This is a genomic window from Streptomyces sp. Isolate_45 (genome assembly GCF_024721315.2).
Taxonomy (GTDB): Bacteria; Actinomycetota; Actinomycetes; order Streptomycetales; family Streptomycetaceae; genus Streptomyces.
On record NZ_JANFAK020000050.1, the window covers coordinates 1 to 51,867 of the forward strand.

General features: G+C 71.6%; 51 protein-coding genes and 3 pseudogenes. 29 read left to right on the forward strand and 25 right to left on the reverse strand.

All coding sequences use genetic code 11. The features are described from left to right. The coding region (locus NOD94_RS18130) for a histidine phosphatase family protein (protein WP_348652340.1) at positions 1-654 on the forward strand (654 nt) is incomplete at its 5' end. An 8-nt stretch (positions 655-662) separates the two neighbouring features. Here the strand turns inward: NOD94_RS18130 and NOD94_RS18135 are convergent. Continuing rightward, positions 663-3,068 (reverse strand): excinuclease ABC subunit UvrA, encoded by a 2,406-nt coding sequence (locus NOD94_RS18135; protein WP_281207010.1) that lies wholly within the window; start codon positions 3,066-3,068, stop codon positions 663-665. Between the two features lie 10 nt (positions 3,069-3,078). Continuing rightward, complete coding sequence (locus tag NOD94_RS18140) at positions 3,079-4,068, reverse strand: LLM class flavin-dependent oxidoreductase (RefSeq protein WP_281207011.1); 990 nt, start codon at positions 4,066-4,068, stop codon at positions 3,079-3,081. 110 nt (positions 4,069-4,178) lie between these two features. Between NOD94_RS18140 and NOD94_RS18145 the strand changes: the two genes are divergently transcribed. Next, positions 4,179-4,673, forward strand: a complete 495-nt coding sequence (locus NOD94_RS18145) for a hypothetical protein (protein ID WP_281207012.1) — start codon at positions 4,179-4,181, stop codon at positions 4,671-4,673. Positions 4,674-4,710: 37 nt separating this feature from the next. Here NOD94_RS18145 and NOD94_RS18150 read toward each other — a convergent pair whose 3' ends face one another. Next, positions 4,711-4,926: a dodecin gene (locus tag NOD94_RS18150; RefSeq protein ID WP_281207013.1), complete on the reverse strand. Its 216-nt coding sequence runs from the start codon at positions 4,924-4,926 to the stop codon at positions 4,711-4,713. Between the two features lie 167 nt (positions 4,927-5,093). On the opposite strand from NOD94_RS18150, the gene NOD94_RS18155 reads away from it, so the two are divergent. From NOD94_RS18155 to NOD94_RS18165, 3 genes are all read left to right on the forward strand, one after another. After that, on the forward strand, positions 5,094-6,350 hold the full coding sequence (locus NOD94_RS18155; protein ID WP_281207054.1) for an extracellular solute-binding protein: 1,257 nt from the start codon (positions 5,094-5,096) through the stop codon (positions 6,348-6,350). A 217-nt stretch (positions 6,351-6,567) separates the two neighbouring features. Continuing rightward, complete coding sequence (locus tag NOD94_RS18160) at positions 6,568-7,344, forward strand: GNAT family N-acyltransferase (protein WP_281207014.1); 777 nt, start codon at positions 6,568-6,570, stop codon at positions 7,342-7,344. Beyond that, a complete protein-coding gene (locus NOD94_RS18165) occupies positions 7,341-8,480 on the forward strand; it encodes a 1-acyl-sn-glycerol-3-phosphate acyltransferase (RefSeq protein ID WP_348652341.1) in 1,140 nt (379 codons plus the stop codon). The genes NOD94_RS18160 and NOD94_RS18165 overlap by 4 nt, the downstream gene beginning before the upstream one ends. On the opposite strand, the gene egtD is transcribed toward NOD94_RS18165, so the two are convergent. Genes egtD through egtA form a run of 4 tightly spaced genes read right to left on the reverse strand, consistent with a single transcriptional unit; the run spans position 8,363 to position 12,754 of the window. Then, positions 8,363-9,337 carry an L-histidine N(alpha)-methyltransferase gene (gene egtD, locus NOD94_RS18170; RefSeq protein WP_281207015.1) on the reverse strand — a complete coding sequence of 325 codons (975 nt, stop codon included), beginning with the start codon at positions 9,335-9,337 and terminating at the stop codon, positions 8,363-8,365. The two genes, NOD94_RS18165 and egtD, sit on opposite strands and share 118 nt — an antisense overlap. Next, positions 9,334-10,092: an ergothioneine biosynthesis protein EgtC gene (gene egtC / locus NOD94_RS18175; RefSeq protein WP_281207016.1), complete on the reverse strand. Its 759-nt coding sequence runs from the start codon at positions 10,090-10,092 to the stop codon at positions 9,334-9,336. Before egtC ends, egtD begins: the two co-directional genes overlap by 4 nt. After that, complete coding sequence (gene egtB / locus NOD94_RS18180) at positions 10,092-11,417, reverse strand: ergothioneine biosynthesis protein EgtB (RefSeq protein ID WP_281207017.1); 1,326 nt, start codon at positions 11,415-11,417, stop codon at positions 10,092-10,094. Before egtB ends, egtC begins: the two co-directional genes overlap by 1 nt. Further along, on the reverse strand, positions 11,414-12,754 hold the full coding sequence (egtA, locus tag NOD94_RS18185; protein WP_281207018.1) for an ergothioneine biosynthesis glutamate--cysteine ligase EgtA: 1,341 nt from the start codon (positions 12,752-12,754) through the stop codon (positions 11,414-11,416). Before egtA ends, egtB begins: the two co-directional genes overlap by 4 nt. 107 nt (positions 12,755-12,861) lie before the next feature. Here egtA and NOD94_RS18190 point away from each other — a divergent pair, with 107 nt between their 5' ends. Then, positions 12,862-13,698 (forward strand): TIGR02452 family protein, encoded by an 837-nt coding sequence (locus tag NOD94_RS18190; protein WP_281207019.1) that lies wholly within the window; start codon positions 12,862-12,864, stop codon positions 13,696-13,698. Positions 13,699-13,752: 54 nt separating this feature from the next. Here NOD94_RS18190 and NOD94_RS18195 read toward each other — a convergent pair whose 3' ends face one another. The 3 genes from NOD94_RS18195 to NOD94_RS18205 form a co-directional block, all read right to left on the reverse strand. After that, complete coding sequence (locus NOD94_RS18195) at positions 13,753-14,217, reverse strand: type II toxin-antitoxin system PemK/MazF family toxin (RefSeq protein ID WP_281207020.1); 465 nt, start codon at positions 14,215-14,217, stop codon at positions 13,753-13,755. 219 nt (positions 14,218-14,436) lie between these two features. Next, the gene (locus NOD94_RS18200) at positions 14,437-15,810 is read right to left on the reverse strand and encodes an amidase (RefSeq protein WP_281207021.1); all 1,374 of its coding nucleotides are present in this window, start codon (positions 15,808-15,810) and stop codon (positions 14,437-14,439) included. 83 nt (positions 15,811-15,893) lie between these two features. Continuing rightward, a complete protein-coding gene (locus NOD94_RS18205; RefSeq protein ID WP_281207022.1) occupies positions 15,894-16,388 on the reverse strand; it encodes a hypothetical protein in 495 nt (164 codons plus the stop codon). Between the two features lie 37 nt (positions 16,389-16,425). Here NOD94_RS18205 and NOD94_RS18210 point away from each other — a divergent pair, with 37 nt between their 5' ends. The 9 genes from NOD94_RS18210 to NOD94_RS18250 all read left to right on the forward strand — a co-directional run bounded on the left by NOD94_RS18210 (position 16,426) and on the right by NOD94_RS18250 (position 26,835). Beyond that, positions 16,426-16,689 carry a hypothetical protein gene (locus NOD94_RS18210; protein WP_281207023.1) on the forward strand — a complete coding sequence of 88 codons (264 nt, stop codon included), beginning with the start codon at positions 16,426-16,428 and terminating at the stop codon, positions 16,687-16,689. 343 nt (positions 16,690-17,032) lie between these two features. After that, entirely contained in the window at positions 17,033-18,037 is a 1,005-nt protein-coding gene (locus tag NOD94_RS18215) for a LacI family DNA-binding transcriptional regulator (protein WP_281207024.1), read from the forward strand. 172 nt (positions 18,038-18,209) lie between these two features. Further along, complete coding sequence (locus NOD94_RS18220) at positions 18,210-19,409, forward strand: thiolase family protein (RefSeq protein ID WP_281207025.1); 1,200 nt, start codon at positions 18,210-18,212, stop codon at positions 19,407-19,409. 149 nt (positions 19,410-19,558) lie between these two features. Further along, on the forward strand, positions 19,559-21,001 hold the full coding sequence (locus tag NOD94_RS18225; protein ID WP_281207026.1) for an aldehyde dehydrogenase family protein: 1,443 nt from the start codon (positions 19,559-19,561) through the stop codon (positions 20,999-21,001). Between the two features lie 79 nt (positions 21,002-21,080). Beyond that, positions 21,081-21,503 carry a thioredoxin family protein gene (locus NOD94_RS18230; RefSeq protein ID WP_281207027.1) on the forward strand — a complete coding sequence of 141 codons (423 nt, stop codon included), beginning with the start codon at positions 21,081-21,083 and terminating at the stop codon, positions 21,501-21,503. Positions 21,504-21,545: 42 nt separating this feature from the next. Beyond that, positions 21,546-22,976: an NAD(P)/FAD-dependent oxidoreductase gene (locus NOD94_RS18235; protein ID WP_281207028.1), complete on the forward strand. Its 1,431-nt coding sequence runs from the start codon at positions 21,546-21,548 to the stop codon at positions 22,974-22,976. Positions 22,977-23,156: 180 nt separating this feature from the next. Continuing rightward, on the forward strand, positions 23,157-23,708 hold the full coding sequence (locus NOD94_RS18240; protein WP_281207029.1) for a hypothetical protein: 552 nt from the start codon (positions 23,157-23,159) through the stop codon (positions 23,706-23,708). A gap of 47 nt (positions 23,709-23,755) precedes the next feature. Then, positions 23,756-25,948 (forward strand): hypothetical protein, encoded by a 2,193-nt coding sequence (locus NOD94_RS18245; RefSeq protein ID WP_281207030.1) that lies wholly within the window; start codon positions 23,756-23,758, stop codon positions 25,946-25,948. Positions 25,949-26,070: 122 nt separating this feature from the next. Then, positions 26,071-26,835 carry a metallophosphoesterase gene (locus NOD94_RS18250; protein WP_281207031.1) on the forward strand — a complete coding sequence of 255 codons (765 nt, stop codon included), beginning with the start codon at positions 26,071-26,073 and terminating at the stop codon, positions 26,833-26,835. Here the strand turns inward: NOD94_RS18250 and NOD94_RS18255 are convergent. The 7 genes from NOD94_RS18255 to NOD94_RS18285 all read right to left on the reverse strand — a co-directional run bounded on the left by NOD94_RS18255 (position 26,808) and on the right by NOD94_RS18285 (position 31,659). Further along, on the reverse strand, positions 26,808-27,143 hold the full coding sequence (locus tag NOD94_RS18255; RefSeq protein ID WP_281207032.1) for a DUF2087 domain-containing protein: 336 nt from the start codon (positions 27,141-27,143) through the stop codon (positions 26,808-26,810). The genes NOD94_RS18250 and NOD94_RS18255 overlap by 28 nt on opposite strands. A gap of 79 nt (positions 27,144-27,222) precedes the next feature. Further along, on the reverse strand, positions 27,223-27,873 hold the full coding sequence (locus NOD94_RS18260) for a hypothetical protein (RefSeq protein WP_281207033.1): 651 nt from the start codon (positions 27,871-27,873) through the stop codon (positions 27,223-27,225). Beyond that, positions 27,870-28,304 carry a DUF6114 domain-containing protein gene (locus NOD94_RS18265; RefSeq protein WP_281207034.1) on the reverse strand — a complete coding sequence of 145 codons (435 nt, stop codon included), beginning with the start codon at positions 28,302-28,304 and terminating at the stop codon, positions 27,870-27,872. Before NOD94_RS18265 ends, NOD94_RS18260 begins: the two co-directional genes overlap by 4 nt. After that, complete coding sequence (locus NOD94_RS18270; protein WP_281207035.1) at positions 28,295-28,876, reverse strand: DUF6230 family protein; 582 nt, start codon at positions 28,874-28,876, stop codon at positions 28,295-28,297. Before NOD94_RS18270 ends, NOD94_RS18265 begins: the two co-directional genes overlap by 10 nt. Before the next feature lie 191 nt (positions 28,877-29,067). Next, positions 29,068-29,850 carry a MerR family transcriptional regulator gene (locus NOD94_RS18275; protein WP_281207036.1) on the reverse strand — a complete coding sequence of 261 codons (783 nt, stop codon included), beginning with the start codon at positions 29,848-29,850 and terminating at the stop codon, positions 29,068-29,070. Between the two features lie 28 nt (positions 29,851-29,878). Then, a complete protein-coding gene (locus tag NOD94_RS18280) occupies positions 29,879-31,084 on the reverse strand; it encodes a methyltransferase (RefSeq protein WP_281207037.1) in 1,206 nt (401 codons plus the stop codon). Between the two features lie 224 nt (positions 31,085-31,308). Then, positions 31,309-31,659 (reverse strand): tetratricopeptide repeat protein, encoded by a 351-nt coding sequence (locus NOD94_RS18285; RefSeq protein ID WP_281207038.1) that lies wholly within the window; start codon positions 31,657-31,659, stop codon positions 31,309-31,311. Positions 31,660-31,776: 117 nt separating this feature from the next. Between NOD94_RS18285 and NOD94_RS18290 the strand changes: the two genes are divergently transcribed. Together NOD94_RS18290 and NOD94_RS18295 are read left to right on the forward strand one after the other, a co-directional pair. Next, a complete protein-coding gene (locus tag NOD94_RS18290; protein ID WP_281207039.1) occupies positions 31,777-32,742 on the forward strand; it encodes a pirin family protein in 966 nt (321 codons plus the stop codon). 375 nt (positions 32,743-33,117) lie between these two features. Next, a complete protein-coding gene (locus tag NOD94_RS18295) occupies positions 33,118-33,651 on the forward strand; it encodes an NUDIX hydrolase (RefSeq protein ID WP_266968873.1) in 534 nt (177 codons plus the stop codon). Here the strand turns inward: NOD94_RS18295 and NOD94_RS18300 are convergent. Beyond that, positions 33,621-34,973, reverse strand: a complete 1,353-nt coding sequence (locus tag NOD94_RS18300) for a helix-turn-helix domain-containing protein (RefSeq protein WP_281207040.1) — start codon at positions 34,971-34,973, stop codon at positions 33,621-33,623. The genes NOD94_RS18295 and NOD94_RS18300 overlap by 31 nt on opposite strands. A gap of 738 nt (positions 34,974-35,711) precedes the next feature. Between NOD94_RS18300 and NOD94_RS18305 the strand changes: the two genes are divergently transcribed. The 4 genes from NOD94_RS18305 to NOD94_RS18325 all read left to right on the forward strand — a co-directional run bounded on the left by NOD94_RS18305 (position 35,712) and on the right by NOD94_RS18325 (position 38,481). Next, a complete protein-coding gene (locus NOD94_RS18305; RefSeq protein ID WP_157853303.1) occupies positions 35,712-35,867 on the forward strand; it encodes a hypothetical protein in 156 nt (51 codons plus the stop codon). A 91-nt stretch (positions 35,868-35,958) separates the two neighbouring features. Further along, a complete protein-coding gene (locus NOD94_RS41425) occupies positions 35,959-37,305 on the forward strand; it encodes a class I SAM-dependent methyltransferase (protein ID WP_348652342.1) in 1,347 nt (448 codons plus the stop codon). Between the two features lie 161 nt (positions 37,306-37,466). After that, the gene (locus NOD94_RS18320) at positions 37,467-37,988 is read left to right on the forward strand and encodes a hypothetical protein (RefSeq protein ID WP_281207041.1); all 522 of its coding nucleotides are present in this window, start codon (positions 37,467-37,469) and stop codon (positions 37,986-37,988) included. A gap of 10 nt (positions 37,989-37,998) precedes the next feature. Then, positions 37,999-38,481 carry an NUDIX hydrolase gene (locus NOD94_RS18325; protein ID WP_281207042.1) on the forward strand — a complete coding sequence of 161 codons (483 nt, stop codon included), beginning with the start codon at positions 37,999-38,001 and terminating at the stop codon, positions 38,479-38,481. A gap of 94 nt (positions 38,482-38,575) precedes the next feature. Here the strand turns inward: NOD94_RS18325 and NOD94_RS18330 are convergent, their stop codons facing one another. After that, complete coding sequence (locus tag NOD94_RS18330) at positions 38,576-39,148, reverse strand: hypothetical protein (RefSeq protein WP_281207043.1); 573 nt, start codon at positions 39,146-39,148, stop codon at positions 38,576-38,578. Positions 39,149-39,272: 124 nt separating this feature from the next. Here NOD94_RS18330 and NOD94_RS18335 point away from each other — a divergent pair, with 124 nt between their 5' ends. The 4 genes and pseudogenes from NOD94_RS18335 (at position 39,273) to NOD94_RS18350 (ending at position 41,697) form a co-directional block, all read left to right on the forward strand. Then, positions 39,273-39,698: a prolyl oligopeptidase family serine peptidase gene (locus NOD94_RS18335; RefSeq protein ID WP_281207044.1), complete on the forward strand. Its 426-nt coding sequence runs from the start codon at positions 39,273-39,275 to the stop codon at positions 39,696-39,698. A 159-nt stretch (positions 39,699-39,857) separates the two neighbouring features. Beyond that, a complete protein-coding gene (locus NOD94_RS18340) occupies positions 39,858-40,541 on the forward strand; it encodes a DUF998 domain-containing protein (protein ID WP_281207045.1) in 684 nt (227 codons plus the stop codon). A gap of 84 nt (positions 40,542-40,625) precedes the next feature. Beyond that, positions 40,626-40,814: pseudogene (locus tag NOD94_RS18345) on the forward strand (DUF4287 domain-containing protein); the annotation flags it as partial. A 286-nt stretch (positions 40,815-41,100) separates the two neighbouring features. After that, positions 41,101-41,697, forward strand: coding sequence for a dihydrofolate reductase family protein (locus NOD94_RS18350; protein WP_281207046.1), 597 nt, complete (start codon positions 41,101-41,103; stop codon positions 41,695-41,697). Between the two features lie 111 nt (positions 41,698-41,808). Here NOD94_RS18350 and NOD94_RS18355 read toward each other — a convergent pair whose 3' ends face one another. Further along, complete coding sequence (locus NOD94_RS18355) at positions 41,809-42,510, reverse strand: NAD(P)H-binding protein (RefSeq protein ID WP_281207047.1); 702 nt, start codon at positions 42,508-42,510, stop codon at positions 41,809-41,811. 114 nt (positions 42,511-42,624) lie between these two features. On the opposite strand from NOD94_RS18355, the gene NOD94_RS18360 reads away from it, so the two are divergent. Next, the gene (locus NOD94_RS18360; protein WP_281207048.1) at positions 42,625-43,344 is read left to right on the forward strand and encodes a TetR/AcrR family transcriptional regulator; all 720 of its coding nucleotides are present in this window, start codon (positions 42,625-42,627) and stop codon (positions 43,342-43,344) included. Between the two features lie 349 nt (positions 43,345-43,693). Continuing rightward, positions 43,694-43,855, forward strand: a pseudogene (locus tag NOD94_RS18365) (pirin family protein); the annotation flags it as partial. Positions 43,856-44,492: 637 nt separating this feature from the next. Here the strand turns inward: NOD94_RS18365 and NOD94_RS18370 are convergent. From NOD94_RS18370 to NOD94_RS18390, 5 genes and pseudogenes are all read right to left on the reverse strand, one after another. Continuing rightward, positions 44,493-45,083, reverse strand: a pseudogene (locus NOD94_RS18370) (gfo/Idh/MocA family oxidoreductase); the annotation flags it as partial. A gap of 45 nt (positions 45,084-45,128) precedes the next feature. Next, positions 45,129-46,109 carry a hydroxyacid dehydrogenase gene (locus tag NOD94_RS18375; protein ID WP_281207056.1) on the reverse strand — a complete coding sequence of 327 codons (981 nt, stop codon included), beginning with the start codon at positions 46,107-46,109 and terminating at the stop codon, positions 45,129-45,131. Positions 46,110-46,201: 92 nt separating this feature from the next. Further along, positions 46,202-47,056: a carbohydrate ABC transporter permease gene (locus NOD94_RS18380; protein WP_281207049.1), complete on the reverse strand. Its 855-nt coding sequence runs from the start codon at positions 47,054-47,056 to the stop codon at positions 46,202-46,204. Next, positions 47,053-47,919 (reverse strand): sugar ABC transporter permease, encoded by an 867-nt coding sequence (locus tag NOD94_RS18385; protein WP_281207057.1) that lies wholly within the window; start codon positions 47,917-47,919, stop codon positions 47,053-47,055. The genes NOD94_RS18380 and NOD94_RS18385 overlap by 4 nt, the downstream gene beginning before the upstream one ends. 77 nt (positions 47,920-47,996) lie before the next feature. Continuing rightward, the gene (locus NOD94_RS18390; protein WP_281207050.1) at positions 47,997-49,343 is read right to left on the reverse strand and encodes a sugar ABC transporter substrate-binding protein; all 1,347 of its coding nucleotides are present in this window, start codon (positions 49,341-49,343) and stop codon (positions 47,997-47,999) included. A 340-nt stretch (positions 49,344-49,683) separates the two neighbouring features. Here NOD94_RS18390 and NOD94_RS18395 point away from each other — a divergent pair, with 340 nt between their 5' ends. After that, positions 49,684-49,956 (forward strand): hypothetical protein, encoded by a 273-nt coding sequence (locus NOD94_RS18395; RefSeq protein ID WP_281207051.1) that lies wholly within the window; start codon positions 49,684-49,686, stop codon positions 49,954-49,956. Positions 49,957-50,167: 211 nt separating this feature from the next. Further along, the gene (locus tag NOD94_RS18400; RefSeq protein ID WP_281207052.1) at positions 50,168-51,220 is read left to right on the forward strand and encodes a substrate-binding domain-containing protein; all 1,053 of its coding nucleotides are present in this window, start codon (positions 50,168-50,170) and stop codon (positions 51,218-51,220) included. Positions 51,221-51,867 lie beyond the last annotated feature (647 nt).

Sequence of the window (51,867 nt, forward strand, 5' to 3'; positions counted from 1 at the left end):
CCCATGCCAGAAGCCCCCGCCGGGTCCGGCCCGCGCCGCCGTACCGTACTGGCCGCCGCCCTGGCCCCCCTCGCGGTGGCCGGCTGCTCCGGGCGGCAGGAGCCGGTCCCGCCGGCGCCCGGCCCGCCGACCTCCGCGAAGGACGCCCTCGTGATGGTGATCCGGCACGCGGAGAAGCCGTACGCCGGGGACACCGGCGAGGACGACGACGGCAACGAGGGCCCCGGCTTCCTCGCGGTCCGCGGCCGGCGCCGCGCCGAGGAATTGCCCCGCCTCTTCGCACCCGCCCGCAGGGCCTCGCTGCCCCGGCCCGCCGCCCTGTTCGCGACCGGCGGTCCGGCGACCGCCCCCGCCCGCTGCCGGCAGACCCTGGAGCCGCTGGCCGCCGCGCTGAAGACGCCCGTACGCTCCCCGTTCGTGCTCGGGGCGGAACAGGCACTGGCGCACGCGGCGCTGGCCGCCCCGATGCCCGTGCTCATCTGCTGGGAGCACACCGGAATGCCCGCCCTGATCCGAGCCCTCGGCGCGCAACACGCCATCGGTGTCCCCGCGACCTGGCCCGACCGCTACGACCTGGTCTGGGCGTTCACCCGCAGCCGCGGCGCCTGGTCCTTCCGCGAGCACCCGCAGCACCTCCTGCCGGGCGACGTGTAGGGCGCCCCCTACCGGCCCAGGGCGCGGGCCAGGTAGGGGGCCGTCCGACCCGCGGGGGAGGCGGCCACCTCCGACGGGGTGCCCGCGGCGACGATCCGGCCGCCCTCCGCGCCGCCGCCGGGCCCCAGGTCGACGACCCAGTCCGCGCCCGCCACCACCTCCATGTCGTGCTCCACGACCACCACCGAGTGCCCGGCGTCCACCAACCCGTGCAACTGCCGCAACAACACCCGCACATCGGCCGGATGCAGTCCCGTCGTCGGTTCGTCCAACAGGTACAGGGTGTGGTCGCGGCGCAGCCGCTGGAGTTCCGTGGCCAGCTTGATGCGCTGAGCCTCCCCGCCCGACAGTTCCGTCGCGGGCTGGCCCAGCCGCAGGTACCCCAGCCCGATGTCCTCCAAGGCGCGCAGGGCGCGCGCCGCGGCCGGCACCTCCGCGAAGAAGACACCCGCCGACTCCACCGTCAGGCCCAGCACCTCGGCGATGTTCAGTCCGTCGTAACGGACTTCCAGGGTCTGCGAGTTGTAGCGGGCGCCGGCGCACTCCGGGCACGGGGCGTACGTGCTGGGAAGGAACAGCAGCTCCACCGATACGAAGCCCTCGCCCTGGCAGTTCTCGCAGCGACCGCCCGCCACGTTGAAGGAGAACCTGCCGGCCTTCCAGCCCCGTGCCCTCGCCCCGGGAGCAGCGGTGAACAGCTTGCGCACCACGTCGAACAGTCCCGTGTACGTGGCCAGGTTGGACCGCGGCGTGCGCCCGATCGGCTTCTGGTCGACCTCCACCAGCCGCCGGACCGGGAAGTCCGGCTCCGTCAGCCGGCCGGCCACCTCCTCGGCCAGCGCCCGGCCGACCAGCGTCGACTTTCCCGAACCGGACACCCCGGTCACCGCGGTGAGGACGCCGAGCGGGAACTCCGCCGCCACGTCACGGAGGTTGTGCCGGTCGACTCCCGTCAACCGCACGGCCCCGGTCGCCTCGCGCACCTGCCGGACCCCGGCGGCCCCGCGGTCCGCGAACAGGTGCCGTGCCGTCGCCGAGCCGTCCACCCCGGCCAGTGCCCGCGGAGGGCCGCTGTACAGCACCTGCCCGCCGTGTTCCCCGGCGAGCGGGCCGACGTCCACCAGCCAGTCCGCGTGCCGCACCACGTCCATGCTGTGCTCCACGACGAAGACCGTGTTCCCGGCCGCCTTGAGCCGGTCCAGAACGGTCAGCAGCGCCTCGGTGTCGGCCGGGTGCAGCCCCGCCGACGGCTCGTCCAGCACGTACACCACCCCGAACAGCCCCGACCGCAGTTGCGTGGCGAGCCGCAGCCGCTGGAGCTCGCCCGCCGAGAGGGACGGAGCGGTCCGGTCCAGGCTCAGGTAGCCGAGGCCGAGTTCGGTCACCGGGGCGATGCGCGAGCGCAGGTCCTCGGCGAGCACCCGGGCCGCCTCCGCGCGCAGATCGGCGCCGGCCAGTACGCCGTCCAGTTCGGTCAGTGCCAGCGCCGCCAGCTCCGCGATCGTGCGCCCCGCGAAGGTCACCGCCAGCGCCTCCGGCCGCAGTCGGTGGCCCGCGCACGCCGGGCACGGCGCATCGGTGAGGAACTTCTCCGCACGGGCCCGCAGGGTGGCGCTCTTCGTGTCGGAGAAGGTTCGCATCACGTAGCGGTGGGCGCTCATGTACGTGCCCTGGTAGGGCCGTTGGATCCGGTCGGCGTCCCGTACCGGGTGCACCGTGACCACCGGCTGCTCGTCGGTGAACAGGATCCACTCGCGGTCCTCCGCCGAGAGCTCCCGCCAGGGCGCGTCCACGTCGTACCCGAGCGCGTCCAGGATGTCCCGCAGGTTCTTGCCCTGCCACGCCCCGGGCCACGCGGCGACGGCTCCCTGACGGATCGACAGGCTCTGGTCGGGGACGAGGAGTTCCGCGCTGGTCCGGTGGATCCGGCCGAGCCCCTGACAGGAAGGGCAGGCCCCGACGGCGGTGTTGGGGGAGAAGGAGTCCGAGTCGAGACGCTCGGCCCCCGGCGGGTAGGTACCGGCCCGCGAGTACAGCATCCGCAGGGAGTTCGACAGCAGGGTCACCGTCCCCACGGAGGAACGTGATCCCGGCGAGGAACGCCGCTGCTCCAGCGAGACGGCCGGCGGCAGCCCGGTCACGGAGTCCACCTTCGGGGCGCCGATCTGGTGGATCAACCGCCTCGCGTACGGGGCCACGGACTCGAAGTACCGGCGCTGTGCCTCCGCGTACAGGGTGCCGAAGGCCAGCGAGCTCTTCCCGGAGCCCGAAACGCCGGTGAAGACGGTCAGGGTGTCGCGCGGGATGTCCACGTCGACTCCGCGCAGGTTGTGCTCACGGGCGCCCCGCACCCGCACGCAGGGGTCGGGGGCGTCCGGTGTCGTACGGGTGTCGGGATCGGGGGAGCGGTGCATTCGCCCCAGTTTAGAGGCCCGCGAGCCGGGCCAGCCTGTCGAAGGTGTCCAGCAGGGCGATCCGGTCGTGGGTGGAGGTGGTGACCAGCAGCTCATCGGCGCCGGTGGTCTCGGCGACCCGGGTCAGCTCGGCGGCGACCTGCTCCTCCGTACCGGCGATGTGCCCGGTGAGGGCGCCCTCGTACAGCTCCCGCTCCTTCGGGGTCATCTCCAGCGCCTCCACCTCCTCGGCCGGCCGCAGCGGGGGGAAGCTGCCGCGGGTGCGCGAGTGGGCCACGGCCCAGGCCTCCGGGAGCAGGATCCGGCGCGCGGCCTCCTCGGTGGCCGCGACCGCGACCGTCCCGGAGACGATGACGTACGGCTCGTCGGCCAGGGCGGACGGCCGGAACTCCGCGCGGTACCGCTCGACGGTCTCCACGAGCCGATCACGGCCGCGCAGGTCGCCCGCCACCATCGGCAGCCCGGCCCTCGCCGCGATGCCGGCGCCCTCGCCGGTGGCCAGGACGAAGGGCGGGATCCGCAGCCCCTCGGCGGGCCGGGCGTGCACATCGGGGTGGGTCCGCTGGGTGCCGTCGATCCAGCCGAGCAGCTCGGCCAGTTGCTCCTCGAAGCGGTCGGCGTCGGCGGTGTCGCGGCCCAGGGCCCGGCGGATCCCGTTGGTGAAGCCCACGGAGCGGCCGAGACCCATGTCGATCCGGCCCGGGAACAGGGCCTCCAGCACCCCGAACTGCTCGGCGACCACCATCGGCTGGTGGTTGGGCAGCATGACCCCGCCGGTGCCGACCCTGATGCGTCGGGTGGAGGCGGCCACGGCGGCGGCCAGTACGGTCGGCGCGGAACCCGCCACCCCGGGCACGCTGTGGTGCTCCGACACCCAGAACCGGTGGTAGCCGAGTTCCTCCGCCCTCCGGGCCAGTTCCACGGTGTCGCGCAGGGCCTGCGGGGCCGGGTGCCCCTCGCGGGTGCGGGACCGGTCGAGTATCGAGATTCTTCGGATCACACAGGTCACAACACCGGGCGGCGGCCAGGATTCCCCGGCCCCGGGATCACCCGGTCGCCGCCGGCGACGAGTGCCTCCGCCGTGTCGGAGGGGCGTTCTAGGCTGCGGGCATGACCGAGAACGCGTCCCAACGCCCGCTTGCCGTCTTCGACCTCGACAACACCCTCGCCGACACCGCGCACCGGCAGCACTTCCTGGAGGGCCGGCCCCGCAACTGGGACGGGTTCTTCGGCGCGGCCCCGGCCGATCCGCCGCTCGCTCGCGGGGTGGCGCTGGCCGTGGAGAGCGCGACCGACTGCGAGGTGGTGTACCTGACCGGCCGCCCGGAGCGCTGCCGGGCCGACACCGTCGCCTGGCTCGCCCGGCACGGGCTGCCCGAGGGCCGGTTGTGGATGCGCGGGAACCAGGACCGCCGCCCGGCCCGGCTGACCAAGCTGGAGGTGCTCAAGCGGATCGCCCGCGGCCGTGAGGTGCGGATGCTGGTCGACGACGACGAGCTGGTCTGTCAGGCGGCGCGCGCCGCCGGCTTCAGGGTCGTCCTCGCGAACTGGGCGGCGGACGCGCCGGAGCTGAAGGCCGCCCAGGAGGGGGAGGGCCGCACCTGATCGGTTCCGGGCGTCCGCGGTGACCGGCGCCCGGCCCTCATTCCTCCTCGTCGAGGCGGAAGCCGACCTTCAGGCCGACCTGGTAGTGCGCCACCTCGCCGTTCTCGATGTGCCCCCGCATCTGCGTGACCTCGAACCAGTCGAGGTTGCGCAGCGTGCTGCCCGCGCGCGAAATGGCGTTCCGGATGGCCTGATCGATGCCCTCGGTGGAGGTGCCGACGATCTCGGTCACCCGGTACGTGTGGTTGGACATGGGTTCTCCCACCAGTCGTCGTGTTGCCTTGTTCCAAGGTGCCCCAGTACGGCCGGGTCCGCGAACTTTGCGTGAACAATCCCGGGCGAAAGGCTCTTGACCCACCCATTGGTCTATGCCAATTTCAAGCCATCTGAGATCAATCTCCAGAAGGTGACCCCTTGAAGATGCGCTTCCTTGCCGTGTGCACCGCCCTCGCGGCCGCGACCGCCCTGACCGGATGCGGCCTGGTGGGCGGATCGGCCGAAGGGTCCGAGAAGGTGACGCTCTGGCTGATGAAGGGCAGCGCCTCCGAGGACTTCATCACGAAGTTCACCGCCGACTTCGAGAAGGGGCATCCCGGCATCGACCTGGAGGTGAAGATCCAGGAGTGGACCGGGATCGGCGACAAGGTCAACGCCGTGCTCGCCGGCAAGGGCAAGGAGAGCGCCGACGTCATCGAGGTCGGCAACACCCAGGTCGCCCAGTACGTCGAGACCGGCGGCCTCTCCGAGCTGACCCTCGAAGGCCTGCGCGAATGGGGCAGCAAGGACTGGCTCAAGGGCCTCTCCGACCCCGGCAGCGTCAACGGCGCCCAGTACGGCGTCCCCTGGTACGCCGCGAACCGCGTGGTGATCTACAACAAGGACCTCTTCGCGAACGCCGGGGTCAAGGCCACCCCCAAGAACCGCCAGGAGTGGATCTCGGCCACCCAGAAGCTCGACAAGGGCGACCAGCAGGGCATCTACCTCGCCGGTCAGAACTGGTACGTCCTCGCCGGGTTCATCTGGGACGAGGGCGGCGAGCTCGCCGTCGAGACCAGCGGCCAGTGGATCGGCGCCCTCGACGACGACAAGGCCATCGCCGGGATGGAGTTCTACAAGCAGCTCCAGGGGCTCGGCGACGGGCCCAAGGACGCCGACGAGGAGACGCCCCCGCAGGCCGACGTCTTCGCCCGCGGCCAGGTCGCCCAGATCATCGGACCGCCCGGCCAGGCCGCCCAGATCGAAGCGGCCAACCCGGCCCTCAAGGGCAAGCTCGGCTTCTTCCCGATACCCGGCAAGACCTCGGAGAAGGCCGGAGCGGTCCTCACCGGCGGCTCAGACCTGATCATCCCCGAGCGGACGAAGAACCGCACCCGCGCCGTGGACCTGATCACCGCCCTGGTCAGCGAGAAGTGGCAGACCGAGCTCGCCCGCAGCATGAGCTACGTACCGAACAAGACCACCCTCGCGCACGTCGTCGAGGGCAACGACGGTGCCGTCAACATGGCCCCCGGCGCCGCCCAGGGCCGGGCCACCCCCAAGTCGGCCCGGTGGGCCGAGATCGAGGCCGAGAACCCGATCAAGCCGTACATGACGGCCGTGCTCACCGGCCAGGATCCCAAGCAGGCGGCCAAGACCGCCTCCGACACGATCAGCCAGGTCCTCAGCTCCGACCGCTGAGGACCGGCGCCGAGCACCGGCGCGAGGACCGTCGCTGAGCACCGAGCACCGAGCACCGTCGCCGAGCACCGAGCACCGCTCTTGAGCGCCGAGTTCAGCGTCCGCACATCCGGGGGCCGCTGAGCGGTCATGTCGAATCCAGTCGGTCACGGAAGAAGTAGAGGAGCCGGGTCCGCCCCCTGCGGCCCGGCACCCCGTGCCCGGATCAGGAGCAGCCATGACCATCGCCCCCCTGTCCCCGTCCCCCCTCGCACCCCCCACCGGCGCCCCCCGCTACACCGTCCGCCTCGCCCGCGACGAGGACGAGGTCCGAGCCGCCCAGCGGCTGCGCCACCTCGTCTTCGCCGGAGAGCTCGGCGCCCGCCTGGACGGGCCCGAGCCGGGCCTGGACTCCGACGCCTTCGACGCCTACTGCGACCACCTCCTCGTCCTCGACGAGGAGACCGAGCAGGTCGTCGGCACCTACCGGATGCTGCCCCCCGAACGCGCCGCCGTGGCGGGTCGCCTCTACTCCGAAGGCGAGTTCGACCTCTCGGCCCTCGCCCCGATCCGCCCCGACCTGGTCGAGGTCGGCCGCTCCTGCGTCCACCCCGACCACCGCAACGGCGCCGTCATCGCCCTCGTCTGGGCCGGGCTCGCCCGCTACATGGACCGCGCCGGCCACAACTGGCTCGCCGGCTGCTGCTCCGTACCGCTCTCCGACGGCGGAGTGCTGGCCGCCGCGACCCGGGAGACCGTCCTCACCCGCAACCTCGCCCCCGAGGAGTACCGGGTCACCCCGCACCTGCCCTGGACCCCCGACGGCGCCACCGCCCCCGGCCGGATGGAACTGCCGCCGCTGCTCCGCGGCTACCTCCGCCTCGGCGCCTGGGTCTGCGGCGAGCCCGCCCTCGACACCAACTTCGACTGCGCCGACCTGTACGTCCTGCTCTCCCTGCGCCGGACCAACCCGCGCTACCTGAACCACTTCCTCTCGCTCGCCCCGGGCGCATGAGCGCCTGGCTGCCCACCGGGCCCTGTACCCCCACCGCCTGCGCCGCCCACACCGGGCGGGCCGCCGGTGTACCGCGCGCGGTCCTGCGGCTGGCCGCCGCCCTCGCCCTGATGCTGCTCGCCGTCCTGACCGCCCCGCCGGTACGGCTGCTCCCGGCCCGCTCCCGCCACGCCCTGGTCCGCGCCTGGGCGACCCTCCTGCTGCGGTCCCTGGGCGTACGGATCACCGTGCACGGCGCTCCGGGGCCGGACGGGGGCCGGCTGATCGTCGCCAACCACATCTCCTGGCTGGACATCCCGCTCGTCGCCGCCGTCCTGCCCTGCCGGATGCTCGCCAAGAGCGACATCCGCGGCTGGCCGGTGATCGGCGGGCTCGCCGCCCGGGGCGGCACCCTGTTCATCGAACGCGACCGGATCCGGGCCCTGCCCGCCACCGTCGACACCCTCACCCGGGTCCTGCTGGGCGGGGACCGGGTCACCGTCTTCCCCGAGGGGTCCACCTGGTGCGGCCGCGCCCAGGGCCCCTTCCGGCGGGCCGCCTTCCAGTCGGCGCTGGACGCGCGGGTTCCCGTACAGCCCGTACGGATCGGGTACCGGCTGCCGGACGGGGCGCTCGCCGGGGCGCCCGCGTTCGTCGGGGACGACCCGCTGACCGCCTCCCTCTGGCGGATCGCCCGGGCCCGCGGGGTGCGGGCCGAGGTGTGGCTGCTGCCGCGGATCCCGCCGGGCCGCCACGCCGACCGCCGGGACCTCGCGGCCGCCGCCCGGCGGGCCGTGCTCGCCGAGGCGGAACGGCCGGCGCGCGAGTCCGTCCCGCAGCACGCACCGACTCCGGGAGCGGCCCTCCAGGACGCGGACGCGACGTCTCCGGGCCGGGTGGAACGGGCCGGTGCGGCGCCCCTCCCGCAGGACGTGCCCGCGCCGCGGGACGCGGTGCCGGTACGGCCGCCGCTGCCCGGGATCCCCGCACAGCCACGGCCGCCCCGCCGCTCAGCCGGCCGCCCGCCCCACCGGACGGATCAGCCCGCGATGCCGTCCGCCACCGAGAGGGACAGCGCGAACCGGCCCTCCGCATCCGTCCACCACTGCGTCAATTCGAGCCCGGCCGCGGAGAGTTCCTTGCGCAGTCCCTCCTGACGGAACTTCGCCGACACCTCGGTCAGGATCTCCTCGCCCTCCTCGAACGGCACCACCAGGTCCAGGGCACGGATCTTCACCGTCACCGCCGACCGGGCGCGCAGCCGCATCTCGATCCACTCCCGCTCCCGGTTCCACACCGCCACGTGCGCGAAGTCGGCGGTGTGGAAGTCCGCGCCCAGCTCCCGGTCGATCACGGCCAGGACGTTCTTGTTGAACTCCGCGGTCACACCCTGGGCGTCGTCGTACGCCGCGACCAGCGTCGCCTCGTCCTTCACCAGGTCCGTCCCCATCAGCAGCGCGTCCCCGGGCGACAGCATCGCCCGTACGGACGCCAGGAACCCGGCGCGCTCCGGCGGCCGCAGGTTCCCCACCGTCCCGCCGAGGAACACCACCAGCCGCGGGCCCTGCGCCTCGGGCAGCCGCAGGGGCCGCGTGAAGTCCGCCAGCAGGGCGTGCACCCGCAGCCCCGGATGTTCCGCCATCAGGGACTCGGCCGCCCCGGTCAGCGCGCTCTCGCTCACGTCCACCGGTACGTACGTCTGCAGCGCGGGCATCGCCTCGATCAGGTGCCGGGTCTTCTCCGAGGAACCGGAACCCAGCTCCACCAGCGTGCGCGCCCCGCTCGCCGAGGCGATCTCCTGGGCCCGCTCCAGCAGGATCTCCCGCTCCGCGCGCGTCGGGTAGTACTCGGGCAGGCGGGTGATCTCCTCGAACAGTTCACTGCCCCGGGCGTCGTAGAACCACTTGGGCGGCAGCTCCTTGGGGGAGGCGGTCAGCCCCCGCAGGACGTCCGTGCGCAGCGCCGACTCGGCGGCGTGCTCGTCGAGGGTCCGGGTCAACTGGAAGTCGCTCACGGGGTGGTCTCCTTGAGTGGGGTCAGGGCGACCCTCGCACGGGTGGCGGTCAGCAGGGTCCGGTCGGGCACTTCGCACCACCGGGGATCGTCGTCGTACGGCTCGGACGCCACGACGGTGCGGCCGCCCGGCGGATCGGACAGGTACCAGAGGGAGTCGCCCCAGGCGGTCGCCGCGATGGCCGTACCGTCGGTCAGCAGCAGGTTCAGCCGGGAGCCCGGCGCGGCGCAGGACACCTCGCGGACCGCCTCGGCGAGAGCCGTGCCCAGGTCGTCGCCCTGCCGGAGCCGGTGCAGGACCAGCGCCCACACCAGCGCCGAGTCGGTGCGCGCGGCCAGCCGGAGCAGCTCCCGGGGCGGCAGCCCCGCGGCCAGTGCGGCCACGGAGTCAGGATGGTCCCGGACGGCGCCGTTGTGGCTGAACAGCCAGGGACCCGAGGCGAACGGCGCCGCCGCCGCCTCCCCGTCCGCACCCGCGAGCGTCGCGTCGCGTACGGCGGCGAGCACCGCTCCGCTGCGCACGACGCGGGCCAGGTCGGCGAAGGTCAGGTCGCCCCAGACGGGCCCGGCCCGCCGGTAGCGCGCCGGCACGGGATCGCCCGGCGCGTACCAGCCGACGCCGAACCCGTCGGCGTTGACCGTGCCGTACCGCTGCCGGCGCGGCGCCCATGACTGCCGTACGAGGGAGTGCTCGGGTTCGTCGAGGACCCGCCCCAGGGGCACCTCCGGCCCCAGGTAGGCCAGGTGACGGCACATCAGGCATCCCTCGCGGTCCGGAAGCCGGAGAAGATCTGCCGGCGCACCGGCAGGTCCCAGTTGCGGAAGGTGCCCCGGCAGGCGACCGCGTCCACGGCGAAGGAACCGCCGCGCAGCACCTTGTGCTCGGGGCCGAAGAACACCTCCGAGTACTCCCGGTAGGGGAAGGCGCTGAAGCCCGGGTACGGCAGGAAGTCAGAGGCGGTCCACTCCCACACGTCGCCGATCAACTGGCGTACCCCGAGGGGGGATTCACCGGCCGGGTAGGCGCCCGCGGGGGCCGGGCGTAGGTGGCGCTGGCCCAGGTTGGCGTGTGCGGGCGTCGGATCCGCGTCACCCCACGGGTAGCGGCGGGACCGCCCGGTGGCCGGGTCGTGCCGGGCGGCCTTCTCCCACTCGGCCTCGGTCGGCAGCCGGCGCCCCGCCCAGCGGGCGTAGGCGTCCGCCTCGTACCAGCTGACGTGCAGCACCGGTTCGTCGCCGGCAACGGGCTCGGTCACCCCGAACCGGCGGCGCAGCCACTGGTCCCCCTCCCGGTGCCAGAACAGCGGGGCCCCGATGTCGTGCGAGCGGATCTGCTCCCAGCCCTCGGGGGCCCACCAGCGGGGTTCGCGGTAGCCGCCGTCCGCGATGAAGGCCTGGTACGCGGTGTTGGTCACCGGCGCCGTGTCGATCAGGAAGGCCGCCGTGTCGCGGACGTGCGCGGGCCGTTCGTTGTCCAACGACCACGGCTCGGTGGAGGTGCCCATGGTGAACGGGCCCGCCTGTACGAGGACTTCGGCCGCGCCCGGAGGTGGGCCCTGCGGGGGGTCCGGCTCCGGGGCGGTCAGCACCGGGGCGCCCGCCTTGAGCTGATGGGTGATCAACATCGTTTCGTCGTGCTGCTGTTCGTGCTGGGCGATCATCCCGAAGACGTAACCGTCGGCGAGGAGCCCCGTGCCCTCCAACGGGACGTGCTCCAGCAGGTCGAGGACCCGGCCCCGCACCTCGGCCGCGTACCGGCGGGCCTCGTCCGGACCGAGCAGCGGCAGCTTCGGTCGTTCGGAGCGGGGGTGCTCGAAGGCGTCGTACAGCGGGTCGATCTCCGGACGCAGCGACTCGCGGCCCGCCACGTGACGCAGCAGCCAGAGTTCCTCCATGTTCCCGATGTGCGCCAGGTCCCACACGAGCGGCGACATCAGGGGCGAGTGCTGGGCGGTCAGGTCCCGGTCGTCCACGGGATCCGTCAGCGCGGCGGTACGCGCCCGCGCGGCGGTCAGGGCGGCCACCGCGCGCTCGCGCAGGGACTCGGGGTCGGCGCTCCGGTGCGGGCTGTCGATGCTCATGTGCGGTGTCCCTTCCCGGCGGGCTGCCACAGGTCGTCCTCCTCGGCCTCGTCGGCCGGACAGCGGCCGCGCAGGACGTAGCGTTCGGTGAAGGCGCCGACCGTGTCGCTCACGTGCGGACTCGCACCCAGGCGCGGCAGCGCCTCGCGGGCCGCCAGGAAGCACGCGGCGGCGGCCCACCGCAGATCGGGGTCGGCGAGCCCCTCCCGGGCGGCGGTCCGCCACAGGGGATTGCGCGGGGCGGCCAGGCCGCCGTAGGCGTCGGCCAGCGCCTTGGCCACCCGGTACGCCGTCTCGGCGGCCTCCGGGTCGTCGAAGAGGGCGTGCACGACGGCCGCCGGCACCAACCAGCCGTCCTCGCCGGGCTGCGCGTCGATCATCCTCAGCTCCAGGTGGCCGCGCGGCCGGACAGGAGGGAAGAGGGTGCTGAGGTGGTAATCCAGATCCTGCGCGGTCGGCGGCCGCAGCCCGCGGGGACCGCCGCCGTGGCGGGCGTCAGCGGTGACCTCGCCGCGCAGCCAGTCCCGGAAGGTCAGCCCGTTCGGTACCGGCCACGGCCCGTCGCCCTCGGACCGTACGCACATCACCCCGGTGTCCAGGGCGTGCCGGGTCCAGCCGGCCCGTGGTTCGGCGTCCAGCGGCGGGGCCAGGGAGCGCCGGGTGTCGATGTCGTGCCAGATGCCCTGCCGGGCACACCGCCAGCCCCGGTACGGGCCTTCGCGTGCGGGGGAGTTGGCGAACGCGGCGACCAGCACCGCGCCCAGCAGATGGGCCAGCCGCCAGCGGCGGCCGTACCCGAGCGGCCCGGGTTCCTCGTGACCGGCGTCCACGCAGACCTGGACGGAGGCGGAGGAGCACATCATGGCGCGGCCGGCCGGGCCGGTGCGGTCGAAGTAGGTTTCCATCGCGTCGTAGCGCGGGCTGTTCAACAGCCGCCGCAGGGGGCGGCGCGGGTCCTGACCGAGGCCCCGCAGGACCAGCCCCGAGGCCGCCAGGGCGGCGCGTACGGCGGTGAGGTCTTCCTGGAGGTCATCGACGCAGGCGGTGAGGGAGGCGGCGGGCTCCGAGCTGAGTTCCAACTGCCCGCCGGGCTCGACCGTGACCCGCGAGTGGAGGGACAGGGCGTGGGCGGCCTCGTGGGCGGCGGCCAGCCGGTCGGGCGGCAGGGGTAGCCAGGGCCGTTCGGCGTCGAGCACGAGCCATTCCAGCTCGGCGCCGATCAGTCGGGGCGGGCCGGTCTTGAAACATATGCCGTGCACCAGCTCTTCGGCTGTGGCCTCGGTGAGGGGGGCGTGGTCGAAGTCCTGGGCGAACGGATCGGGCGGGATTTCCGGCATCACCGTTTCCTCGTCTCCTGTCGTCGGCCTTGATGTCACCCGTGCCTACCCGTCCTCGGGACACAAATTCCTTTGCTTTGCCCCGGGCGGAGCCCGAAGCTTGCGGCGTGAGCAGTAGATTGCGCGAGATCGCGCGGGAGAACGCGCTGATCGTGGCGGCCGGCGCGTACCGGACGCGGTCCGGGCGACAGGTTTCCCTTGCCGCCGCCGTGGCGGAAGCCAAAGCAGGAACCACGATATACGGCCCAAACCGGGTCATTCCAGACGAAGAGCGCGTCGGTGGGGAAGCCCGCACCGTCATCGAGGTCACGGGGGAGAGCAGTACGGTCGCCGCCCGCCGCCTCGCCACCGCCGGCGCTCCGACCACCCCGGTCGCGGTCCTGAGCTTCGCCTCGGCCCGCAATCCCGGGGGCGGCTACGTACGGGGGGCCAAGGCGCAGGAGGAGGCGCTGTGCCGCGCCTCGGCGCTCTACGAGACCCTGCTGGAGGCGCGCGAGTACTACGAGGTCCACCGCGCGACCGAGAGCACCTTCTACACCGACCGGGTGATTCACTCGCCCGGAGTCCCCGTCTTCCGCGACGACCGGGGCGAACTGCTGGAGACGCCCTTCCTGGCGGGCTTCCTCACCTCCCCGGCCCCGAACGCGGGCACCATCCGCCGACAGGAACCGCAACGCGCCGCCGAGATCCCGGCCGCCCTCGCCCGGCGGGCGGAGCTGGTCCTGGAGGTCGCCGCGCTGCACGGGTACCGCCGCCTGGTCCTCGGCGCCTGGGGCTGCGGGGTGTTCCGGAACGACCCGGCGCAGGTCGCGGAGGCCTTCCGGGCCCCGCTGGCCGGACGCTTCACCGGGACGTTCGAGCACGTCGTGTTCGGAGTGCTCGACCGCGACCCCGCGCCCCGGGAAGCCTTCGCCCGCGCCTTCGGGACGCCGCCGACGGCCTGATCGAAGCGGGCGCGAACCCTCGGGGGCATGGCCCCGGGGAGCGGAGGGGTGCCGTCACTGCCAGCCGTAACGCTCCCGCAGCCGGTCCACGACCAGCTCGAACCGACCACGGTCCAGCGCGCACGCCTCGCGCCGCATCCCCGACTCGTGCACCCGCAGCACCCGGTCCAGGTCCACCCAGGAATCCCGCCCGGCGGAGTCCCACGGCCCCGAGCCGATCGGCACCCACTCCCGGTCGGCGTCGTGCCGCTTGCTGGACAGCTGGACGGCGAGCAGCGTCCGCCCGCCCGCCTCCCGGGCGACGACCAGGACGGGACGGTCCTTGCCCCGGCCGTCGTTCTCCTCGTAGGGAACCCAGGTCCACACGATCTCCCCCGGGTCCGGATCCCCGTCCTTGTCGGGAGCGTACTCGGTGCGCACCGGCCCCGTGGCGCGCGGATCCGCCTCCGTGGTGGCGGTGTCCCCGTCCCGGCCGGGCTGCTCGACGTGACTGTTGCCGTGATGCGAAAGTGCCGTCATTCGGGCGAGATTACTGGCCCCGGGACCCCGCACGGCCACGCGCCCGCTCCGTATCCGCTCCGTACCCGCCCGCCTCGTACCCGCCCGGATCCGGCCGGTCACGGGGACGCGGGCCGGGCCCTCGCCGCGCGCGGGAGCCGTTGGGGCGCCGTCCCCGTCCCCCCAACGGGCGACGCTCCGACTCGGTGAGCGGCCTGCAGGGTCGGGCACGGACGAGGATCAGAGGGTGGGCCAGTGCGCCGACCAGCCCTCCGCCGCCTCCAACTGTGCGGCCAGTGACAGCAACCGCGGTTCCGCGTCCGCCGGTCCCAGCAGCTGTGCCCCGATCGGCAGGCCGTCCGGGGTGAAGCCCGCCGGGACGCTCACCCCGGGCCAGCCCAGCACGTTCCACGTCCAGGCGTACGGACACGCCGCGATCATCGCCCGGTCCGTGGCCATGGCCCCCATGCCCGCCAGCGCGCCGATCCGCAGCGGGGGAGTGGCGGTGGTCGGCGTGAGCACCACGTCGAAGCGGCCGAAGATCTCCCCGACCCGGCGGCGCAGCACCACCTCGGCCCACCGGGAGATCCGCAGCGCGGGCCCGCCCAGCAGCCGCCCCGTGCGAACCGCCTCGTGCGTACGCGGATCCAGCAGCGCGGGATCGGGCACCCGGGCCGCCAACTCCCTTACGCCCACCGTCGCGCGGGGCACGAAGGTCAGCCCGATGAGGCCGTAGCGAGGATCCTCGGGCACCACCTCGTGGCCCAGCGCCTCCAGCCGTCCGGCCAACCGCTCCACCGCCGAACGCACCACCGGATCAAGGGATTTGGGCGTCGCGGTGAAGGCCATACCGTAGGACAGCGCGATCCGCAACCGCCCCGGCGGACGCAGCGCCGCCTCCGCCGCGGGAATCCGGGCGGGCCGGTGCAGGTCACCCGGATCGGAACCGCTCGCCGCGTCCAACAGCAGTGCGGCGTCCGCGACCGTGCGGGCCAGCACGCCGTTGACGGTGAGCCCGTGGAAGGACTCGGGCGCGGGCCAGGTGGAGATCCGCCCGCGCTGCGGCTTCACCCCCACCAGATGGGTCCAGGCCGCGGGGATCCGTACCGAACCCGCACCGTCCGAACCGAGCGCCGCGGGCACCAGACCCGCGGCCACGGCCGCCGCGGAGCCGCCCGAGGAGCCGCCGGGCGTGTGGAGCGGGTTCCACGGATTGCGCGTCGCGCCGAAGGCGTGGCCCTCGGTGAACGGCCACTGGCCCAGCTCCGGCGTCTGCGTCTTGCCGACGATCACCGCCCCCGCCGCGCGCAGGCGCCGGACGGCCTCGCTGTCGGCGCGCTGCGCGGGGAAGTCCCCGGCGCAGCCGAAGGCGGTCGGCTCGCCCGCCACGTCCATGTCGTCCTTGACCGCCACCGGGACGCCAAGCAGCGGCAGCCGCTCGCCCCGGGCGAGGCGCCGGTCCGCGGCGTCCGCCTCGGCGAGCGCGGCTTCGGTGCGCACGATCCGGAATGCGTTGAGCGAGGGCTGTGCGGCCGCGATCCGGGCCAGGCATCCCTCGGTCAACTCCCTCGACGTGACGGCTCCCAGGGCGAGCGCCGTCGTCATGTCCCGCAATCCCGGGGCGAGCCCGGCCCCCGGCGGTCGAGACGTTCCCGGTGACCCCACCACATCCAACGAACCCGCCACCGGACCTCCCCCTACCGATCGGTAGCAAGAAGGTAGCGGGCGGGACGCCCGGCCGGACAGCCCCCGGACAGCACCGGGCGGGCCTGTATCCAGCCCTCCAGCGAGGCCATGAACCCCTCGAAGTGGTCCCGGTGGATGGTGTGTCCGGCCCCGGCGACCGAACGGACCTCGGAGCCGCGTTCCGTCAGCGGCGCGGTCCGCTCCGGTGGGATCAGGAAGCCTGGGTCGGCGAGTCGTACGAGGGAGGGCGGCGCCGGGGCGGCCGGCAGCAGGTCCCGACCGAGGAGCGGGGCGGGGCTCGGTGCGGTGGCCTCGTCCCACACGGCCGGGGTCGCCGCCTCGACGTCCACGTCCGCCTCCTCCCGGAGCGGGTTCATCGCCCGGATCCGCTCCTTGTCCGCCGACTTGAACCCGGCGAGCACCTCGGGGCCGAAGCCCGGTTCGGCGCTCGCCAGGTGCCAGGCCGGGTCCGAGTACACCGCTCGGTGCGGCTTCAGCCGGTCCACCGCCGGCGCCGGGGTCAGCCCGCCGAGCGAGCGGCCGATGGTCGGCTCCGCGCCGCGGGGGAGCGTCTCGACGACGTCGTCCGCGAAGAGTCCGGCACCGTACGGACCGCGCGACCGGCTTGAAGACCGTCGCGAAGACGGCGGAGACCCCCGCGATCAGGCCGAAGTCGGCGACCTTGTTCGCCGGATCGACCTGCTCGACCTGGAGCGCGAGCAGGATGCCGGCGACCCCGATGCAGAGCGTGTACATGGCGGTGTTGCCGAGGAGCGGCAGGGGGAGCAGGCCGCGGCCGGGCGGTGACGCGGTCCCGGGGCCGGGTGGAGCGTCGGATGCGGCGGCCGGGCCGGGCCGGGCCGGGAGCGGTGGGGCGGTGTCGGAGTCGGGGGAGGAAACGGCCGCGGTGCCCTCCTGGGCACGGGATCCGATGCGAGGTGAGGGGGTGCGCGCCGCCCCGTCGCGACGGCGGGGGTGCGACGGAGCGCGACGGGGCGGCGGCACGGTCGGACGCGTGCGGCGTCGCGATCCCATAGGAACGCGACGAGATGGTTGCACGTGTCAATGAATCGTGTAACCACTGTGTAGCATCCGTTTCACGCCATCCGCCGGCCCCGGGGCACAACAGGTCTGGAAAGATGCGACGGCAATGTCCCAGTCATCGAAATCGCCGAACGTGCCGACCAGCGCGGACGTCGCCCGCCTCGCGGGCGTGTCGCGCGCGACGGTCTCGTACGTGCTCAACAACGCGGCAGCCGTGCGGATCAGCGAGCCGACCCGTCGCAAGGTCCGGGAGGCCGCCGAGGAACTCGGCTACGTCCCCCACGCCGCCGCGCGCAGCCTGCGGGCCGGGCACACCCGGATCGTCCTGCTGCCCACCTCCCACGTGCCGGTCGGGCCGCTCTACAGCGCCTTCCTCAACGAACTCCAATGGGCGCTGCGGCGTCTGGACTACACCGTGGTCCAGTACGGCAGCCTCGGCCTGAACGGGGACGAGGCCGCCCGCGCCTGGGCCGAGCTGCGGCCGGTCGCCGTGATCTCCCTCGGGGAGATCGCCCTGTCCCCGCACAACGTCGCCACCCTCAAGCGGGCCGGTGCCCGCGCGGTCATCACCCTGGGTCCCGCCGGCGTGCCCGGCGCGCACGCGCTCGTCATGGACCAGGCGGAGATCGGGGCCCGTGCCGCCGGTCACCTCCTGGAGCGGGGCCGGCGCCGGATCGGGGTGGTCGTCCCCCGGGAGGCGGGGCTGGAGTTGTTCTCCGGGCCCCGGCTGGCCGGGGCCCGGTCCGTCGCGGGAGCGGAGGTCGAGGAGGTCCCGCTGGCCCACACCGAGGAGTCGGCGGCGGAACTCGCCGCCCGGTGGCGCCCGCTCGGGCTCGACGCGGTCTTCGCGTACAACGACGAGTACGCGATGCTGCTGATGCGCGCCCTGCAGGACGCCGGCCTGCGGATCCCCGAGGACGTGGCGGTCATGGGAGCCGACGACCTGCTCATCGGCCGGTTGCTGCGGCCCCGGCTGAGCACCGTCCGGCTGGAGATGCCGACCGGGGACCATCTGGCGTCCCTGGTTGACCGGGCGGTGCGCGAACCGTCGGAGATCACCGAACGGAACGACCTGATGGCGGCCCTGGTGGTGCCCCGCGAGTCGACCTGAGGCCCCGGCGGGCCCGGCCGGCCACCCGTGGCTCGCGGGTGGCCGTTGACAGGCGGTGACGGCCGGGCGGAGACTTCGGGCGCGCCCCACCGGGCGTGCCCGGCGGTGTGCCCGGTGCCGAAACCGGCCCCGACGCGCCGCCGCCCGTACGGATCCGCCCAGGAGAGACCCCATGAGCATCCGCACCGTCCGCGACGTGTACGTCGTCGACGCCGTCCGCACCCCGATCGGCAAGTTCGGCGGGGCACTCGCCGGAGTCCGGCCGGACGACCTGGCCGCCCATGTGGTCCGCGCGCTGGTGGACCGTACGCCGGAACTCGACCCGGCCCGCATCGACGACGTGGTCTTCGGTGACGCCAACGGCGCCGGTGAGGACAACCGGGACGTGGCCCGCATGGCGGTGCTGCTCGCCGGACTGCCCGTCACCGTTCCCGGGGTCACCGTCAACCGGCTCTGCGGATCCGGTCTGGAGGCCGTGGTCCAGGCGGCCCGCGCCATCGCGCTCGGTGACGCCTCCGTCGCCATCGCGGGCGGCGTCGAGTCGATGAGCCGCGCCCCCTGGGTGGTGCAGAAGCCGGAACGCGCCTTCCCCGCCGGGCACCAGCAGATGTGGTCCACCACCCTCGGCTGGCGCATGACCAACCCCCGCATGCCCGCGGAGTGGACGGGTTCGCTCGGCGAGGGCGCCGAACTCGTCGCCGAGAAGCACGGCATCACCCGCGAGGAGCAGGACGCCTTCGCGCTGCGGAGCCACCGCAAGGCGTCCGCCGCCTGGGCCGCCGGACTGTACGACGACGAGGTCGTCCCGTACCCGGGTGTGGACCTCGCGCGCGACGAGTGCATCCGCGAGGGCTCCACGCCGGAGGCCCTCGCCCGCCTGAAGCCCGCGTTCCGAACGGACGGCTCCGGCACGGTGACGGCCGCGAACGCCTCCCCGCTCAACGACGGGGCGGCCGCCCTGCTGCTGACGGACGAGGCCGGGCTGGCCGCCACCGGCCGAGAACCGCTGGCCCGGATCAGCGCCGGTGCCGTCACCGGAATCGAGCCGCAGCTCTTCGGCCTCGGCCCGGTCGACGCCGTCGCACGGGCCCTCGGCAAGGCGGGCCGGTCGCTCACCGATCTCACGGCCTTCGAGCTCAACGAGGCCTTCGCCGCGCAGGCGTTGGGCTGTCTCGCGGCCTGGCCCGAGCTGGACCCGGAGGTGGTCAACCCGCGCGGCGGGGCCATCGCCATCGGACACCCGCTCGGCGCCTCCGGAGCCCGGCTGGCAGGTTCGGTGGCCCACCAACTGGCGGCCGCCGGCTCGGGCACGGGCATGGCGGCGCTGTGCATCGGCGTCGGACAGGGCATCGCGCTCGTCCTGGAGAGGTGAGCCCCGCCCCACCGCGCGACGGTCGATCGTTTCCGGACATGGCAGCCGGTCAACTGCCCAATAACTGAACAGAAGTGGTGTCTCCGGTCTGGCACGATGGCGCGTGCTGCCGCCCCCCGCCCCGCACCATCCCCTTCCGGAGGCCCCGCGTGACGCCGCTCCTCGACCCGACGCTCTGGCAGGACGGACCCACCCTCACCGGCGGCACGGCCCCGGTCGTCGAACCCGCGACCGGGCGCACCCTCGCCACGCTCGACCTCGCCGCCCCCGCCGACGTGGCCGAGGCAGCCGTACGGGCCCACGCCGCGCAGCGGGACTGGGCGCGCGCCACCCACCCGGAGCGGGCCGCCGTGCTGCGCCGCGCCGGTGACCTGTTCGCGGCCCACGCCGACGAACTGCGGGCATGGCTGGTCCGGGAGTCGGGATCCATCCCCGGGAAGGCGGACTTCGAGCTGCACGTCGCCGCGCAGGAGTGCTACGAGGCCGCCGCCCTCGCCTCCCGGCCGACGGGTCAGGTATTGCCCAGCGAAGCACCCAGGCTCTCCTTCACCCGCCGGGTTCCGGCAGGGGTCGTCGGGGTCATAGCCCCCTTCAACGCCCCGCTGATCCTGTCGATCCGCTCCGTGGCACCGGCCCTCGCACTCGGCAACGCGGTCCTGCTCAAGCCGGACCGCCGCACCGCCGTCTGCGGCGGCCTCGCCCTGGCCGCCGTCCTGACCGCAGCCGGACTGCCGGCCGGGCTGCTCCAGGTACTGCCCGGCGGGGCGCGGACGGGGGCCGCGGTGGTGGCCGACCCCCGCGTGCGCGTGGTGTCCTTCACCGGCTCCACCGCCGCCGGCCGCACGGTCGGAGAGCTGGCCGGCCGCCACCTCAAGCGCGCGCACCTGGAACTGGGCGGGAACTCGGCTCTCGTGGTCCTCGCCGACGCGGACGTCGAAGCCGCCGTCGCCCAGGCCTCCTGGGGCTCCTTCTTCCACCAGGGACAGGTCTGCATGACCACGGGCCGGCACCTCGTCCACGCCTCGCTCCACGACGAGTACGTCGAGAGGCTCGCGGCGCGGGCCGAGGAGCTGGCCGTCGGGGATCCGTACCGCGAGCCGGTCCACCTGGGCCCGCTGCTCGACGAGGCCCAGCTGGAGCGGGTCCACGGGTTGGTCGAGGCCAGCATCGGACAGGGCGCCAAGCTCGTCGCCGGAGGCACCCACCGGGACCTCTTCTACCGGCCCACCGTGCTGGCGGGGGTGGCCGACGACACGCCGGCCTACGCGCAGGAGGTCTTCGGCCCGGTGGCGCCCGTACGGTCCTTCGTGACCGAGGACGAAGCCGTCGAGCTGGCCTCGGCCGGCCCCTACGGGCTCTCGTTGGGCATCGTCACCCGCGACGCGGCCCACGGCATGGAGCTGGCCGAACGGATCCCGACCGGCATCGCGCACATCAACGACCAGACCGTGAACGACGAGGCCGTCGCCCCCTTCGGCGGGGTCGGTGCCTCCGGTACTGGCGCCCGGTTCGGCGGGGAGGCGAACCTCGACGCCTTCACCGAACTCCGCTGGACGACGGCACGCACCAGCCCGCCCGGTCACCCGTTCTAGGGATACGGGGCGGTCGCGGAATTCGACGGGTGGGCCGGTCGTTCACACAGGACACGCACCAAACAGGAGGTCTGGATCCGTGGCTACAGTCGAGCTCACCAAGGAGAACTTCGACCGGACGGTCAGCGAGAACCCGTTCGTGCTGATCGACTTCTGGGCGGGCTGGTGCCGGCCCTGCCTCCAGTTCGCCCCGGTCTACGAGAAGGCGGCGCAGGCCCATCCCGACCTGGTCTTCGCCAAGGTGGACACCGAGGCCCAGCAGGAACTGGCCGCGGCCTTCCAGATCACCTCGATCCCGACCCTGATGATCGTCCGGGATCAGGTGGCGATCTTCGCGCAGCCCGGAGCCCTGCCGGAAGCGGCGCTGACCGACCTCATCGAACAGGCCCGCGCCCTCGACATGGACGAGGTCAAGGCGAAGATCGCCGAGTCCGGGCAGGGGGGCGGACCGGCGACCGAGCAGCCGCGACCCGACGAAGCCCCCGGCACGCCGCAGTCCTGACCTTGCCGCCCGGGGCCCGGGCGCTGCGGAGACACTGGCCCCATGACTGAAGCGATGGAATACGACGTCGTGGTGCTCGGCGGGGGACCGGCCGGGGAGAACATCGTCGACCGGACCCGGGCCGCCGGGCTGAGTACGGCGCTGGTGGAGGGCGAGCTCGTCGGCGGGGAGTGTTCGTACTGGGCCTGCGTGCCGAGCAAGGCCCTGCTGCGTCCGGCGCTGGCGCGGGCCGAGGCCCGTCGGGTGCCGGGGCTGGCGGGCTCCGTGGCGGGCCCGCTCGACGCGGAGGCGGTGTTCGCGCACCGCGACTATTGGACCGGCAACTGGAACGACGAGGGCCAGGTCGACTGGATCGACTCCACCGGGGCCGATCTCTACCGGGGTCACGGCCGGCTCTACGGCATCCGCAAGGTGGCCGTGAGCAGCCCGGAGGGGGAGCACCACATCCTGTCCGCCCGGCACGCGGTGGTCGTGGCCACCGGGACCCGGGCCGTGGTCCCGGAGGTTCCCGGGCTGGCCGAGGCCCGGCCGTGGACCAGCCGGGAGGCCACTTCCGCGCGGCGGGTGCCGGGCCGGCTGCTGATCGTCGGTGGTTCGGTCGTGGCCACCGAGATGGCCACCGCCTGGCAGGCCCTCGGTTCCCAAGTGACCTTGCTCGTACGGGGATCCGGGCTGCTGCCGCGGATGGAGCCCTTCGCGGGGGAACTGGTCGCCGAGGCGCTGCGGGAGGCGGGCGCGGTGGTCCGTACCGGGGTGTCGGTGGAGGCGGTGGAGCGCGAGGGGTCGACCGGCCCCGTCACGGTGGTGCTGGCGGGCGGGGAGCGGCTGGAGGGTGACGAGCTGCTCGTGGCGACCGGCCGGGCCCCGCGGACCGAGGACATCGGGCTGGACACCGTGGGTCTGACCCCCGGCGACTGGATCGGGGTGGACGAGAGCTGCCGGGTGCCCGGCAGCGACTGGCTCTACGCCGTCGGCGACGTCAACCACCGCGCGCTCCTCACCCATCAGGGCAAGTACCAGGCCCGGATCGCGGGCGCGGCCATCGCCGCCCGCGCGGTCGGGTACGACGCCATCGACACTTCCCGCTGGGGCGCTTACGCCGCCACGGCCGATACGGAGGCCGTGCCCCAGGCCGTCTTCACCGACCCGGAAGCGGCCGCCGTGGGATTGTCCCTGGCCGAGGCGGAGCGGGCCGGTTACCGCGTGCGCGCCGTCGACCACGACCTCGGGAAGGTGTCGGGCGCGGGCCTGTACGCCGAGGGGTACCGCGGCCGGGCCCGGATGGTGGTCGACCTCGACCGGGAGGTCCTCCTCGGGGTCACCTTCGTCGGTGCGGGCGCCGCCGAACTCGTCCACGCCGCCACCATCGCCGTGGTGGGTGAGGTTCCGATCGACCGGCTGTGGCACGCGGTTCCGGCGTTCCCGACCATCAGCGAGGTCTGGCTGAGGCTGCTGGAGGCGTACCGGGGATAGGGCCTGGCGGGGGCGGTCGGTCGGAGGGGCGGCGGCAGGGCGGGGTGCGCGGGCGGAGGGAGCGGGATCGGCCAGGAGGACGGGAATCGGCCAGGGCCGGACCAATAGGTTCAGGGTCGATCGGTCTTAGGTTAGCCTTACCTAAGTCGATCAAGTCCGTTCCTGGAAAGGCGTTCTGCCATGCGTGTTGCCCACCTGCCCCGCGTCACCGTCCGGCTCGCAGCCCGTGCCGCCTTCGCCGCGACCGCCGCCGTGGCCCTCGCCCTCGGCACGGCCGGCTCCGCCAACGCCGCGACCTCGACCCGTACGGTGACGGACGGCGGGGCGACCTACAACCTGAGCGTCACCGCCCCCGGCACGGCCACCGCCGCCGGCCAGAACGTCACCGTCACCGGCAGCGGGTTCAACACCGCCAAGGGCATATACGTGGGCCTCTGCGCGGTGGACGGCGCCCCCGGCCAGTACAAGCCGACCCCCTGCCTCGGCGGTTCGGACCAGGCGGGCACCACCGGCGCCTCGCACTGGATCAACAACACCTTCGGCGGCACCCTGCCGAACACCTCCAAGTTCGGCCCCGGCGGCACCTTCGGCGTCACCATCCACGTCAAGGCGGACCTCGGCAACGGGAACATCTGCGGCGAGACCGTCGAGTGCGCCGTCGTCACCCGAGCGGACCACTTCAACTCCACCAGCCGCAAGTACGACGTCCACGTCCCGGTGACCTTCAACTAGGCAGCCGACCACCCTCCCGGACCCGCGGTCACGTCGACGAGGAAGCCATGACACCCCAGCACCCCACCACCCCCGCCCGGGCGGGCGCGGCCTCCGCCGCGCTCGCGCTCGTCCTCGTCTCGGCGGCCCCGGCGGCCGCCGCGGGCCCGACCGCCGCCGGACCCGGGCGTACCGTACTGGGCGCGGGCGGGCAGCAGTTGACCGTCTCCGCCGCGTCCGGTCTGGATCCGCTCGGCCGGACCGTACGCGTCACCGGCGGGGGATACGACGGGGCCAAGGGCATCTACGTCGCCTTCTGCAAGGACAACGGGGACAACCGGGTGCCCGCTCCCTGCGTGGGCGGCGCCGACACGACCGGCGGCTCCAAGGCCTCGCAGTGGATCGTGCCCCGGGGTGACGCGCACGCCGGGGAGTTGGGGATCCCGTACGGCGAAGGCGGGCGCTTCGACGTGGAGTTGAGGCTGACGGCGAAGAACGAGGGGCTGGACTGCACCCAGGTGGCGTGCTCCGTCGTCACCCGGGTCGACCACCGGGGCGCCGGCGACCGTTCCCAGGACGTACGGGTCCCCATCGCCTTCCGGGGCCAGGACCCGGTGGGTCCCGGAGGCGAGGGCGTCGACGTACCGCAGGGCACCGTCGGCTACCGGGCGGTCGCGGAGTTCACCACCGCGGGCAAACCGCGCGACCTGATGTTCCACCCCGACTCCCGCAAGCTGTACGTCGGTTCGGACGACCTCCCCGACACCGCCGACGTCAACGAGAGCGGACTGCACGTCCTCGACCCGGTCGACGGCAAGGTGCGCAGCACCGTCAACCAGGCACCCGGGGCCAATGGCACGCCGGGTCGGCGGGCGGTCCGTCAGCTCATCGCCCCGCTCCCCGGTGACGGCGTGGTGTTCTCCTATCCGCTGCGGGGCATCGGCACGGCCAAGGACGGCGACACCGTCGCGGCCGGCGCGTGGGTTCCGGGCGGCGCCGTCACCGACGCCGGGCCGGGCATCGCCCCGGGGACGGTGTTCGTCGCGCAGGGCCCCGTACTGTCCGAGGTCGACGTCGCCACCGCCACGGTGAAACGCGGCATCACGCTGGAGGGCGGCGACGGGTTCGCCGTGGACCCGGTGCGCAAGGCGATCTGGTTCCCCGACGCGGGCAACGGGCGGTTGTACCGGATCGACGCCACGACCCTCCAGGTCGCCGCCACCGTCGAACTTCCCGCGGGCGAGGACTACGCCGGGTTCACCGAGGTGGACCCGGAAACGGGCGCGGTCTGGATCGGCATCGGCACCTCGGTCGTCGTCCATGACGCGGCGGGCAAGCGCCTGCGCGTGCTGACCGGCGACGACCTGCCCCGGGCGGCGAGGTTCGACCCCGTCACGCACGAGGCGTACGTCGTCCGGCAGGACCCGGGCGACACCTCCCAGCCCGGCAGTGACAACAACGGCAGCTTGACCGTGTACCGCACCACCGACTTCGGGGAGGCGGCGAAACCGGTCGTACTCCCCGGCAACCAAGGCCAGTTGGGGTTCGCCTCACTCGCGGTCGAACCCGGTGGCGGGACGGTCTTCGTCTCGAACCCCGCCGAGGGCCGCATCACCCGGCTGCAACGCTCCGTCTCACCGAAGGTGACGCAGGGCCCCACGGACCAGACCGTCACGGAAGGGGACCGAGCCGTGTTGACCGCGAGGGCCGACGGGACGCCGGAGCCCACCGTCACCTGGCAGGTCAGCGACGACGGGGGCCGGACGTGGAAGGCGGTCGAGGGCGCCGACGCGCCGGTGCACTCCTTCACGGCCAGGGCCTCCGACAACGGCCATCGCTTCCGCGCGGAGTTCCGGAACGAGGCGGGCACCAGCCGCACCACACCGGTCACCCTCACGGTCGGCGCGCCCGGGACCACCACGGGCGGCGCCTCCGGCAACACGGGTACGAGCGACGGCGCGACGGGCGGCGCGGGCGGCAGTGCGGGCGACACCGCGGCCGGTGCCACGGGCGGTGGTCCCGGTACGGCCGGCAGCACCACGGGCGACAGCGCGTCGGGCTCCTCGGGCGCCTCGGGCGCCTCGGGCACGTCCGGCGCGTCCGGCGCGTCCGTCACGGGCGGCACGGGCACCACCACCACGGGCGGCGGCGCGCTCGCCTCCACCGGCACCGCGGTCGCCACCCTCGCCGGGAGCGCGGTCGCCCTCACCGCGGTCGGCTGGGCCCTGGTACGCCGCAAGCGGGCGGGCAACACGGGCTGAGGCGCGCGCGGAGATCCGGGGGAGGGGTGACGGCCGCCACGGGCGGGCCTGTTGAATGGGACGCACTAGCACCCTCGGGCGGCCCATGACCAACGGCCGCGGTGAACGAAGGAGTTACCCCTGTGATCGTGATCGCCCACCTCAGCGACGTCCACCTCGACGGCGGACCGCGCGCCGCCGAACGCACCCGCGCCGTCATGGACTACCTGGACGCCCTGCCGCACGATCTCGACGCGGTGCTGGTGAGCGGGGACATAGCCGACACCGGCAAGCCCTCCGAGTACGAGGAGGCCCGCGCGCTGCTCGCCTCCCGGCACCCGACGGTCATCTGTCCCGGCAACCACGACGAGCGCGTCGCCTACCGCCGGGTCATGCTGGGGGAGGAGCAGCCGTCCGAGCTGCCGGTCGACCAGGTGCTGCGCGGTGCGGGGTTCGTCCTCGCCGTGTGCGACTCCTCCGTACCCGGTGAGGACCACGGCTTCCTGACGGAGCAGACCCTGACCTGGTTGGACGGCGTCCTGGCGGACACCCCGCACGAGGTGCCGGTCCTGGTGGCGTTCCACCACCCGCCGGTGCCCCTGCACACCCCGTACGTCGACGGGATCAGGCAGTTCGGCGAGGAACGTCTCGCGGAGCTGGCCGGCCGCCACCCGCACCTGCGCGCCTTCCTGTGCGGGCACGCGCACACCGCGGCCGCGACGACCTTCGCGGGCCGGCCGCTGCTCGTGGCGCCCGGAGTGGTGTCCACCCTCCGGCTCCCGTGGGAGACCGCGACGGGGCCCGATCACCACGTCCACCTCGACGAGCCGCCCGCCGTCGCCTTCCACGTGCTGGGCGACGACGGGCGGCTGACGACCCACTACCGGGTGGTCACCGGACGGCGGTAGCTGCTGCCGTCCCGGGTCCGGGTGAGCCGGCCCGAGGTGATGAGGTAGCGCCGGAGCGCCGAGCAGTCATCGTGCACGGTGCGCAATGCCTCGTTGACCTCGGGCTCGGTGTAGTCGCGGTCCTGCGCGAACAGGGTCTCGGTGAGGTGGGCGAGCAACTGCTCGCGCCGGGCCGCCTTGCGGGGGATCGCGAGCAGCCGTCCGCCGGAGAAGAGGTCCTCCACGCCACGCCGCTGCCGGACGGCGGGGGCGGAAGTGGGGGTGGAGGCGGTTCCGGTGGAATCTTGATGCTCGGTGCTCTGTGACATGTCAGTGAGCTTTGCCCGTTCCCGCCTCCGGAGCAACGCAATTTCCACCGGGGAGGGTCGGCCGCCGAAGGTGCCCCGATCAGGGCCCGACGGTGATCTGCTGGGCCGGGTTCGTGGTGTCGGAGACCTTGTAGACGGCGTTGAAGGTGGAGGTGGTCGCGCTCGTCGGGCAGCCGAAGCCGCCGGTGACCGTGACCGGGACGGTCGCGTTGGTGAAGGTCAGGCTGGGCGGCGCGCCGTTCGTCCAGGTGCCGTTGACGGCGGCCGGGGCCGTGGGCGCCGTGGTGACGACGCAGTTGGCCAGGCCGGTCGTGGTGACGACGAGCCCGCCGACCGGCACGTTCATCGTCGCGGTGATCGGGGATCCGTGCTGCATCGACACCGACCAGGCGCCGCTGGTGGTGACCGTCGGGGTCACGCCCCAGACGCTGGAGGTACAGGAGCTGTACGTCGGCGGGGTGATGGGCGAGGAGACCGGCCCGGCCGGGTTCTGGTTGCCGGGAGCGGCCGGCACCGTACCGGTGGACACGGAGACCGTGCAGGTCACCGTGACCGAACCGGCCTTGAGCGTGGCCTTCCCGCTGAGGGTGGCCTTGAAGGCGTGCCCGGCCGGGGTGACGGTGGTCGACCCGGCCAGCGGTAACGGACTGGCGGAAGCGGTGGCCGAGGCCACCGTCAGGGCGGCCGCGGCCGCCATCCCGAGGGCGAGCGCGGTGCGCGTACGGCTCATGTCTGAGCTCCTTGGGGATCGTGGTGCGGGGTGGGAGCGGGGGGTGAGTCCGTCGGCCCGGGGGCGGCGGAGCCACCGGAGCGACGGGTCGCGGACGGCTGCCAGGCGAACATCAGGCCGCCGCCGATGATGCCGAGAAGGGTGCCGATCAGGAACCCGCCGAGGTTCGACAGGACCAGCGAGGCGGTGGCGATGAGCGTGGTGAGCACCCCGGCGAGGGAGCGTTGCCGGGGGGAGAACCAGGCGGTGAGCCCGAGGACGATCATGACGATCCCCATCAGGACGGACGGAATGCCAGCCACCCCCTGCTGGAGCATGATCTTCAGCGGTGCCAGGGGCAGGACGCAGATCCACGCTCCGGCCAGGACGGCGAAGAGCCCGCCCCAGAACGGCCGGCCGCGCCGCCACCGCCGCCAGCGGCTCAGAAGCATTCCTTCTTGCCCTTGCTGATGTTCATGCTCAGCCCGGACAGCTTGAACGTTCCGGCATTGGTCGCCCAGGCCGTCTGCTGGAGACCGGTGATGCTCACCGTGTCCGCCTGCTGGGCGAACAGGTCCTGCATGCCCTGCGCCTCCGCGGGGCCCTTGTCCAGGGTGGAGGCGTCGCGTCCGATCTCGATGTTCGTGAAGACCGCGTCACCCGAGAGCTGCGTCGCGTCGACGAACAGGTTGGTCGCCTCGACCGGCTTCTTCTGCCCGGCCGTCAGATTGAGCGAGATGTCGCCGATCATCGGAAGGGTCGTGACCACCGACTGGCACAGGCTGTTCAACTTCGCCTCCCGGATGGCGGTGACCGCCACCGGGATCAGTTCCTGACGGGCGTTGACGTCGACGCTGCCGTACTGCGCGAAGCCCTCGCCCTCCAGGCTCTTCGCCGACACCTTGAACTGCTGCCCCGATACCGCGAAGGACGCGGCGAGAGCCCCTTGCGCGAGGGCGATGCCGAGACCCGCCGTCACGGCCACGGCGGGCACGGTCAGCAGGGCGAACCGGCGCCAACGCACCCGCCCCTCACCTGCGCCCGCGTCGCCCGTTCCGACCCCGCCGTCCGTGCCGGGGGGCTCGGATAAGTTCGGTGAATCCGCCATGAGATCGTCCCTTATCTCGGCTGTGCACCTTTGTTACCGACGAGTTGAATGTAAGAGTGCCAATGGTGGTTGGCAAGGTTGTGCGAGTGCACCTTTTGAGCCGACTCCTACTGCTCCGTACGCAGCAGTTCGGCGACCTCCGCCTCCACCCGGCGGGCCATCGCCCGCGCGAACTCTGCGGCCACGACCTCGCCGGCCACCGGCCGCAACGCGGCCACCGCCTCCCGGACGTGATCCAACTGGGTGGCCGAAAGTGGTTCCAGTCCTTCCGCACCGATCACATGCCGCCGGAAAAGTCCGACGAAGCGGTCCGCGAGCGCGTCCGCCTGGCTCTGGACGAAGTCACCCGCGTCCAGGATCTCCCCCAGCGGCACCCCCTGCCGCACCAGCGCCAGCGTCGCCTCCAGCAACCGCCGGTTCGGATACGTCACCAGGTCCCCGTCGACCCGTACGTAACCCAGCTCGGCCGCCCGCCGGGTGTGCTCGGCGGTCGCCTCCGGGCCGAACAGCTCGCGCAACTCGGCCCGGGTCATCGTCACCGGCTCCTCGTGCACCCAGTCCCGGGTCATCTCCCGCTCGAAACCCAGGAGTTGGGACAGGCCGCCGCCCTGCTCCCAGGCGGTCAGCAGCTCACCGATGCCGTTCACCGTGTACCCGCGCCCCAACAGGTCGCTGATCAACCGCAGTCGGGTCAAGTGATCGTCGGAGTACCAGGCGATCCGCCCCTCGCGGCGCGGCGGCGGCAGCAACCCGCGCTCCTGGTAGTAGCGCAGGTTGCGCACCTTCACGCCGGCCGCGCGGGCCACGTCCTCCCGGCGGTAACGCCGTTCGGGTTCCCCGCCCGCGGCCATGCCCTCGACCGATCCGTCCGTCTGCACCTGGCTGCTCACGCGGCCGAGTGTAGGACGTACCGGCAGGTCACATGGGGCGCGTCCGCTCCTCGCGCTTGATCGCCCGCAGCACCACGAACTTCGGCTCGCTCGCGGCGACTTCACTGTTCCCGAAGAGTCGGCGCAGATGGGTGTGGTAACCCATGTGACGGTTGGCCACCACCCAGAGCTCACCGCCGGGCCGCAGTACCTTGCGCGACTGGGCGAACATCCGCAGCGCCGTCGCGTCCGTCGTCGCCTGGTGCGAGTGGAAGGGCGGGTTGCACAGCACCAGGTCCACGGAACCGGGCGGCAGCATCGCTACCCCGTCGCCGACCAGGAACTCCGCCGTGCGCCGGCCGGCCGGCACGTTGGCCTCGTACGTGGCCCGCGCGGAGGCGACCGCCTGGTACGACTCGTCCGTGAAGACGACCTCCGCGTCCGGGTCCGCAACCGCGACCGCCGTACCGACGACGCCGTTGCCGCAGCCCAGGTCCACGACCCGGGCCCCGTCCGTGTTCGTCGGGATGTTCTGGAGGAAGAAGCGCGTACCGATGTCCAGCCGGTCCGCGCAGAAGATCCCCGCGTGGTTGACGACCTTCAGACCGGCGCCCGAGCCGCCGTCCTCGTCCACCGTGTACGTCAGCGGCCACGGACCGGGGGTGGTGGGCCGCGCGGCGCCCGGATTGCCCGGCGTGCAGAAGATCAGGCGGGCCTTCTTCTCCGCGAGCGAGGTCTTCGTCGGGCCGAGGATCTTCTCGAAGAGGCGCAGCGTCGAGGTGTGGATCTCCTTGACCATGCCGGCGCCCACGACCACGGTGCCCGCGTGCACGTGCGGAGCGACCCGGTACAGCTGGTCCTCCAGCAGCGCCAGACTCTTCGGCACCCGCACGAGCAGGACGTCGATCCGCTCCGGTGGCGCGTCCTGCGTGGTCAGCAGGGACACCGTCGCCTTGGACGTACCGATCCCGGCCCGGTCCAGGTTCGCCTCGGTGGCGGCCCGGGTCAGCGAGGAATCGGTGATCTGCGTCGGACGGTACGAGGCCAGGGCCGTCGTCAGGGTTCCCCAGCGGTCACCGAGAACGGTGATCTGCCCGGCGCCGGCCAGGTCCACGGGGCCCCGCTCGCCGGTACCGCCGTCGAGGTGACGCAGCAGGTACTCGTCGGCGGCGTCCCAGGCCTGGAGCCGGTCGCGCGGATCCGCGGGGAAGCGGGTGAGTTCGTAGGAGCCGAAGGGCGTGGTCAGACGGTTCATATGGGACCCAGGCTATCCGAGTCGGCCGCCCGGCCCCGCACACGCGGGGCCGGAGGGACCGTACGACTCGGAGAACGCGCCCGGAGACGCCGATTCCCCCTGGCCGGAGCCGTACCGAGGCGTCGGACGCGCACGGCCCGGAGCGGGTGCCCGCCGGGCGCACGGCGGCCGCGCGCGGGTGGGCCGGCGGGGCCGCGAGTGAGCGGGCGCGGGCGGGGGGCCGCCTACTCCGGGAAATCGCCCGCCATGGCCGCCGCGATCCGCAGGTGCGGGGCCGCCTCGGCCGCCCTACCCTGACGCTGCAGCGTGCGCCCGAGCAGCAGCTGTGCGTAGTCCTCCACCGGCCAGCGCTCCAGGATCGCGCGCAGTTCGCGCTCCGCGCGCGACAGCTGGGCGGAGTGGTAATAGGCGCGGGCCAGCAGCAGCCGGGGAGCCAACTGCTCCGGAGCCTCGTCGGCGACCGTGACCAGGACGCGCGCGGCCGTCGCGTACTCCTTCGCCTCGAAGAACAGCCCGGCGCGCTCCCAGCGCTCCGCCGCGGTGCCGTGCTCGTGGTATGCCGTCGGCGCGTTCATCGCGTCCCTTCCGATCGCTCCCGGTGGGGTGTCGGTCCGTCCAACACGCCCTCCCTTCGGAACATTCCAGGCAAAGGACCGGCGCCTCCACCACCGGGCGGCACTAAGTTGTCCGACATGAGCAATCTCGATCGCCAGCCAGCTCTCTCCGCCTGCGGCGGCCGCGGTTTCGTCGTGGCCGAACCGGTGCGCGAGCTCCTCAGCCCGCGCACCGTCAAACTCGGCGAGTCCACCGAGGTCCGCCGACTCCTGCCGAACCTGGGCCGCCGCATGGTGGGGGCCTGGTGCTTCGTCGACCACTACGGTCCGGACGACATCGCGGACGAGCCCGGCATGCAGGTCGCACCGCATCCCCATTCGGGACTGCAGACCGTGAGCTGGCTGCACGACGGGGAGGTCCTGCACCGCGACAGCGAAGGCAGCCTCGCCACGATCCGCCCCCGCGAGCTGGGCCTGATGACCTCCGGCCGGGGTATCAGCCACTCCGAGGAGAGCCCCCGCCCGCACGCCCGCTTCCTGCACGGCGCCCAACTGTGGGTGGCCCTGCCGGACGCACACCGGAACGTAGCCCCCCACTTCCAGCACCACCCCGAACTCCCGCAGGTCACGGCCCCGGGCCTGACCGCCACGGTGATCCTGGGCAGCCTGGACGGGGCAACCTCGCCCGGCACGGCGTACACCCCCATCGTCGGCGCCGACCTCACCCTCGCCGGCGGCACCGAGACCCGACTGCCCCTCGACCCGGACTTCGAGTACGCGGTCCTGTCGATGTCCGGCGAAGCCCACGTGGACGGCGTCCCCGTCCTCCCGGGCGCCATGCTCTACCTCGGCTGCGGCCGCACCGAACTCCCCCTCCGCGCGGCCTCGGACGCCGGCCTGATGCTGCTGGGCGGCGAGCCCTTCGAGGAGGAGATCGTCATGTTCTGGAACTGGATCGGGCGCTCCAACGAGGAGATCGTCCAGTTCCGCAAGGACTGGATGGAAGGCACCCGCTATGGCGAGGTGAAGGGCTACGACGGCCCCCCGATCCCCGCTCCCGCACTCCCGCCGGGGCCCTTGAAAGCGCGCGGCCGGGTGCGCTGACCTGCACTTTTCTGGATCGGCTCTCTCAGTCGCGACTGACGAAAGAGAGTCCGGAGCTCCGGCGGAGATTGCTCCGCCGGAGGAGGCGCCGAGGCCCGCCGGAGGCCCTCTTCGGGCTCCCGTCGTTTCCCATGTGTGACCAGCTGGGATCAGCTTTGCCACGACCAATGCTGACCCGACGCCGACTTTGGTGCCCGGCGTCGCGGAGCGGGGAGAAGGGCGGTCCCATAGTCCTCTCTGGGGCAGGATCACCCTCGGGGGAGCGCTCGGCGGTACCTCGCCCATATTCGTCACTGTGACGTGAATTTGCCTGAATCGGGCTACGGTTCATCCGGGTTCTGCGATGCTGGAGGCCGATCGAGAGGGGCCGCAGCGATGCAGTGGAAGATCCACGGTGAACGTCCGATCTACGAAAACAAGTGGGTGAACCTGTGGCTCACCGACATCGAGACGCCGGACGGGCACCGCTGGGAACACCACGTCGTCAAGCTCCGCCACCTGGCCGTGGCCGCTGTGGTCAACGATCGCCGAGAGGTCCTGATGATGTGGCGCCACCGCTTCATCACGGACGCGTGGGCTTGGGAGCTGCCCATGGGTCTGGTGGAGGCGGACGAGACCCCCGGTGAGGCCGCTGCCCGTGAAGTCCTCGAAGAGACCGGCTGGCGTCCGGGCCCGATGAAGCCTCTGATCTACGCGGAACCGGCGAACGGCATCACGGACTCCCAGCACCACCTGTTCCGCGCGGACGGTGCGACGTATGACGGGCCTCCGACCGAGAAGAACGAGTCGGACCGGGTCGAGTGGATCCCGCTGGCGAACATCCGGGGCATGATCGACCGCCGTGAGATCGTCAGCAGCGGCGCTCTGGTCGGCCTCCTCTACGTCCTGATGGACGAAGGGGTTCGCTGAACCGGCGGGGGAAGCGTCGCCCGTAGGCGTGCCTCGAAGGCAACCGCGGCCGGCACCTCGCGGTAGGGCGCAAGCTGCTCGTAGAACTCGCGAAGGTGTCCGGTCACCCGCTCCGACGACACTGCTGCGGCGGGCACCAGCGCCTCTATCGCCGTGTGACAGGCTTGGTCGAGCTTCCCCCGCTGGAGCTGGGTACGGGCAAGCCAGAAGGCATGGAACGCTCGGCCGCGCTGGTTCGCAGGGTCCTCGCGCGCCAGCGCGTCCGCGATCAATGGTTCGGCGATCGCCGCCTCGCCGATACGGCCGTGTGCAATGCCGGTGTCCACGATGAGCTTCGGCTCGTCGAAGTACGTCACCCATGACGGGTCCGGGTCGCTTTCGTGGATGCGCTCGAACTGGCTGTGGGCCTCCGAGATCGCGGTGTGCGTAGCCTTCCTGTCCCCCAAGGTCGCGTGGGCGAAGGCTTCGCGCATGGCCAGCATCGCCCGCACCCTCGGCGTCGTGCCGGCACGGGTCTGGTCCTGGGCGGCAGACACCAGGGCAAGCGCGTCCGCCGGCTTGTCCTGGTAGGTCGCTTGGAGGCTCATGCAGGCCAGCACGTTCGCCATGAATGGATGGTCGTCGATCTCCCTGGCCAGTTGCAGAGATTCCGAGAAGTACGCGCGGGCCTGCTGGTACTGCCGAGCATCGAAGTATGTCCATCCGGTCAGTCGCGCCAACTCCGCCGCGACGCCGTACAGACCATGCCGTATCGGTGTCGGCCGCCTGTCCTTCAACAGCCCTTCGACGTAACGGAGCTGGCCTACGACGGCCGGGCGAAGGGTCTCTCCACCGTGCTCGTCGTCGCGTCGCCAATAGTCCTCGATCGAGGACCGGAGCGCCTGGAGGGTGGAGGGGCTCGGATTGGTTCCGGCGGCCATGGCGAGGATGCTGTCCACCTCCACCCCGGGTAAGGCAGCAAGCGGTCCGGGTCCAGCGGGCGGGTGGACCGGCTCGGGTGGCTCGCGCTCGGCCACCGCGAGCGCAGCCGGCGTTTCCCACTCCCGTCGGGAAAGCCCGAGCATGTGCCCGGGGATGCGCAAGCCGTCGGCAATTCGCTCAATCACGTCCATGTGGAGAAGCTGCCGCTGGCCCGCGATCACCTCGCCCACCCGACTGGGCGTCAGCTCGCACTGGCGCGCGATCATGGACGGATAGATACCTGCCCGGGCCTTGACCAGACGAAAGACCCTCGCGAAGTCGCGTACGCGGCACGCGTCGATCAGCTCGGAGTCGGTGAGCAGACTTGCCGGCAGTTCCTTCGTATGACGTGACTCGGGCATCGGACATGCTCCGGAGGAAGGCTACGGATCGCTGCGGGGTTTCAACGGACCGTGATGTTACCCAAGTTGGGTAACCCGCTGGGCCTTTCTGCCTCATCGTCCTGATCGCGATCCTTCTGCACATGGCGAAGCGACCGAGGATGACTGCCTTGCATGATGCGGCAGGCACTCCTGACACAGAGCGAATGGCCCTCAGTGGAACGTCTGACCTGGGCAGAGAGCCCCGCGTCCTGATGAGCATCCGGGTGTCGCGGGACTCGGGCCGGACGTGGTCGCCGGGCATGCGGGTCCTGGAAGGCGACCCGTTCGACATCCTCTCCAATCCGGGCCGCTACCCCCCGTGCGAGTGCCCCCGCTGTGGCGGTAAGTCGTCGGCGGCACGTGCCCTTCGCCTGGCGCCCATCGAACCGGGGGCGGCGTAGTGGCCGCGTTCCGCGGTTGAACGCTCCCTTAGAGGGGGAGCCCCGGGCACGTGGTCGAGCACGGCGGGGCTGGCGCCAACAGCTTGCCGTACTCCTCTACGCCGCTGCCGTCACCGTCTTGGTGGTCGCCCTGGCCGTCGCCGGTGAGCCCAGCCGCTGACCGTCAACCAGCCCCGGAAGCGCCGTTCGTTCGAGCCGTGGCCTCGCGCCACCCTCCATCTCCTCACTGCTCCGCATAGCGGGGCTGGTGAGGCATGCCCCATAGGGGCCGGGCCGGCACCCGTCGGCCTTGGACTTCCACGAAATGGAGACACGTATGGCAGCACAGAAGGAAGACCTGCTGATCGGCGTCGAGAGCCTGATCAAGGTCCAGGACCGCTTCACCGCCGCGGCGGCCGAGTCCGACTCCACGGGCACCTCCGCGGGCGACGACGGCGAGAACCGCGACGGCCTGAACCTCCCGCAGGAGTAGCGCCACCAGCACACCGCAGCACCAACCCGGGGGCCCGTCATTCATGGCTGGCCCCCGGTCTTCACCCCCATGACGTCGACTGGAGAAAGACGTGGACCACCACTTCGTCACCGCAATGGAGAAGGCCCTCGGCTGGGACGGCCCCGGCGCACTCGGAGCCGCTTTCGCCCGGGGAACGATCAAGGATCTCGATCTGCTCGATCGCTTGCTCAACCCCAGGAAGCTGCTGGACCTGGTGATGCGCCGCAGCGTCACCACGCCCCAGTTCCGGATCTTCCAGGACGGGGCCGAACTGCACCCCGGCCGCTACATCCAGCCCTCCGTCACCCGGAGGGGACAGGCCATCCCCATGGCCGACATGCGCCGCGTCGGCGGGCTGATGCGCGAGGGCTGCACCATGGTCCTGGACGAGGTCGACTTCTTCGACCCGGCCATGGAAGCCACCTGCCGCGCACTCCAGTGGTGGGCCCGCGAGCTGGTGCAGGTGAACGCCTACCTGACCACCCAGGACGCCAGCGGCTTCAAGCTCCACTGGGACGACCACGACACCCTGATGGCCACTGCCTGGCCGCCGGGGTCGCCGAGGCTCAATCCGGGTGACGCCAGCATGCGGTGGGCTCTACTCTCGCGAAGCATGACGAGCATGGATCCCCGTATCGCGGCCTACTACAGCGAGTACGACGAGGCGGCACGCCTGAATTCCACAGCGACGGGCCGTCTGGAATTCGAGCGCACGCGGGAGCTGTTACGGAAATACCTGCCTCCACCGCCTGGCCGTGTACTGGACGTCGGCGGAGGCCCGGGTACCCACGCCCGGTGGCTGGTCGAGGAGGGCTACGAGGTCCACCTGGTGGACCCCGTTCCGAAGCATGTGGAGCAGGCCCGGGAACGTGCGCCAGGATGCGTGGCCACCCAAGGGGATGCGCGCCAGCTGGACTTCTCGAACAGCAGTTTCGATGCGGTGCTGCTCCTGGGTCCGCTATACCACTTGGCGGAGCGCGAGGACCGGCTGACGGCGTTGCGGGAGGCCCAACGGGTTGCTGTGCAGGGCGGCGTCGTGGCGGTTGCAGGAATCTCCCGGTACTCCCTGATGCAGGACTACACCGTCAGTGCCGGCCTGTCCCCGGAGCTGCTGGCCGGCGAGGTCTCGCAGGTGGTTCGTACGGGTTCCTACGATGGCAGCAGGGGGTTCACGGTGGTGCACTTCCACAACGCTGCCGAACTGGCCGAGGAGGTCAGCGCAGTGGGTCTGAGTGGTGTGCGCGTGCACGGGATCGAGGGCCCGGGGTGGGCGTACGTCGTCGCGGCCGGTCGTTGTGCCGGCCAGGAAGAGGCGGGAGCGCTGGTTGCGGATGCGATAGCGACGGCCCGCCTTGCCGACGAGCATGGCGTGTTCCACGATGCGTCGGCGCACATTCTTGTTGTTGGCTCGGTCTGATCTGCCCGTTTCCTTTGAGGACTTGCGCGTGAGCTCTATAGCCGCTTGCATAGCGGTCGAAGCGAGGCCACGGGTTCGCTCTTCCGCGCGGTCACGCACTGCCTCCTGGCCACCGGACGCTTCACGGCAGCGATCCAGCTGGTGAACACGCGGCAGCAGTCATGCAGCCCGAACTGGGCGACGCGAGCGACGAGTACCTATCGGTGTACGGCACGCTGTTCCTCACCGGGGCGATGGCCGCCGCCCGGGCAGAGGACCGGTCGACTACGCAGACCTTCCTCCGTGAGGCTGATGAGACCGCGCAGCGACTCGCTGCCGACGCCAACCACCTGTGGACGGCCTTCGGTCCGACCAACGTGGCCATTCATTGCGTAGCCGCCGCCGGCGAACTCGGCGACATTCAGATCGCCGCGGACCTTGGCCCGCGAATCGATACCAGCGGTATGCCATTGGAACGGCGTGCGCGGCACAGCCTCGAAGTCGCCAGGGCGCTGAGTGCATGGAACCGAACCGACGAAGCCCTGGCGGTCCTGCTGGAAGCCGAACAGGTCGCCCCCGAGCAGGTCCGCCACCACTACATGAGCCGAGAACTGGTCATCGGCTGGATACGGGGTACCAGGGGCCGGCCGTCCCATCCCGTGGCAGACCTAGCCCGAAGGCTCCGCATCGTGGCAGGCGGCTAGAGTCCAATCCGTGAGCGAGAACGAGCGTGAAGCGAAGATGGCCCACCCCCGCATGGCGGCCGGCGCTCTCTTCTTTGACGAAGCTGATCGAGTCCTCCTCGTCGAGCCGTCGTACAAGGACTATCGAGACATTCCCGGTGGATACGTCGAACACGGCGAGTCGCCCCGACAAGCCTGTGTTCGCGAAGTCCAGGAGGAGCTGGGCATCAAGCCCCACATCGGCCGCCACCTCGTCATCGACTGGGCGCCGAACCCGGGAGAGGGAGACAAGGTCCTCTACCTCTTCGATGGCGGCCGCCTCGACGCAGACCACCGCCAACAGATCGCACTGCAAGCAGGTGAGCTCCGCGGCTACGACTTCCACCACGCCGAACAGGTGCCAGAACTCACCATCCCCCGACTCGCGCGTCGAATTGCCGCTGGCATCCAGGCTCGAACGAACGGCCTGACCGCCTACCTGGAACACGGGCAGCCGCCGGAAACAGGGGCCTGACCACATCTGTGCTTCAGGTCGCTGGCCAGTGGTTCCCACCCGCGATCAGTACAAGGGAGCAATCGACACCAGCATGGCCCTATGCAGTGCTCGGCTATCGGTCGAGGTCGGTCCAGATGGCGAAGGCCCGACCGGCTTCCTCCTGTAGCTGAGCGAGTTTGGGGAACTCGTCGTCGATCATCTCCCAGTCGCAGATCGAGCAGCCGTCGATGAGCGCGGTCCAGGCGGTGACGAAGTGTTCAAGGCACTGGCGGATGTGTTGCTGGTAGGCGAGTACGTGACGGCCTTGGCGTTCGTAGCGTTCGGCCTCGATCTTGGCTTGGTTCTCGGGCATGCGTCGCACGAACGCGGAGGGGATGGGCTGAGGGCCGCGATCCGGATTGAGGACCTCGATACCGCGGTGGTGCAGCCCTGTGGTCTGGAGGATCAAGCTCTTGAAGTCGTTGCTGTTGGCGGTGGCGGCCTCGCGTGCGAATGCCTCCATGATCCAATCCCAGTCGGCCGCGCGTCGCGGCTCCGGGCCGTGCCAGGGTGTCATGCGCGCATGGAGAGCGCGTACTTCGTCGCCGGTCCTGCGTAGTCGGGAGAGCAGGTGCTCCCAGTTGCTGATCAGGCTATCGACGCTGTCGCGGTCGCCCTCTTCTTCGCCTACGTGACCGATGCTCATGATCGAATCCCCCTGCTCGGCTGCTCCGATGGACTGGAAGCGTAATGGGCGTGCGTTGCGCGGGCGCATGATTCCGCGCGCAGGTCCCACCCGAAGTTTGTTGACACTGTCAACGGAATGTAACTTGATCTTCCCCGAGACATACAAGGTGGGAGCCGCACTCTCAGGCTCGCACGACGCCCGCCACTTCAACGCCGGCTTCGTGGAGACCTACGACGGCGCGGACAACCCCGAGGCCTGGGGCCGCACTTCCAGCATCGACCTCGCCGACCGACTGGCCGGCAAGCTGCTCCTGATCCACGGCGACATGGACGACCAGGTCCACCCGGACCAGACCCTCCGCCTGGCCGACCGGCTCATCGCCGCCGGCAAGGACTTCGAGCTGCTCATCGTGCCCGGCGCCGAGCACACGTTCATCGACCACTTGGCCTATGTCCGTACACGCTGCTGGGACTTCCTGGTCCGCGAGCTGCTGGGCACCCAGCCTCCTGCCTACCGCCCTGCTCCCATCGCCATCGGCCCCGAGCTGCTCGCCGAGCTGTTCGCCTGAGCCTGAGCCTGCGTCGGCGACATCGGTCCTGTTTGTGTGACGCAGGTCACACGATCGGGGCCGATGGGTTCGGGTCTCCGTCACGGTCTTACATGCAACGAGATTCCAACGCCGCAGGCCCGGCCCCCGGGTGGGTGCGGCACATGAGGAAGGCATGCCATGACCGACACGATCAGCGCCTCCGCCACCGCCCCCGCCACCGCCCCCGCCTCCGCTTCCACCACTGCGGGGTCCGACTCCTCGGCGCGGGTGCTGCTGAAGGGCGCAGCGGTGGCGGGGCCGCTGTTCCTGGGCGCGGGGATCGCCCAGGGCCTGACGCGTGAGGGCTTCGACTTCACGCGCAACGCCATCAGCCAACTGAGCCTCGGCGACCTGGGCTGGATCCAGATCACCAACTTCTTCGTCGCCGGCGCCCTGCTGATCGCCGGTGCGGTCGGTATGCGGCGATCGGTGCCCGAGGGTCCCGCCCACCGCGCGGCGCCGTGGCTGGTCGGGGTGTTCGGGGCGTCCTTCCTGGTCAGCGGCGTGTTCTCGGCCGACCCCGGGGCCGGTTTCCCGGCCGGTACGCCGGACTCCGCGACCGCCGCGCTGAGCGTGCACGGCGCGATCCACATGGCCTGCGGCATGATCGGCTACCTCGCGCTGTGCGCCGCCTTCCTGCTCCTGTCCCGCCGCTTCGCCGCCGAGGGGCAGCCGGGGTGGGCGGTCGCCTGCCGCCTGCTCCCGGTGGGCGTCCTCGCCGGGTTCGTCGGATCCGGTGCCTCCGTACTGTCCTTCACGGCGGGGGCGGCACTCGGCCTGGCCGGACTCGCCGCGGTGACAGCCCGGCTGGCGCGCCTCTAGCCGTACCGGAACTCACGCACTCGAACACTCACGCACACCGGAACGAACGAAAGGCACGGACGACATGTCGGACTCACTGCAGGTGCCGCGTACTTCCCCTCGATCGAGAAGAAGTACGGCCGTCCGATCGCGGAATGGAAGGACCTGATCCGGACCTCCCCCCTGACGAAGCACATGGAACTCGTCTCGTGGCTCAAGTCCGAGCACGGCCTGGGGCACGGCCACGCCAACGCCCTGGTCGCCCACACCCTCGCGAAGGACAGCGCGAAGTAGTCCACACAAGCCGCCACTGAGCGTTCACGCTCATGCCATTGCAATGGCTGACGGTCATGTTGCATTTAGCGGCGGGTCCATTGCAATGATATTGGTCAAGTGGCCTGCATCGATGCAAGGGTTGATGGTTCCACCGGTTGCTGAATCGCTGAACGCAACCTAGCTTCTGTTCTGTCGCGACGACAAGGATTCCAGCGGTATGGAGCCCGACATGCGCCTCCAAGCCGTCGGTACCGCCGCGGTCCATCCCATCTGAACCCAACAAATCAGGAAGCGAGACACCCCCATGCGCATTGCGATTGGTGAATTCATCAGCTTGGACGGCGTCGTTCAGGCCCCGGGGCACCCGGACGAGGACACCGACGGCGGTTTCGCCCACGGTGGCTGGAGCCACCCGTTCTTCGACCCGGAGGTGATGGGTGGCGCTCTGACCGAGTGGCAGACCAGCACCGAGGCCCTGCTGTTCGGACGCCGCACCTGGCAGACCATGGCGGCGGCGTGGCCGGACCGGGCCGGCGACCCGTTCGCCGACCACATGAACAGCGTCACCAAGTACGTCGTGTCCAGCACCCTCGGCGAAGACGAGCTGACGTGGAACAACACCACACGCATCCCCGGCGACCAAGCGCTGGACCAGATCAAGAAGCTGCGCGAAGCCGAAGGCCGTGACCTGGTGGTCATGGGCAGCGCGTCCCTAACCCGAACCCTGCTGGCCGAGGGACTGGTCGACGAGCTTCGGCTCATGATCCTGCCAGTGCTCGTCGGTGGCGGTAAGACGATCTACCCGGCCGACGGTCACCTCCGCACGTTCGAACTGGTCTCCACGGTCGTCAGCGGCACCGGAGTGCACGTGTGCACCTACCGGCCGATGGCCGGGGCGTAGTCGGCAGGTGGGCCAATGCCGAACAGGCGGGAGACGTTCGGGTCTTCGCCTCCGTGGGCATCCGGTCCCGCCGGCGCGGTGGCGCACTATCAGGGCCATCCGGCAGCTGGGTCAGTAGCCGATGGTGAAGCGGCGTTGGACGAAGCGCGGCAGCTCCGCCTCGTCGACGAGGGCGACGGCGGCGTCCTCCATGGAGATGCGGCTGCGCCCGTCCGCGTCGCGGACTGGCTGGTCGCCGCCGATCCGGAACCGGCCCGTACGTTCGCCGGGTGCGATGTCCTCGGCAGGGCTGAAGTAGGTCCACAGCCGGTTGGAGGTGCGCAGGACGTTCAGGGCATCGCGGTGGCCGCGCACTGCGGCGGAGTACTCCCTCGGCAGGCCGATCGCGTCGAGGGTCTCGTGTAGGAGTGCGTCGGAGTCGGCCCGTACGATTCCGGGCGCGATCTCCAGGCTGCCGGCGCCGCCGATGACGATGAGCCGGATCCGCGGATGACTCTCCAGCGCCTTTAGGAGTGCTCGCGCGGCCGTGGCGTACACCGTGGGGTCGGCGATCGAGCGGGCCACGGTGTCGGCGGTGTCCCTGGCGGCGTTTCCGGGCTGGAATCCGCTGATCAGTACGTCGAGGCCGGGTATGACGGCGGCGATGCCGTCGGCGTCGAGGACGTCGACGCTGTTCCAGGCGACGTTCTTCCGGTCCTCGTCGATCCGCGTGGCGTCGCGGCTGAATGCCGTGACGTGATGCCCCCGGTCGAGGGCCTCGGTGACGACGCGACTGCCGATTCCGCCCGTGGCCCCGATGACTCCGATGTGCATGGCTCTCCCTGGGTAGTCGTGTGCACCGCCACCGTTTTTCACGGCATACAGAAACTATACGGCGTGAAGTTTAGATATGAGGCTCAATATTGTGACGCTGTAGAGTAGGCGGCCATGGGAACCGTGGGAAACACCAAGGGGCGCCGTGAGCGGCTGAGGGCTGAGACCACCGCCGAGATCAAGAAGGTCGCACTGGGGCTGATGGCCTCGGGGGGGCCGGACGCGATCACGCTTCGGGCCATCGCTCGCGAGATGGGCATGACGGCCAACGCCATCTACGGCTACTTCGCTACACGCGACGACCTGGTCACCACGCTGATCGGCAACGTCTACACCTCACTGGCCGACACCGTGGACGCCGCCTGGGGCGCCGCCCCTGCCCAGGACCCCGCCGTCCGGATCCAGGCATGGGCCCGAGCCTTCAGGAGCTGGGCACTGGCCAACCCTGAGGGTTTCCGCCTCATCTACGGCGACCCCGTCCCCGGCTACCTGCCCCCCGAGGGCGGCGCCGCGCCCGAAGCCGCCCACCGTGTCTGCACCGGCATCGCGGCACTCGCCGCCGCGGCCTGGCCGCACGCCGAGTTCGATTACTCGCACAGTGACTTTGAGTGGTCCGACTTCGACCCCGGTCTGCTGGACAAAGTCCGCCCGGCCTTCCCCGACCTACCCCCGGCCGGCGTGGCCCTTGCCCTGCGCATCTGGAGCCACCTGCACGGCCTGGTGTCACTGGAGATTTACGGCCATCTGCAGAGTCAGACCCTCAGCCCGGAAAAGCTCTTCCGTGAAGAACTCGCTCAGCTGATCCGGTCCTTGGGTATCACGTCATCGAGCTGACGGCCCTGCACGAGCAGTCAGCTGAACGGCTTCTACGATCCAGTGGATACTGGATCCCGAACGGGTGAAACGGATCACCGCACGGCGTGCGGAACCGGATCGCGTAGTAGCCGCCGGTGCTCTTCCCGGTCAGCGCCCGGTGGCCACGGGCGCGGTTCCGCGTGCAAGGTTGGTCGGCGATGGAACTCTGGGCAGGCGGCGCGAGGCGGCGGAGCCGGGTCCGATCCAGTTCCGGAAGAAGTAAATCCCCCTGATCGCACCCCTGGCCGGGTCGCTCTGATGCTGACTTTTGCTGACTTTGCAGGACCCGTAGCGCTCTGACCTGCGGAAACTTCAAGCGATCCAATCGTTCTGGAACTGGATCGGGCGGTCCCAGGAGGATATCGCAGGCTTCCGTGACGACTGGGTGAACGGGACCCGCTACGGCGAGGTGAAAGGCTACGACGGTGCTCCGATTCCAGCCCCGGAACTTCCCCCAACTCGCTTGAAGCCTAGGGGAAGGGTGCGCTGAACTGCGCTGATGTCATCAAGGACGCGGGCTGCGCTTGATGCCTGCCATCGTTCCGCTTCCAGGGTCCTGGTGGGAGTTGATGCGATCCTTGAAACGGCACCTTGACCTTGATGTCGAGTCTCATGTGGATCAGGCTGTGGTCAGATCCAGTCGAACGAATGCTGACCCTTTGCTGACTCTACTGACGAGTAGTTAGATTTCAGGAGGGGGAGATAGGGCGCGCCTCCCAGAAGAAGAGCGTCACACTGAGGAGCCCGGTTCCGGACCCTTCGGCTGCTGCAGACAGCGCAGGGTGAGCTCTCCTTCCGGGGGGCAGCGCGCCTCCATCCTGGTGTGGAGGTCGGCGCATGACGTTGTGGGCAGCCAACAAAGAGGCTGAGCGCGGCCCGGTCAGTCACGGGGGTGCCGTCGTTCGCGTCTTCGGGGAAATACACCTGGGACGGCTGATCGAGGATGACGACAGCGCGTCTCAGGGGGTCACCTTGACCAGCCGTGAACCGCTGGCCCGCGTTCAGGGTGTCTATCTCGTCCTGGTTGCGGGGCCAGAGAGGTATGCAGTTCCTACAGCGTGTTCTCTTCCTCGGCGATCAGCGCCGCGATGTCGGGGGTGCTGCTATCGATGGTGGCCATCTCGGCGTTCGTCGACTCGCTGCGGGATGTGGGTGGCGGTGTGCGCGTAGACGGAGCGGACGGGCGCGATGCTGTCCAGCACGTACCGCCAGTGCGGGAACATGTCGAGGATCATTCCGCCGCCGTCCTGGGCCCGGTAGTTCCAGAAGGGCGCTGGGCGTCCTGCCAGTCGCCCTCGAACACCCAGTAGCCGAACTCGCCACGCACCGAGAGGATCCGACCGAAGAAGCCGCCGTCGACCAGCCGCTTGAGCTTGAGCAGCTCGGGCAGGAACAGCTTGTCCGGGACGGCGCCGTTGCACGCCCCGGCCTCGCGGGCCGGTGGTGACCTGGGTGTCGAAGTAGACCTCGGCCAGCGGGTGGGCGAGCGCCTGGTCCAGTGAGGTGGTCCAGACGGCGAGGCCGTGGCGGTCCGGGAGCTCCTTCAGTTTGTGGGCGCCGCGCCCGACCAGGATCGGCACGGGCCACAGCACCCGGCCGCCGCCGAGCACCCGGCCGCCCTGCTCGCGGATGGCCAGGATCGAGCGGACGAGGTGCCGGCGGTACTTCAGCCGGCCGGTGACGCCGTTCATGACGATGCCGATCACCCTGCGGGAAATGGGAGTTCTCCGATTCGTGGGGCGTGCGGGGACGTGGTGTGCGGCTCATGCGGTGCGGTGGGCATCCTCGGCGCGCACGGGGTGGGCGAAGGGCCGACCGGCGGTCCAGCGGGCGAGTTCGTCCGCTGCGGCGGCGGCCATCCGGTGCAGCTCGCGGCCGAGCGAGCCGGCGATGTGCGGGGTGAGCACCACGTTGGGCAGGGCGTAGAGGGGGGAGTCGGCGGGCAGCACCTCGGGGACGGTGACGTCGAGGACGGCGTCGAGCCGCCCCGAGACGAGCTCGCGGACCAGGGCGTCCTGGTCGACCAGGGATCCGCGGGCGGTGTTGACCAGGGTGGCCCCGTCGCGCATCAGCGCGAGGCGGCGGCCGTCGATCAGGTGGAGGGTGTCCGCCAGCTGGGGGGCGTGGATGCTGACCACGTCGGAGGCGGCGCAGAGCTCGTCCAGGCCGACGCCGCGGGCGCCGAGCCGGGCGGCTTCGGCGGCGTCGACGTACGGGTCGTGGAGCAGCAGGTCGAGGTCGTGCGGGCGGAGCAGGTCGAGGACCCGTCGGCCGATTCGGGAGGCGCCGACGATGCCGACGGTGCGGTGGTAGTTGCCGACGCCGGCGTAGGCGCGCTGCCAGTCGTACGGGGCGCGGCGGTCGCGGTAGTCCTCGCGGATGCGCAGCAGCTGCTTGTTGGCGGCGAGCACGGTGGCGACGGTGTACTCGGCGACCGGCAGGGCGTTGGCCCAGGCGGCGGAGGTGACCTGGATGCCGCGCTGCCAGCAGGCGTCGGTGATGTGGTGCTTGACCGACCCGGCGGCATGGATGACGGCGCGCAGCCGAGGGGCGGCGGCCAGCACGGTCTCGTCGAGCGGGGGGCACCCCCAGCTGGAGATGATCACTTCGGCCCCGGCGAGGGCGGCGGCCGCCTCCGGCGTGGTGAAGTCGTCGACGACCAGGCCGGGGTCGAGGTCGGCGAGGGCGGTGAGGCGGCCCAGGGTGTGCTCGTCGATGAGGCGGCCGGGGAGGTCGCGATGCATGGCGAGGACGGCGCGCGGGCGTTCGGCCGTACCGCCAACGGGGCGCGGGTCAGGCATGGGGTCCTTCCGGTCGGTGGCGGCGCGGGTGGGGTTCACTTGACGCTCCCCGCGGTCAGTCCGGCTTTCCAGTGCCGCTGGAGGAGCACGAAGGCGAGGATCAGCGGGACGACGGCGAGCAGCGCGCCGGTGACGACCAGCGGGTAGTACTCGGGGAAGGCCTTGGTCTGGGCGTTCCAGGTGAACAGGCCGAGGCTGACCGGGAAGAGCCGGTTGTCGGAGAGCATGACCAGCGGCAGGAAGAAGTTGTTCCAGATGGCGGTGAACTGGAACAGCAGCACGGTGACGAAGCCGGGCATGACCATCCGCAGTCCGATCGACCGGAAGGTGCGCAGTTCGCTGGCGCCGTCCACCCGGGCGGCCTCCAGGACCTCGCCGGGGATGTAGCCGGCGCAGAACACCCGGGCCAGGTAGACCCCGAAGGGGTTGACCAGGGACGGCAGGAACACCGCCCAGAAGGTGTTGACGACGCCGAGTTCGGAGGCGAGCAGGTACATCGGCAGGGCGAGCGCGGTGGTGGGCACCAGGACGCCGAGCAGGACCAGCCCGAACACCTTCTCCTTGCCGGGGAAGGAGTAGACGTGGAAGGCGTAGCCGGCCGCCACACAGACCAGGGCGCACAGGACCGAGCCGACCCCGGCGTAGAGCAGCGAGTTGAGGTACCAGCGGAAGTAGATGCCGTCGCCGGCGGCGGCGAGGTCGCCGAGGTTCTTGCCGAGGTCGAAGTTGGCGGGGGTCAGGCTGTTCCCGCCGAGCAGGTCGGCGGTGTTCTTGGCGGCTGCGGTGAGCAGCCAGCCGAGCGGCAGCAGGGTGTAGGCGGCGGCCAGGACGAGGGCGCTGTTGACGGCGGCCTTGGAGAGGGTCCAGGGGCGGCGGGGGAAGGTGCTCATGCCGTGACCTCCTTCCGGCGCTCGGAGCGGGAGCGGCTGATCCGGGTGACGGCGAAGGACAGGACGGCGGCGGCGAGGGCGAGCAGGACGGACGAGGCGGCGGCGAGGCCGTAGTCGCCCCGCTCGAAGGCGGCGGTGTAGGCGAACATGTTGGGAGTCCAGGTGGAGGTGACCCCGGGCGAGGTGCCGTGCAGGATCATCGGCTCGGTGAAGAGCTGGAGCGAGCCTATGACGGTGAACAGCCCGACCATGGCGAGCGAGGGGCGGATCAGCGGGATCTTGATGCCGATCGCGGTGCGCAGCGGGCCGGCGCCGTCGACGACGGCGGCTTCCAGCACCTCGCGCGGGATGGCCTGCAGGGCGGCGTAGAAGATCACCATGTTGTAACCGGTCCACTGCCACAGCGTCATGTTGACCACGGCGGGCAGCGGGTGGCCGAGCGGGTCGGGCTGGGCCCCGAGGGCTTGCAGGGCGTCGAGCACCGGGCTGATCCCGGGGGTGTAGAGGTACATCCAGATCAGTGCGGCGATGATGCCGGGCACGGCGTGCGGGACGAACACGGCGAGCTGGAAGAAGTACTTGGCCCTGGCCAGCGCGGAGTCCAGCAGCAGGGCCAGGACGAGGGCGAAGACGGTCATCAGCGGGATGTAGAGCAGGCAGTACTGGACGACGGTCAGGAAGCCGTCGCGGTAGCCCTCGTCCTGCAAGGCCCGGGTGTAGTTGCCGAGGCCGGCGAACTCGGGCCTGCTGCCGTCGAAGCCCAGGCCGGAGGTGCGTTCACTGAAGAGGCTGAGCCTGATCGCGTAGCCGATCGGGACGAGCGTGCAGGCGGTGAAGAGCAGGAGGAAGGGGGCGAGCAGGATCGCCGGCGCCCCGTACCGCCCGTGCCACCGCCGGAGGACGGCGGCGCGGGCGGTGTCGTTGCCGGTGGTGCGGGTCGTCACTGGGCGACCTTCAGGCCGCGCTTCTTGAACTCGGCGAGGGTGGTCTGCTGGGCGGCGGCCAGGGCGTTGTCGATGGTGCCGGTCTTCCCGGCGACCTTGCCGAAGGAGTCTTTCAGCGTGCCGTTGGTGACGCCCATGGCGGGGCCCCAGGTCCAGCCGGGCCGGATGGACTTCGCAGCCTCGGCGTACACGGCGTAGATGTCCTGGCCGCCGTAGAAGTCGGTGTTGAAAGCCTGCTTGGCGACCGGGATCAGCTCGGTGGCCGCCGGGTAGGAGGAGGAGGTCCCGGAGGCGATGCGGGCCCTGATGCCCTCGGGGGTGGTGGTGGCCCAGGTGGCGAACTCGACGGCGGCCTTGGCCTTCTTACTGCCCTTGGAGACGGCGAAGGTGGTGCCGCCAAGCATGCCGCTGGCGGGGGCGCCGTCCCAGCCGGGCAGCTGGGCGACGGCCCACTTGCCGTTGATGTCGGGGGTGGTGCCGAGGTTGGACTTGAGGACGCCGGCGCCCCAGGAGGCGCCGACGTAGCCGGCGGTCTCGCCCTTCTGCAGGGAGGCGGTCCACTGCTGGCTGAAGGAGGGCTGGACCCGGACGAGGTCCTCGTCGACCAACTGCTGCCAGTAGGCCGCCACCTTCCTGGACTCGGGTCCGGTCAGGTTGGACTTCCAGGCCTCCCCGGCGGTGGAGAACAGCCGGGCGCCGTTCTGCCAGGCCAGCGCCTCGAAGATGGTGGGGTCGTCGGGGAAGAAGGTGGCGATCCTGGTTTCCGGGTTGGCGGCCTTGAGCTTCTGGGCGGCGGTGCGGAACTCCTCCCAGGTCTTCGGCACGGTGATGCCGGCCTTCTCGAAGAGGTCCTTGCGGTAGTAGAACGCCTGCGGCGCGGAGTCCAGCGGCAGCGCCCAGGTCCGGCCGCCGAACGAGGTCAGCTCGGTGGCCTGCGGCAGGTACTTGGCCTTCAGGTCGGCCCCGACCAGCTTGCTGATGTCCTGGACGGCGCCCTGGCTGACGAAGTCGGGCAGTTGCGGGTACTCGACGTTGAAGACGTCCGGGGCGTTGCCGGCCTTGACGGCGTTGGAGAGCTTGGCGTAGCCGCCGGCGTTGCCCGCGGGGATCTCCTCGAAGGCGACCCGGGTGTTCGGGTGGCTCGCGTTGAAGGCGTCCACGACCTCCTTGGTGCCCTTGGCCCAGCCCCAGAAGGTGAGGGACACCGGCTTGCCGTCCTCGGCGGCGGCGGTGCTGTCGCCGCTGCTGCCGCAGGCGGCGAGCAGGGTCGCGCAGAGCGTCGCGGCGGTAAGGGTGGCGCCGGCCCGCAGGGCTCTGCGACGGGATAAGGAGAGTGAGCGCATAGCAGGCTCCTAAGAGGGGGAGGGTCACGTTCCGCAGGGAGATGCCGGGTCGGATCCGATGATGGTGGGGGGCGACTGGCTGTCATCCTGATCAGGTCGCTGATTGGAGTCAAGGGAAGCGGACCGAATGATCTGAAATGATCAGACCGACCCGGTCGTCAATTCGCCCGCCCATATGGGTCACTACCTGCGAGGATGTCGGTGTGGACCGCGCTGCGAGGGTCAGGTCGCAGCCTGATCGAAAGGATCATTTGATCCAAAAATCTTGACGACTGATCGGACGGTCTCTGGATTCCGGCCGGGCCCGGCGTCCCCGGAGCCATCCAGAAGGACACACGCCATGCGACTTCCCCCGGCGGACCGAAACCTCAGCCCGTACACCGGCTGGACCAAGGCGCACTGGGAGGCGACGGCCGACACCCCCGCTCACCACCGTCCGCCCGTACACGAGCACCGCGGCCCGCAGCGCACCTTGTACGCCCCGGCGCCGCTCTGGCGGGCGGGCGCCAACGAGGTCGTGGTCCTCGAATTCCACCGCCCCGCCAGCCGGATCGAGCTCCACGACCACCCCGACCCCGGGTCGACCACCTCGGAGGCGATGCCCCAGTGGTGACTGCGTCCCCGGGCCGACCGGTGTGGGGACGGCCCGGGCAGCACACCGCGGCCGCACACCGAGGTGTCCGTGTCCTCCGAGGTGACCGCCTGTCCGGTCCCTGCAGGGTTCGTACGCCGATCGACAGATCGAATTCCGACCGAATGATAGATTCCTGTCCACCCGGGCGCGGCAACGTCGCCCCGGCGTACTCACAGGGCAGGAGAATGCCATGTCGATCTCGGCTGACGAGCGCCGGACCCGGATCCTCGAAGAGGTGCAGAAGCTCGGCACGGTCCGCGTGGTGGAACTCGCGGAGCGGATCGGCCTACCCGCCGTCACCGTTCGGCGGGACGCTGCGGCGCTGGCCGAGGCCGGCCTGGTCCGCCGGTCCCACGGCTCGGTTTCGACAGTGACCGGATCGGCCGACCGGGCTGCAGACGGCCCCACGGTCGGCCTGCTCGTGCCGGCCGCCGGCCAGTACTTCGCCGAGGTCATCGCCGGCGCCCGGGCCGCCGTCGCCGAAGCGGGCGCCCAACTGGTCCTCGGAATCTCCTCCTACGAGGCCAGCGCCGACCGCGTCCAGATCGAGCAGCTGCTGAAGTCCGGCGTGCAGGGGCTGCTGCTCGCCCCCAACTGGACGCCGGCCGATCACCCCGGCGACCAGACCTGGGTCGGGGAACTCCCGGTGCCCGCCGTCCTGGTTGAGCGCCGCCCCCGCCCGGGAAGCCCCGCTGCGGAGCTCGACTCGGTCTCCTCCGACCACCGTCACGGTGTGCTCCTCGCCCTGCGCCACCTGTCCGCCTCCGGGCACGACCGGGTGGCCCTGGCCGCCCGCCGCGACACCTGGACCGCACACGAGATCCGGGTGGGCTACGCCGAAGGCTGCGAACTGCTCGGCCTGACCGCTGAGCCCGTGATCGACATCCTCAACCCCGGGGCGGACGCCGAGGCCGTGGCGGGGCAGTTGGCCGCCGCCGTCGCGCGCGGTGTCCGCGCGGTCCTGGTCCACAACGACCAGGACGCCATCCAGGTGCTCCCGCTGCTGCGAGCCCGGGGCCTACGGGTGCCCGAGGACCTTGCCGTGGTCAGCTACGACGACGTGCTCGCCGCCCTGGGCGCGCCACCACTGACCGCGGTCGCCCCGCCGAAACAGGCCGTGGGAGCCGAAGCGGTCGCCCTTCTGCTGCGCCGCATCGCGGCGGCAGACTCGCTCCCGGTCCACCACGTCCAGCTCCTGCCGACCCTGAAGGTCCGCGAATCCTGCGGGGCCGCGGCGGGCTGACTCCGCAGGAGAGGCCTCCCGACATCGGCCAGGCCGGGCCGGCGCCGGCGGTGCGGATCGGCCAGCCGCTGCGCCAGTGGGACGGTGCGGGGCTGGTCGCCGCCGGTGACGGCGATGCGGATCGGGCGCCGCCGAAGCCGCGCGCCGGCCTCCACGCCGCTCGCGTAGCCGAGTCCGGCGAGCCGACGACAACGGCTGCCACGAGCGGGGCGGGTTACTCGCCTACGTACCCGAACCCTCCCCGCCCTCGCACGGCTGACGTACCGGCAGACGTCAAGCGGAATTCGGTCCAGCCGGCGGCCAATTGGCGTCCATCCGGCTTGGTGTATTGACTCGATCGGTCCCACCGACCTACGGTCCCGTCGACGGTGATTCCACAGTGCTCCAGCCGCGCCGCCGCCCCGGGCGCCATCCTGTACCGCCTGTTCAGCGCCAGGTGCCTGCCCGGCTGCGAGGGATCCGTCGACTCCCGCACCTCTCCTCCCGCCTCCTGCGGAGTCCCCATGACCCTGCCCCGCGTCCGTCGATTCACGTCAACTTCCGTCGGCCTCATCGCCGTCGGTGCCCTGCTCGCGGGGGGGGGGGGGGGGGGGGGGGGGGGGGGGGGGGGGGGGGGGGGGGGGGGGGGGGGGGGGGGGGGGGGGGGG

Excerpts from the sequence above, each read along its gene's own strand:
- NOD94_RS18135 (WP_281207010.1), bottom strand. The coding sequence starts at position 3,068 with ATGCACCGCTCCCCCGATCCCGACACCCGTACGACACCGGACGCCCCC.
- NOD94_RS18145 (WP_281207012.1), top strand. The coding sequence starts at position 4,179 with ATGACCGAGAACGCGTCCCAACGCCCGCTTGCCGTCTTCGACCTCGAC.
- NOD94_RS18150 (WP_281207013.1), bottom strand. The coding sequence starts at position 4,926 with ATGTCCAACCACACGTACCGGGTGACCGAGATCGTCGGCACCTCCACC.
- NOD94_RS18155 (WP_281207054.1), top strand. The coding sequence starts at position 5,094 with ATGCGCTTCCTTGCCGTGTGCACCGCCCTCGCGGCCGCGACCGCCCTG.
- NOD94_RS18160 (WP_281207014.1), top strand. The coding sequence starts at position 6,568 with ATGACCATCGCCCCCCTGTCCCCGTCCCCCCTCGCACCCCCCACCGGC.
- NOD94_RS18165 (WP_348652341.1), top strand. The coding sequence starts at position 7,341 with ATGAGCGCCTGGCTGCCCACCGGGCCCTGTACCCCCACCGCCTGCGCC.
- egtC (WP_281207016.1), bottom strand. The coding sequence starts at position 10,092 with ATGTGCCGTCACCTGGCCTACCTGGGGCCGGAGGTGCCCCTGGGGCGG.
- egtB (WP_281207017.1), bottom strand. The coding sequence starts at position 11,417 with ATGAGCATCGACAGCCCGCACCGGAGCGCCGACCCCGAGTCCCTGCGC.
- egtA (WP_281207018.1), bottom strand. The coding sequence starts at position 12,754 with ATGCCGGAAATCCCGCCCGATCCGTTCGCCCAGGACTTCGACCACGCC.
- NOD94_RS18195 (WP_281207020.1), bottom strand. The coding sequence starts at position 14,217 with ATGACGGCACTTTCGCATCACGGCAACAGTCACGTCGAGCAGCCCGGC.
- NOD94_RS18210 (WP_281207023.1), top strand. The coding sequence starts at position 16,426 with ATGGTCGGCTCCGCGCCGCGGGGGAGCGTCTCGACGACGTCGTCCGCG.
- NOD94_RS18215 (WP_281207024.1), top strand. The coding sequence starts at position 17,033 with ATGTCCCAGTCATCGAAATCGCCGAACGTGCCGACCAGCGCGGACGTC.
- NOD94_RS18220 (WP_281207025.1), top strand. The coding sequence starts at position 18,210 with ATGAGCATCCGCACCGTCCGCGACGTGTACGTCGTCGACGCCGTCCGC.
- NOD94_RS18235 (WP_281207028.1), top strand. The coding sequence starts at position 21,546 with ATGACTGAAGCGATGGAATACGACGTCGTGGTGCTCGGCGGGGGACCG.
- NOD94_RS18240 (WP_281207029.1), top strand. The coding sequence starts at position 23,157 with ATGCGTGTTGCCCACCTGCCCCGCGTCACCGTCCGGCTCGCAGCCCGT.
- NOD94_RS18245 (WP_281207030.1), top strand. The coding sequence starts at position 23,756 with ATGACACCCCAGCACCCCACCACCCCCGCCCGGGCGGGCGCGGCCTCC.
- NOD94_RS18255 (WP_281207032.1), bottom strand. The coding sequence starts at position 27,143 with ATGTCACAGAGCACCGAGCATCAAGATTCCACCGGAACCGCCTCCACC.
- NOD94_RS18260 (WP_281207033.1), bottom strand. The coding sequence starts at position 27,873 with ATGAGCCGTACGCGCACCGCGCTCGCCCTCGGGATGGCGGCCGCGGCC.
- NOD94_RS18265 (WP_281207034.1), bottom strand. The coding sequence starts at position 28,304 with ATGCTTCTGAGCCGCTGGCGGCGGTGGCGGCGCGGCCGGCCGTTCTGG.
- NOD94_RS18280 (WP_281207037.1), bottom strand. The coding sequence starts at position 31,084 with ATGAACCGTCTGACCACGCCCTTCGGCTCCTACGAACTCACCCGCTTC.
- NOD94_RS18285 (WP_281207038.1), bottom strand. The coding sequence starts at position 31,659 with ATGAACGCGCCGACGGCATACCACGAGCACGGCACCGCGGCGGAGCGC.
- NOD94_RS18290 (WP_281207039.1), top strand. The coding sequence starts at position 31,777 with ATGAGCAATCTCGATCGCCAGCCAGCTCTCTCCGCCTGCGGCGGCCGC.
- NOD94_RS18295 (WP_266968873.1), top strand. The coding sequence starts at position 33,118 with ATGCAGTGGAAGATCCACGGTGAACGTCCGATCTACGAAAACAAGTGG.
- NOD94_RS18300 (WP_281207040.1), bottom strand. The coding sequence starts at position 34,973 with ATGCCCGAGTCACGTCATACGAAGGAACTGCCGGCAAGTCTGCTCACC.
- NOD94_RS18305 (WP_157853303.1), top strand. The coding sequence starts at position 35,712 with ATGGCAGCACAGAAGGAAGACCTGCTGATCGGCGTCGAGAGCCTGATC.
- NOD94_RS18320 (WP_281207041.1), top strand. The coding sequence starts at position 37,467 with ATGCAGCCCGAACTGGGCGACGCGAGCGACGAGTACCTATCGGTGTAC.
- NOD94_RS18330 (WP_281207043.1), bottom strand. The coding sequence starts at position 39,148 with ATGAGCATCGGTCACGTAGGCGAAGAAGAGGGCGACCGCGACAGCGTC.
- NOD94_RS18340 (WP_281207045.1), top strand. The coding sequence starts at position 39,858 with ATGACCGACACGATCAGCGCCTCCGCCACCGCCCCCGCCACCGCCCCC.
- NOD94_RS18350 (WP_281207046.1), top strand. The coding sequence starts at position 41,101 with ATGCGCATTGCGATTGGTGAATTCATCAGCTTGGACGGCGTCGTTCAG.
- NOD94_RS18355 (WP_281207047.1), bottom strand. The coding sequence starts at position 42,510 with ATGCACATCGGAGTCATCGGGGCCACGGGCGGAATCGGCAGTCGCGTC.
- NOD94_RS18360 (WP_281207048.1), top strand. The coding sequence starts at position 42,625 with ATGGGAACCGTGGGAAACACCAAGGGGCGCCGTGAGCGGCTGAGGGCT.
- NOD94_RS18375 (WP_281207056.1), bottom strand. The coding sequence starts at position 46,109 with ATGCATCGCGACCTCCCCGGCCGCCTCATCGACGAGCACACCCTGGGC.
- NOD94_RS18380 (WP_281207049.1), bottom strand. The coding sequence starts at position 47,056 with ATGAGCACCTTCCCCCGCCGCCCCTGGACCCTCTCCAAGGCCGCCGTC.
- NOD94_RS18390 (WP_281207050.1), bottom strand. The coding sequence starts at position 49,343 with ATGCGCTCACTCTCCTTATCCCGTCGCAGAGCCCTGCGGGCCGGCGCC.
- NOD94_RS18395 (WP_281207051.1), top strand. The coding sequence starts at position 49,684 with ATGCGACTTCCCCCGGCGGACCGAAACCTCAGCCCGTACACCGGCTGG.
- NOD94_RS18400 (WP_281207052.1), top strand. The coding sequence starts at position 50,168 with ATGTCGATCTCGGCTGACGAGCGCCGGACCCGGATCCTCGAAGAGGTG.